At 65.4% G+C, this 57,363-nt stretch carries 52 protein-coding genes, 1 tRNA gene and 2 pseudogenes (1 of these 55 only partly in view); 35 read left to right on the forward strand and 20 right to left on the reverse strand.

All coding sequences use genetic code 11. The features are described 5' to 3' along the window. Positions 1-170 (forward strand): annotated as a pseudogene (locus HMA55_RS10355) (IS30 family transposase); the annotation flags it as partial. Between the two features lie 70 nt (positions 171-240). Here HMA55_RS10355 and HMA55_RS10360 read toward each other — a convergent pair. From HMA55_RS10360 to HMA55_RS10375, 4 genes are all read right to left on the reverse strand, one after another. Continuing rightward, positions 241-597: a hypothetical protein gene (locus tag HMA55_RS10360; RefSeq protein ID WP_181192974.1), complete on the reverse strand. Its 357-nt coding sequence runs from the start codon at positions 595-597 to the stop codon at positions 241-243. Positions 598-638: 41 nt separating this feature from the next. Then, entirely contained in the window at positions 639-1,304 is a 666-nt protein-coding gene (locus HMA55_RS10365) for a TIGR03089 family protein (protein ID WP_181192975.1), read from the reverse strand. A gap of 27 nt (positions 1,305-1,331) precedes the next feature. Continuing rightward, complete coding sequence (locus tag HMA55_RS10370) at positions 1,332-2,942, reverse strand: AbgT family transporter (protein WP_181192976.1); 1,611 nt, start codon at positions 2,940-2,942, stop codon at positions 1,332-1,334. 132 nt (positions 2,943-3,074) lie between these two features. Further along, positions 3,075-4,655: an LCP family protein gene (locus HMA55_RS10375; RefSeq protein WP_181192977.1), complete on the reverse strand. Its 1,581-nt coding sequence runs from the start codon at positions 4,653-4,655 to the stop codon at positions 3,075-3,077. 82 nt (positions 4,656-4,737) lie between these two features. Between HMA55_RS10375 and HMA55_RS10380 the strand changes: the two genes are divergently transcribed. From HMA55_RS10380 to HMA55_RS10390, 3 genes are all read left to right on the forward strand, one after another. Next, positions 4,738-5,703 carry a glycosyltransferase family 2 protein gene (locus tag HMA55_RS10380; RefSeq protein WP_181192978.1) on the forward strand — a complete coding sequence of 322 codons (966 nt, stop codon included), beginning with the start codon at positions 4,738-4,740 and terminating at the stop codon, positions 5,701-5,703. Continuing rightward, on the forward strand, positions 5,703-6,821 hold the full coding sequence (gene manB, locus HMA55_RS10385; protein ID WP_235961949.1) for a mannose-1-phosphate guanylyltransferase: 1,119 nt from the start codon (positions 5,703-5,705) through the stop codon (positions 6,819-6,821). The genes HMA55_RS10380 and manB overlap by 1 nt, the downstream gene beginning before the upstream one ends. A 326-nt stretch (positions 6,822-7,147) precedes the next feature. Further along, positions 7,148-7,396: a WhiB family transcriptional regulator gene (locus tag HMA55_RS10390; RefSeq protein WP_181193056.1), complete on the forward strand. Its 249-nt coding sequence runs from the start codon at positions 7,148-7,150 to the stop codon at positions 7,394-7,396. 20 nt (positions 7,397-7,416) lie between these two features. Here HMA55_RS10390 and HMA55_RS10395 read toward each other — a convergent pair whose 3' ends face one another. After that, positions 7,417-7,890: a metallopeptidase family protein gene (locus HMA55_RS10395; protein WP_181192979.1), complete on the reverse strand. Its 474-nt coding sequence runs from the start codon at positions 7,888-7,890 to the stop codon at positions 7,417-7,419. Between the two features lie 93 nt (positions 7,891-7,983). Here HMA55_RS10395 and HMA55_RS10400 point away from each other — a divergent pair, with 93 nt between their 5' ends. From HMA55_RS10400 to manA, 4 genes are read left to right on the forward strand one after another with little or no spacing between them, the layout of a single operon-like run. Continuing rightward, positions 7,984-8,469, forward strand: a complete 486-nt coding sequence (locus HMA55_RS10400; RefSeq protein WP_257802607.1) for a DUF3499 domain-containing protein — start codon at positions 7,984-7,986, stop codon at positions 8,467-8,469. Between the two features lie 36 nt (positions 8,470-8,505). Beyond that, positions 8,506-9,885 carry a phosphomannomutase/phosphoglucomutase gene (locus HMA55_RS10405; protein ID WP_181192981.1) on the forward strand — a complete coding sequence of 460 codons (1,380 nt, stop codon included), beginning with the start codon at positions 8,506-8,508 and terminating at the stop codon, positions 9,883-9,885. 25 nt (positions 9,886-9,910) lie between these two features. Continuing rightward, positions 9,911-10,912, forward strand: coding sequence for a hypothetical protein (locus tag HMA55_RS10410; protein WP_181192982.1), 1,002 nt, complete (start codon positions 9,911-9,913; stop codon positions 10,910-10,912). A gap of 10 nt (positions 10,913-10,922) precedes the next feature. Further along, entirely contained in the window at positions 10,923-12,101 is a 1,179-nt protein-coding gene (manA, locus tag HMA55_RS10415; protein WP_181192983.1) for a mannose-6-phosphate isomerase, class I, read from the forward strand. A gap of 103 nt (positions 12,102-12,204) precedes the next feature. On the opposite strand, the gene HMA55_RS10420 is transcribed toward manA, so the two are convergent. Then, entirely contained in the window at positions 12,205-13,221 is a 1,017-nt protein-coding gene (locus tag HMA55_RS10420; RefSeq protein ID WP_181192984.1) for a hypothetical protein, read from the reverse strand. 226 nt (positions 13,222-13,447) lie between these two features. On the opposite strand from HMA55_RS10420, the gene HMA55_RS10425 reads away from it, so the two are divergent. The 8 genes from HMA55_RS10425 to secA all read left to right on the forward strand — a co-directional run bounded on the left by HMA55_RS10425 (position 13,448) and on the right by secA (position 22,693). Further along, entirely contained in the window at positions 13,448-13,801 is a 354-nt protein-coding gene (locus HMA55_RS10425) for a DUF4259 domain-containing protein (protein WP_181192985.1), read from the forward strand. Positions 13,802-13,805: 4 nt separating this feature from the next. Beyond that, on the forward strand, positions 13,806-14,414 hold the full coding sequence (locus HMA55_RS10430) for a dTMP kinase (RefSeq protein ID WP_181192986.1): 609 nt from the start codon (positions 13,806-13,808) through the stop codon (positions 14,412-14,414). 20 nt (positions 14,415-14,434) lie between these two features. Beyond that, positions 14,435-15,118, forward strand: a complete 684-nt coding sequence (gene mtrA / locus HMA55_RS10435) for an MtrAB system response regulator MtrA (RefSeq protein ID WP_181192987.1) — start codon at positions 14,435-14,437, stop codon at positions 15,116-15,118. A 33-nt stretch (positions 15,119-15,151) separates the two neighbouring features. Continuing rightward, the gene (mtrB, locus tag HMA55_RS10440) at positions 15,152-16,762 is read left to right on the forward strand and encodes an MtrAB system histidine kinase MtrB (protein WP_257802608.1); all 1,611 of its coding nucleotides are present in this window, start codon (positions 15,152-15,154) and stop codon (positions 16,760-16,762) included. Next, on the forward strand, positions 16,749-18,458 hold the full coding sequence (gene lpqB, locus HMA55_RS10445) for an MtrAB system accessory lipoprotein LpqB (protein ID WP_181192988.1): 1,710 nt from the start codon (positions 16,749-16,751) through the stop codon (positions 18,456-18,458). Before mtrB ends, lpqB begins: the two co-directional genes overlap by 14 nt. A 38-nt stretch (positions 18,459-18,496) precedes the next feature. Next, complete coding sequence (locus tag HMA55_RS10450) at positions 18,497-19,123, forward strand: ComF family protein (protein ID WP_181192989.1); 627 nt, start codon at positions 18,497-18,499, stop codon at positions 19,121-19,123. A 95-nt stretch (positions 19,124-19,218) separates the two neighbouring features. Then, positions 19,219-19,947 carry a ribosome hibernation-promoting factor, HPF/YfiA family gene (hpf, locus tag HMA55_RS10455; RefSeq protein ID WP_181192990.1) on the forward strand — a complete coding sequence of 243 codons (729 nt, stop codon included), beginning with the start codon at positions 19,219-19,221 and terminating at the stop codon, positions 19,945-19,947. 181 nt (positions 19,948-20,128) lie between these two features. Beyond that, positions 20,129-22,693 carry a preprotein translocase subunit SecA gene (gene secA, locus HMA55_RS10460; RefSeq protein ID WP_181192991.1) on the forward strand — a complete coding sequence of 855 codons (2,565 nt, stop codon included), beginning with the start codon at positions 20,129-20,131 and terminating at the stop codon, positions 22,691-22,693. A gap of 27 nt (positions 22,694-22,720) precedes the next feature. Here secA and HMA55_RS10465 read toward each other — a convergent pair whose 3' ends face one another. After that, entirely contained in the window at positions 22,721-23,050 is a 330-nt protein-coding gene (locus tag HMA55_RS10465) for a hypothetical protein (protein WP_235961950.1), read from the reverse strand. 278 nt (positions 23,051-23,328) lie between these two features. On the opposite strand from HMA55_RS10465, the gene HMA55_RS10470 reads away from it, so the two are divergent. Together HMA55_RS10470 and HMA55_RS10475 are read left to right on the forward strand one after the other, a co-directional pair. Further along, a complete protein-coding gene (locus HMA55_RS10470) occupies positions 23,329-23,742 on the forward strand; it encodes an HAD-IA family hydrolase (RefSeq protein ID WP_181192993.1) in 414 nt (137 codons plus the stop codon). Then, positions 23,742-24,245, forward strand: coding sequence for a DUF6912 family protein (locus tag HMA55_RS10475; protein ID WP_181192994.1), 504 nt, complete (start codon positions 23,742-23,744; stop codon positions 24,243-24,245). Before HMA55_RS10470 ends, HMA55_RS10475 begins: the two co-directional genes overlap by 1 nt. Here HMA55_RS10475 and rsgA read toward each other — a convergent pair. Together rsgA and aroA are read right to left on the reverse strand one after the other, a co-directional pair. Then, entirely contained in the window at positions 24,219-25,244 is a 1,026-nt protein-coding gene (rsgA, locus tag HMA55_RS10480; RefSeq protein ID WP_181192995.1) for a ribosome small subunit-dependent GTPase A, read from the reverse strand. The genes HMA55_RS10475 and rsgA overlap by 27 nt on opposite strands. Next, positions 25,244-26,515, reverse strand: coding sequence for a 3-phosphoshikimate 1-carboxyvinyltransferase (gene aroA / locus HMA55_RS10485; protein WP_181192996.1), 1,272 nt, complete (start codon positions 26,513-26,515; stop codon positions 25,244-25,246). Before aroA ends, rsgA begins: the two co-directional genes overlap by 1 nt. A 22-nt stretch (positions 26,516-26,537) precedes the next feature. Here aroA and HMA55_RS10490 point away from each other — a divergent pair, with 22 nt between their 5' ends. Beyond that, positions 26,538-27,194 (forward strand): SOS response-associated peptidase, encoded by a 657-nt coding sequence (locus HMA55_RS10490; RefSeq protein WP_181192997.1) that lies wholly within the window; start codon positions 26,538-26,540, stop codon positions 27,192-27,194. Here HMA55_RS10490 and HMA55_RS10495 read toward each other — a convergent pair. Then, positions 27,181-27,645: an aminoacyl-tRNA deacylase gene (locus HMA55_RS10495; protein ID WP_181192998.1), complete on the reverse strand. Its 465-nt coding sequence runs from the start codon at positions 27,643-27,645 to the stop codon at positions 27,181-27,183. The genes HMA55_RS10490 and HMA55_RS10495 overlap by 14 nt on opposite strands. Before the next feature lie 45 nt (positions 27,646-27,690). Between HMA55_RS10495 and HMA55_RS10500 the strand changes: the two genes are divergently transcribed. From HMA55_RS10500 to HMA55_RS10510, 3 genes are all read left to right on the forward strand, one after another. Beyond that, entirely contained in the window at positions 27,691-28,341 is a 651-nt protein-coding gene (locus HMA55_RS10500) for a sigma-70 family RNA polymerase sigma factor (RefSeq protein ID WP_181192999.1), read from the forward strand. Continuing rightward, entirely contained in the window at positions 28,341-28,619 is a 279-nt protein-coding gene (locus HMA55_RS10505; protein ID WP_181193000.1) for a mycothiol system anti-sigma-R factor, read from the forward strand. Before HMA55_RS10500 ends, HMA55_RS10505 begins: the two co-directional genes overlap by 1 nt. A 622-nt stretch (positions 28,620-29,241) precedes the next feature. Beyond that, the gene (locus HMA55_RS10510) at positions 29,242-30,540 is read left to right on the forward strand and encodes a hypothetical protein (protein ID WP_181193001.1); all 1,299 of its coding nucleotides are present in this window, start codon (positions 29,242-29,244) and stop codon (positions 30,538-30,540) included. Between the two features lie 67 nt (positions 30,541-30,607). Here the strand turns inward: HMA55_RS10510 and HMA55_RS11570 are convergent, their stop codons facing one another. Further along, entirely contained in the window at positions 30,608-30,682 is a 75-nt protein-coding gene (locus tag HMA55_RS11570; protein ID WP_100227335.1) for a 50S ribosomal protein bL37, read from the reverse strand. Positions 30,683-30,766: 84 nt separating this feature from the next. Further along, positions 30,767-31,030, reverse strand: coding sequence for a WhiB family transcriptional regulator (locus HMA55_RS10515; RefSeq protein ID WP_034997533.1), 264 nt, complete (start codon positions 31,028-31,030; stop codon positions 30,767-30,769). 454 nt (positions 31,031-31,484) lie between these two features. On the opposite strand from HMA55_RS10515, the gene HMA55_RS10520 reads away from it, so the two are divergent. Further along, a complete protein-coding gene (locus HMA55_RS10520) occupies positions 31,485-31,943 on the forward strand; it encodes a hypothetical protein (protein WP_257802603.1) in 459 nt (152 codons plus the stop codon). Positions 31,944-31,992: 49 nt separating this feature from the next. Here HMA55_RS10520 and HMA55_RS10525 read toward each other — a convergent pair whose 3' ends face one another. Beyond that, positions 31,993-33,204, reverse strand: coding sequence for an Rv3212 family protein (locus tag HMA55_RS10525; protein ID WP_181193002.1), 1,212 nt, complete (start codon positions 33,202-33,204; stop codon positions 31,993-31,995). Then, a complete protein-coding gene (locus HMA55_RS10530) occupies positions 33,201-34,514 on the reverse strand; it encodes a DEAD/DEAH box helicase (RefSeq protein ID WP_181193003.1) in 1,314 nt (437 codons plus the stop codon). The genes HMA55_RS10525 and HMA55_RS10530 overlap by 4 nt, the downstream gene beginning before the upstream one ends. A 94-nt stretch (positions 34,515-34,608) precedes the next feature. On the opposite strand from HMA55_RS10530, the gene HMA55_RS10535 reads away from it, so the two are divergent. From HMA55_RS10535 to HMA55_RS10570, 8 genes are all read left to right on the forward strand, one after another. After that, a complete protein-coding gene (locus HMA55_RS10535; protein WP_181193004.1) occupies positions 34,609-34,833 on the forward strand; it encodes a DUF3107 domain-containing protein in 225 nt (74 codons plus the stop codon). Positions 34,834-34,844: 11 nt separating this feature from the next. Beyond that, complete coding sequence (locus HMA55_RS10540; protein WP_181193005.1) at positions 34,845-35,957, forward strand: DUF3152 domain-containing protein; 1,113 nt, start codon at positions 34,845-34,847, stop codon at positions 35,955-35,957. Positions 35,958-35,968: 11 nt separating this feature from the next. Next, the gene (locus tag HMA55_RS10545; RefSeq protein WP_181193006.1) at positions 35,969-36,700 is read left to right on the forward strand and encodes a hypothetical protein; all 732 of its coding nucleotides are present in this window, start codon (positions 35,969-35,971) and stop codon (positions 36,698-36,700) included. A 116-nt stretch (positions 36,701-36,816) separates the two neighbouring features. Continuing rightward, a complete protein-coding gene (locus HMA55_RS10550) occupies positions 36,817-39,837 on the forward strand; it encodes an ATP-dependent DNA helicase (protein ID WP_308239998.1) in 3,021 nt (1,006 codons plus the stop codon). Then, entirely contained in the window at positions 39,830-43,192 is a 3,363-nt protein-coding gene (locus HMA55_RS10555; RefSeq protein WP_235961951.1) for an ATP-dependent helicase, read from the forward strand. The genes HMA55_RS10550 and HMA55_RS10555 overlap by 8 nt, the downstream gene beginning before the upstream one ends. Continuing rightward, on the forward strand, positions 43,189-44,265 hold the full coding sequence (locus tag HMA55_RS10560) for a potassium channel family protein (RefSeq protein WP_181193008.1): 1,077 nt from the start codon (positions 43,189-43,191) through the stop codon (positions 44,263-44,265). The genes HMA55_RS10555 and HMA55_RS10560 overlap by 4 nt, the downstream gene beginning before the upstream one ends. A 4-nt stretch (positions 44,266-44,269) precedes the next feature. Further along, on the forward strand, positions 44,270-45,073 hold the full coding sequence (locus HMA55_RS10565; RefSeq protein ID WP_181193009.1) for an NAD(+) diphosphatase: 804 nt from the start codon (positions 44,270-44,272) through the stop codon (positions 45,071-45,073). Then, positions 45,063-47,111 (forward strand): ATP-dependent DNA helicase UvrD2, encoded by a 2,049-nt coding sequence (locus HMA55_RS10570; RefSeq protein WP_181193010.1) that lies wholly within the window; start codon positions 45,063-45,065, stop codon positions 47,109-47,111. Before HMA55_RS10565 ends, HMA55_RS10570 begins: the two co-directional genes overlap by 11 nt. Positions 47,112-47,144: 33 nt before the next feature. Here HMA55_RS10570 and HMA55_RS10575 read toward each other — a convergent pair whose 3' ends face one another. Further along, positions 47,145-47,975, reverse strand: a complete 831-nt coding sequence (locus HMA55_RS10575; protein WP_181193011.1) for a hypothetical protein — start codon at positions 47,973-47,975, stop codon at positions 47,145-47,147. Positions 47,976-48,017: 42 nt separating this feature from the next. Here HMA55_RS10575 and HMA55_RS10580 point away from each other — a divergent pair, with 42 nt between their 5' ends. Next, the gene (locus tag HMA55_RS10580; protein WP_181193012.1) at positions 48,018-48,539 is read left to right on the forward strand and encodes a M48 metallopeptidase family protein; all 522 of its coding nucleotides are present in this window, start codon (positions 48,018-48,020) and stop codon (positions 48,537-48,539) included. Here the strand turns inward: HMA55_RS10580 and HMA55_RS10585 are convergent. Then, a complete protein-coding gene (locus HMA55_RS10585; RefSeq protein WP_181193013.1) occupies positions 48,536-49,996 on the reverse strand; it encodes a zinc-dependent metalloprotease in 1,461 nt (486 codons plus the stop codon). The genes HMA55_RS10580 and HMA55_RS10585 overlap by 4 nt on opposite strands. Positions 49,997-50,086: 90 nt before the next feature. Between HMA55_RS10585 and HMA55_RS10590 the strand changes: the two genes are divergently transcribed. Further along, positions 50,087-51,157: a YlbL family protein gene (locus tag HMA55_RS10590; protein ID WP_181193014.1), complete on the forward strand. Its 1,071-nt coding sequence runs from the start codon at positions 50,087-50,089 to the stop codon at positions 51,155-51,157. Here the strand turns inward: HMA55_RS10590 and HMA55_RS10595 are convergent, their stop codons facing one another. Then, positions 51,158-51,847 (reverse strand): hypothetical protein, encoded by a 690-nt coding sequence (locus HMA55_RS10595; RefSeq protein WP_219910543.1) that lies wholly within the window; start codon positions 51,845-51,847, stop codon positions 51,158-51,160. A 1-nt stretch (position 51,848) separates the two neighbouring features. After that, positions 51,849-52,337 carry a PPA1309 family protein gene (locus tag HMA55_RS10600; protein WP_181193060.1) on the reverse strand — a complete coding sequence of 163 codons (489 nt, stop codon included), beginning with the start codon at positions 52,335-52,337 and terminating at the stop codon, positions 51,849-51,851. Between the two features lie 172 nt (positions 52,338-52,509). Between HMA55_RS10600 and HMA55_RS10605 the strand changes: the two genes are divergently transcribed. Both HMA55_RS10605 and HMA55_RS10610 read left to right on the forward strand, forming a co-directional pair. After that, entirely contained in the window at positions 52,510-55,413 is a 2,904-nt protein-coding gene (locus HMA55_RS10605) for a UPF0182 family protein (protein ID WP_235961965.1), read from the forward strand. 165 nt (positions 55,414-55,578) lie between these two features. Next, positions 55,579-55,655: transfer RNA gene (locus tag HMA55_RS10610), tRNA-Met, on the forward strand. A 117-nt stretch (positions 55,656-55,772) separates the two neighbouring features. On the opposite strand, the pseudogene HMA55_RS10615 reads toward HMA55_RS10610, so the two are convergent. Together HMA55_RS10615 and HMA55_RS10620 are read right to left on the reverse strand one after the other, a co-directional pair. Beyond that, positions 55,773-56,914: pseudogene (locus HMA55_RS10615) on the reverse strand (IS1249 family transposase). Positions 56,915-57,314: 400 nt separating this feature from the next. After that, a protein-coding gene (locus HMA55_RS10620) for a hypothetical protein (protein WP_181193017.1) crosses the window boundary here: on the reverse strand, positions 57,315-57,363 show its 3' portion. The gene runs 599 nt beyond the window's last position; the window shows 49 of its 648 coding nt (coding positions 600-648); its start codon lies beyond the right edge, outside the window — the gene reads right to left on this strand; the stop codon is at positions 57,315-57,317.

Raw genomic sequence — 57,363 nt, forward strand, 5'->3', positions numbered from 1 at the left:
AGATCCGCCGCCGCTTCTACAAGAAAGGCACCGACTTCGCCGAAGTCACCCCCGAGCACGTCGCCTGGGTGCAAGACGAACTCAACGACACACCCCGACAAGTCCTCGGCGGAGCAACCCCACGTGAGATACTCCAGCAAATATTCAAACGTGGCGCATTAACCGCTTGATCCCGCCGCCCGAAAACGGCCGTACTCGGGGTCGCTTACTCGGGGTTTGCGTAACGGACGGCGCGCTGCGCTATCTCGGCAGGCCAGGCAGACCAGGCAGACCCGGCAGATCCGGCAGCTGGATGCCAAGGTGCGGGCTGGCGAAGTACAGGCCGGCCACGCCGAAGGTGACAAGGACGGCAAGAATGCCGGCGAGCAGCCCCGCGAAGCGCTTCGCGTTATCCACCTCAGCCTGCGTGAAGTCGGAGCTGCCCGGTCCGGTTGCGCGCGCACCTTCGGCGGTCTCCCGCGCGGGCGCGTCTGCCTGGGTACTCGCCGGTGCGGCGGTGGCAACCGGGGAGAGACCACCCGCCACGACAGCGACGGCAGCACCGGCGGCGACGGCGTGGCGGGAAATGGAGCGGGTGATCATAAAAAGTCCCTTCATCGGCGCGAGCTCATATCCGTCTCAGGATAGCGGATTGGGGCTTATTGTCCGTCAATAAAGCGGGTGGCCTTTTCCGTCCGGGCGATGTCTTGCAGCCGCTCCGCCGAAACGAGCCCTGCCACCACAACGACGGACCCGCCGGCGGCGATGGGGGCCAGCACCGAGGTGGTGAACTCCTCGGTACTGTGCCAGTTCTGCACAAGGTAGCGCTCGGCACCGATGCCGGGTTCGGTGAAGGTGTGCAGCTGCGGCGAGTCGCCGAAGTAGGCGTCGCCGTAAAACCGCACCGTGGGTCCGAAGTCCACGGTGCCAACAGGCAGGTCGCCGCCAGCTTCCACAACTCCGCGGCCGAAAGGGTCGTCGGAGACGACGACGCAATCCGGCACGTCGTCCCATCGCGCCGCGCCTTCGAGCGTGGTGAAGATGACGTCGGGGGAGGAGGTACCGGAGGCGTCGATAAGCGGAGTGCGCGACGAGTTGTACGTGCCGATGGCGATGACCGCTGCCTGCCACGACACGGGGAGATCGATGGCGACGCTGCCGTCAGGGGCGAGGTCGAACTCATCGTCGAGCATGTTGGCGACCTTGCTCGCCCAGTTATCCAGCGTCTGCGCCGAAAAATCCATGCGTACGCCGCGCGAGTCGTCGTAGACGGTCAGGCGCGGCGAAGAGGGATCGGTGTGCAACAGCGGTGCGAGCATGCTCATGCTCGCCCATCGTAAGGGGCAAACGCTTTACGACGCCAGCATGATCGACGCGCCGGGGCCCAACGGGAGATCGAACTGGTACCAGATGAACAGCAGCGTCAACCAGAACAGCCAGAACGCCACGGAAAAGACAATCAGGCGCGACATGAGCGTGCCGATGCCGGCCTTCGGCTCGTAGCGCCGCAGCTGGGTGAGAATAACAATGATGTACGGGTTGAGCGGGGTGATGATCTGCGTTGCGGAATCGCCCACACGGTACGCCGCCTGAATAAACGCCGGGTCGAAGCCGAGCAGCGCGAACATCGGCACGAACACAGCGGCCATGAGCGTCCACAGTGCCGAACCGGAGATGATGAGCAAGTTCAGGCAGGACGCGAGGATAACGAATGCGAGGATGGCCCCGAAGCCGTCGATACCCGCAGACTCCAGCGCCTGCGCACCCTTGACGGCGGTCCAGGTACCGATGCCGGACCAGTTAAACAACGCGATGAACTGGCCGAGGATGAACGCGAGCACGAGGAAGCCGGTCATTTCCTTGATGGCGGCCGCCATCATCTCCGTGACGTCGGGAACGCTCTTCACGGTGCCGGCGGCGATGCCGTACACCAAGCCCATGACCACGAAGTAGAGCACGACGATGAACACGGTGGACTGCATCAGCGGGGAGTCCGGCAGGAAGTTGCCCTCTTCGTTACGCCACGGAGAGCCGGGCAACAGCACCGCGATCGTACCTGCGACGGTGAGGGCCAGCGTCGCCCACAGGGTGGCGGTCAGGCCGCGTTTCTCGGCCGGGGTGAGCTCGGCTGTGATTTCGTTGCCGTGCGGGTCGAGATCCGGCGCGTCCTCGCCCGCGGCGACCTCGGTGGGCACGCCGAGTGTGTTCAGGCGGGGTTCGAGCACCTTGTCGATGATGAGGCCGGACAGGAAACCCAGAATCGACGCGGAGGCGATGTTGAACCAGTAGTTGGAGACGACCGTGACTTCGCCAGCGTCTAGGCCCGGCAGCGCCTCCATGACGGAGTTGGTGATGCCGGCGAACAACGCGTCTAGGGAGCCGGGCAGGATGGAGGTGGCGTAACCCGCACCGACCGATGCGAAGCCGCCGAGCAAGCCGGCGACCGGGTGGCGGCCCGCGGCCTTGAACACCATGGCGGCCAGCGGCGGGATGACAATGAAGGCCGGATCCGCGATCAGGGAAGCGGACACGCCGATGACACCTACGGCGTATGGCAGCACCGTCTTGTTCGCCGAACCGAACAAGCGGCGGATCAAGGCGGAGAGCATCCCGGAACGCTCGGCAATACCTACCGCCAAGATGATGGGCAAGACGTACACCAGCGGCGGGAAGCCGACGTAGTTCTTGCCCAGGTTCACCGTGAACCAGGCCAGGCCCTCTTTAGTGAAAAAGCCGTGGATGGGCCGCACCTCGTCAGAGCCGGGAACCTGCACCTGCGCCCCGGACCAGGCCATCGCGGTGGAAATGACTGCGGTGATGAGGAAGAGAATGAGGAAGAGGGTAAACGGCTCGGGGAGCTTATTGCCCACCTTTTCAATGCCGTTGAGGACGCGATCGGTCACGCCCGCCTTCTTCGGTGGATCGGTGTCTTGTGTCGGCTCGGGCCGCGTTGCTCGTGTCATGCACTCTGGTTCTACCAAAGAGGGTGCATAATTTTCCGGCAAATGAGTAAAATGCCTGGAATTTGATTCTCGGTACATGGAATCGCGCGACCGGTGGATCCCGGTTGCGCCGCAAGACTCCCGCCCGGGGCGCTAGTTCACGCAGCGGGGGCTGTCGCCGTCAGCGGTGATCTCCGGAGCGATTCCCGTTGCGCCGAAGTCCTCGCCCGGAGTGCCCACGGGCGCGTCCTGCTCGGCTTCTTCTGCGGACATCGCGCCGGGGCCGGCATAGTCGTCGGAGACGACGGCCACCAGCGTTCCCGGCTCCAGCGAAGCGTTGGCCACAACCGGCACCCCGCCGAGCAAGCGAGCCAGCTCCTGGGCGGCGGGATCCTCAACGTCGGAGGTGACTACCTGGCTCTGGAAGTACAGTCCCTCCATCGCGTTGGCTACCTCGCCGACCGTGACACCTTCCTTGCCCAGCTCTTCGCCCACTCGGCTGGCCTGCCCCGGAACACCGCCGGCATTGAGCACGATCACCTGGTGGCTGCCGAAGACGGTAGCGTCCGCCGTAGCGGGGGCAGACGTTTCAGTTGTGCGGTCGGCGGGCTCGACAGCGTCCTCCATAAACCGGTGCACTTGGGCGACATCGACCGTGATGATGGACTCGCCGTAGTCGCCCACCCCGTTGACCGAGGTGACGGGGATAGTGGTGAACGTGACGTTGTCCCCGGCCAGTCCCGAAAGTTGCTGGGCAAACTGGACAACGTCCCACCCTTTATCCAGGGTCACGGAGCGCTCCGCGGCGTTGGCCAACTCACGCAGCCGCGCAGGGTTGGTCAGCGTCCCGGCAGAGAGCATGTTACGCACCAGGGATGCCATGAACACCTGCTGGCGCACAATGCGGTCGAGGTCGCCGCGCGGGAGGTCGTGCCGCTGGCGGACGAACGATAGCGCCTGCGTTCCGTTCAGCGTTTGCACACCAGCGGGGAAGTGGGCGCCGGACAACGGCTCGTCCACCGCGTCATTCAGGCAGACCGTGACGCCGCCGACGGCGTCTGTGAGCAGGACAAATCCGAGTAACCCCACCTGTGCGAAGTGGTCGACCTCAACACCGGTGAGGTTCGCCACCGCGTCGATCAACCCTTCCTGACCTGCGCGGGCCACTTGCTGCTCCAAGTTCTGCCCTTCGGACATGCCCTGCTCTTCCACCAGCTCTTCGCGCTTCGCGGCTGCGTACGCGCCGTAGATGCCGTTGATCTTCAAGTTGCCGTAGGTCTCGTCGTGGACGTACGTGTCACGCGGGATGGACACCGCCGTCGCCTTCGATCCGTCCTCGGGAATGCGGATGACCATGATCGTGTCGGTATTCACTTCACCGTCGGCCACGCCGGCGTTCAAGCGGGCAAGCTCCTCCTCGCTCAGCGGGTTACCCTGGGCGTCCGTGCGCGAGTCAGAGCCCACGAGCAGGATGTCTACCGCACCGTCGAGCGATGCCGCCTCTTTGTTGCTCTTCCCTTTGGTCTTGCTCTGGCTGCTCACGTCCAGTTCGGAAGCGGAGAGCTGCCCGCCGAGGCGTCCGACGGCGAAGTATCCCACGCCGGAAAGCAAAATCGCGGTGGCGGACAGGACTGCCAGCACCCCTTTGACTACCGGATGGCCGGACTGCGACACGTCGCGCGTTCGCGACGGTGCCGCCTGAATGTCGCGGGCGCGCCGGTTGGGGTCAGTCACGCGGGGAAGTATACGACATCCCGGCGCAAATTCCGCCCGCGGCGAGCTGTGCCGTACACCAATTTCGGGTTCGCCGGTGGGTATGATTCCTGCCATTGTGAACGCAGATTCTCCCTACTCGACGGCAGCCCGCGCGCCGCTCGCTGTTATTACGGTGACGTACTCGCCCGGCGAGCATTTGTCGCACCTTATTCACTCGCTCGATGCGGCGTCGTCTGAGCGGGTCCATCTGATCTGCGCGGACAACGGCTCGACGGACGGGGTGCCTGAGCGCGCTGCTGCGGAACACGACAATGTCGAGTTCTTTTCTACCGGGGGCAACATCGGCTACGGCGCCGCCATCAACGCGGCTGTGGCGGCGCTGTCGGAGCGCCGGGAAGCGAACGCGGTGCGCGGAGACTACTTCCTCATTGTCAACCCGGACGTCGAGTTCGGGCCCGGCAGCATCGATGAGCTGATCAGCTGCATCGATGCAGCGCCGCAGGCTGGCGCGGCGGGACCGCGCATCGAGGAGGCGGACGGCTCCGCCTACCCCAGCGCCCGCGAGGTTCCCGGCCTGACCACGGGTATCGGGCACGCGTTGCTATACGACGTCTGGCCCGCCAACCCGTTTTCCCGCGCCTACCGGGCGAACGCCAACATGCATGTGCAGCGCACCGCCGGATGGCTGTCTGGAGCGTGCCTGCTGGTGCGGTGGGATGCCTTTGACGCCATCGGCGGATTCGACGAGCGCTACTTCATGTACCTCGAGGACATCGATTTCGGTGACCGCCTGTCCCGTGCCGGGTGGACGAACCTCTACTGCCCGTCATCGGTGATCCTGCACGACCAGGGGCACGTGGCCGGCAAGTACCGGAAGTTGACGGTGCCAGCGCACCACGGATCTGCCTACCGGTTCCAACGCGACCGGCACCCGCACGCGTGGCAGGCGCCGCTGCGCTGGGCCCTATGGCTGGGGTTGAAAGTGCGGGGGGCGTTCCAACTTGGACTGCGTAAACCGGCCAAAACGGGCGACGTGAAGAGAGCACGAGAAAAAGGACAGGGTTGATGGAAAATTCGCAGCATATTGCTGGCGCGCAGGCGCCCGACAGTGCGGTCACCGAGATGGATGCGGTGATCCTGGTGGGTGGGCGAGGCACGCGCTTGCGCCCGCTGACGGTGTCCACCCCGAAGCCGATGTTGCCTACGGCCGGGTACCCGTTCTTGGCGCACCTTCTGGCGCGCATCCGCGAAGCCGGGATGCGCCATGTAGTTTTGGGCACTTCGTACAAGGCCGAGGTGTTCGAGGAGTACTTCGGTGACGGCTCCGATTTCGGCCTCGAAATCGAGTACGTGGTGGAGGAAGAGGCGCTGGGCACCGGCGGCGGCATCCGCAACGTCTTTGCAAAGCTGCGCTACGACAACGCCATGGTGTTCAACGGCGATGTGCTCTCGGGGGCGGACCTGTCCGCCATTGCGGACACGCACGTGGAGAAGGACGCCGATGTGACCCTGCACTTGGTGCGGGTGCCGGATCCTCGCGCATTTGGCTCGGTGCCGACGGATGCGGACGGTAATGTGCTGGCGTTTTTGGAGAAGACGGAAGACCCGCCGACCGATCAGATCAACGCTGGCTGCTACGTGTTTAAGCGCTCCGTGATCGAACAGATTCCGGCGGGGCGCGTGGTCTCGGTGGAGCGCGAGACGTTCCCGGGACTTCTGGAGTCCGGCGCCAAGGTGGTCGGCCACGTTGATTCCTCGTACTGGCGCGATATGGGGCGGCCGGACGATTTCGTCCAGGGGTCTTCGGACGTGGTTCGCGGCATCGCGTACTCGCCTCTGCTGCAAGGGCGCACGGGTGAATCACTGGTGGACGAGTCTGCCGGCGTGGCCCACGGCGTCATTCTGATGGGCGGCACGGCAGTAGGCCGCGGTTGTGAGATCGGTGCGGGTTCGCGCGTGGACGACTCGGTGATCTTCGACGGGGTGACCATCGAGCCGGGGGCGATGGTGCGAAACTCCATCATCGCTGCCGGGGCGACGATCGGTGCGAACGCGCGGATCACCGACTGCGTCATTGGGGAGGGCGCCCGCATCGGCGCGCGCTGTGAATTGCAGGCGGGTATGCGTGTCTGGCCGGGTGTGGAGATTCCGGATTCGGGAGTGCGTTTCTCACCGGACGCGTAAGCGACACGCCAAACTCGCAAAATAGTTGCTCTCGCGAGCTCCGCTACCACATGTAGTACCCCCATATGGTGCCCCCATAATCGCGCGGTTGTGACGGGTGTGACTTGTGGGACGCGCGACGTGGGAATTGGGGGCCACGGGACGCAAAGCGGGAAATTCTGGTTGCGGCTATTTAGTGTCGGGGTGTGTAATCACAACAGTGTCATCCACAGAACCCGTCCTGGGTGCTGTGGGCACCACTCTTTTACGACCGACTAGCAACTAAGGAAGGTAATGGCGTGGAAAACCAGGCAGACGCCATCCTCCGCGGCGCAGCTGCAGGAGGAATGACCCTCGACGAGTTGTTCGGCGCCGTCGAGCAGGAGTGGCAGGACCAGGCGCTGTGCGCCCAAACCGATCCGGAGGCGTTCTTCCCCGAGAAGGGCGGCTCCACCCGTGAGGCGAAGCGGATCTGCAGGGCCTGTGCCGTACGCGACGAATGCCTGGAGTATGCACTGGAGCATGACGAGCGCTTCGGTATCTGGGGCGGACTCTCTGACCGAGAGCGTCGCCGACTAAAAAAGCAGATCGGCTAACCTGCCGGGATCTGGTCGGGCTACCAGGGAAAGTCCTGGTCGATCGTCCGCGGGTCAAGGTTGAGGTAGTTCGCCACGAGAGCGGTCAGAACCCATGTAACGAGTTCTGACCGCTCTTGCGCGTTGGCACTGCGGTGCTCAATGGGCATGCGGAAGACAACGAAGCGCGCCCGCGTTGGGTTTCCTCGCCTGTCCACCCCGGCCTGCAGCACGCGCCCGAGCGGCACGGGGCCGTCGGCGATGATCTCGTCCGGGAACACGGTCATGTCGGGGCTGAGCCGCATCCGAGGGATCGTGTCCACCGCGAGATCCACGCCTGCCAGCTCCGCGAAGAACTGGTTGTGCAAAGGGGCGTAGGCCTCGATAACCAGTTGGTTGAAAGCGTCGTCGCGCGTGCGGTAGCGCGGCACGCCCACCGGCAGGATGGGGCCGCGCACACCTCGGCCATGGCGGTTGCGGGCCGGTTGAACGTGCGATGGGCCGGTGGCAGTCATAGCGGTCAAGCCTATTGCTCTCGCGCCCCGAGGCGGTGTGGGCGCGCCGCGTTGCACTGCCCAAATCTCAATGAGGGGTTTAGACTTGGCACCGTGAATGTTTACCGTCGTTGTTGCCGCCCCGGATGCGGCCGGCCTGCCGTGGCCACGCTGATCTACGCGTACGCGGACTCGACGGCAGTGGTCGGCCCGCTTGCCCCCGCTCCCGACCCGCACGCGTGGGACCTGTGCGAGCGCCACTCCGCCCACATTACGGCCCCGGTGGGGTGGGAGTTGGTGCGCGTCGAGCACGTCGAGCTTGACGACGACGCCGTGGACGCCGGGGATGATCAGGACGACGAAAACACCGACATCACTGCCCTTGCCGCGGCGGTCCGCGAAGCGGGGCGGGTGACAACGGGCCTGGTGGAGACCGGCCAAGATCCGATCGAGTATTCGGCGGAGAAGGATTTCAACAACCCCGATACCTCCAACCACCCGGTGCACCGCACCAAGCGCGTGGAGGAGCAGATTGCAGCGCACAAGGCTGCGCGCCGCTCCCACCTGCGCATCGTTCCCGACCCCGAGGGTGGTGAGTGAGCAGCTGGGCCGAGCAGGCGCGATAAGATGACGCCCATGGCAATTGAGCACACAAGTGAGACGCTGACAAGCGTGATCAAGGCGTACGACGTCCGCGGCGTTGTCGGGGGGACCATCGACGAGGACTTCGTCCGCACCGCGGGCGCCGCGTTCGCTCGCATTGTGCGCGGGGAGGGGGAGACCCGCATTGCGGTGGGCCACGACATGCGCCCGTCGTCTCCCGCGTTGTCCGAGGCTTTCGCGGAAGGCGCGGCAAGCCAGGGCGTCGATGTGACGCTGCTGGGGCTGACCTCCACCGACGAGCTGTACTTTGTGGCCGGTACCCAGCGCTGCGCCGGCGCGATGTTCACCGCGTCGCACAACCCGGCGCAGTACAACGGCATCAAGCTGTGCCGCGCGGGCGCGACCCCGGTGTCCACGGACACGGGTTTGAGTGAGATCGCCCGGATGATCCTCGAGGGCGTGCCGGAATTCGCGGGGGAACCTGGGGTCGTCGAGAAGCATGATGCCCTCGGCGAGTACGCCTCCTACCTGCGCGAACTTGTCCCGGTGCCGGACCGGCGCACGCTTGTGGTGGCTGTGGATGCGGCCAACGGCATGGCTGGCATGACGGTGCCGGCAGTGCTCGGAGGGCTGGGCAACATTGACATCCGCCCGTTGTACTTCGAGCTCGACGGCACCTTCCCCAACCACGAGGCGAACCCCCTGGATCCGAAGAACCTGGTGGACCTGCAGAAGTTCACGGTTGAGCAGGGGGCGGACATCGGCTTGGCGTTCGACGGAGACGCGGACCGCTGCTTCGTGGTGGACGAGCGTGGGCAGGCGGTGTCCCCGTCCGCGATCACCGCGCTGATTGCCACCCGCACTCTGGCACAGCACCCGGGTGCGACGATCATCCACAACCTCATTACCTCCCGTGCGGTTCCGGAGGTCGTCGCAGAGCGCGGCGGCACCGCAGTGCGTACCCGTGTGGGCCACTCCTACATCAAGGCGCAGATGGCCGAGCACGGAGCGCTGTTCGGCGGGGAGCACTCGGCGCACTACTACTTTTCCGAGTTCTTCAACGCGGACTCCGGCCTGGTGGCGGCGCTGCACGTGCTCGCCGCGCTAGCGGAGCAGGACGCGCCGCTGAGCGAGCTGATGGGGGCATACGACCGTTACGCCGCCTCCGGGGAGATCAACTCCGAGGTTGCCGATCAGGCCGCGGCCACCCAGCGCGTGGTGGACGCGTTCCGCGACCGCGCTGAGTCTGTGGACACGCTCGACGGTGTGACGGTGCAGCTGAAGGATTCCAAGGCGTGGTTTAACGTCCGCGCCTCCAACACCGAGCCGTTGTTGCGCCTGAACGCGGAGGCTCCCACCCGCGAGGAGGTAGACGCGCTCACGAGCGAGATCCTCGGCATCATCCGCGGGTAGGTCTCCGCGCGTAGGCTCGCGCGGTATGAGCGGATTTTCCAGGGAAGAGGCGCGCTTCTTCGACGTTGCCCACGAGGGCGCGCAAATTCGGGCGGTGGGGCAGGCGGCGCATTCGCTTTCCGGCTTAACTGGGCTGCGGCCCCGCAGCGTGGTGGTGCTGCCGACCGACCACGTGGCAGCAGCTGCCGCTCGCGCGGTGGTCACCCTCGTTGGCGAGCTGGAGGTTCCAGTGGTGATCACCGACGTGCTCCCCGCGTACGTAGGCCCGCTCGATGTCGTTGTGGTGGTGGGCGACAACGCCGGACGCGACGATGCGTTGCGGGGGCTGATCACCGCCGCGGGCCGCGGTGCCGAGACTGTCCTCGCAGGTCCGGATAGGGGGCCACTGCTTGACGACGCGCCGCAGGCCACCACCGTCATCCCGGCGCTGCCCAACACCGCAGGCGCTTCCCCGTTGCGTTCGGGCGCGGTGCTGGGGGCGATACTTGCCCTCCCGCGGCAGCCCGCAGAGGTTGTGGCCGAACGTTTCGAGCTGCTTGCTAGCGAAGCAGATGCGGAGTTGGAATTGGCCTCCCCGCAGCGCGATGCGGCGACTAACCCGGCCCGCCAGCTGCGCGCCCAGGCCGACGGCGCCCGGGTGGTGCACACCGGGCTCGGCCGCGGTGGCAGCGCTGCCGCAGGTGTTGCTGCGGCCCTGTGGTCGACTCACGGCATCCCGTCCGGCGTGGTTGACGCCGACGAGCTCGCGCAGGCGATTGAGCGGGCTCAGCAGGCAAATCCGGCGGGACCGGCAGACGATATCTTCTATGACCCGTACCTTGACGGGCCCTCGGAACTGGTAGGTTTAACAACCGTTGTTTGGTCGTGCGAGACCACCGTCCCGGTGGTTCAGGCGGGCAGCCGGGTGGAGACCGCGGAGACGGACTCCGCTGACGCGGCGGCCCGCGCGGCGCGTCTGGTTGCCCGGGCGTACGCTGCGACGGCGCTGGACGCCGACGCCGCGGATTCCGCCGCCACGGACGAGTAGAAGGAGAGACATGGAACACCTCTCGGGAGCTCTGCGCCCCTACACATGGGGCTCGCACACGTTGATAGCCGAGCTGCGGGGCGAGCCTTCGCCGAGTGCGCAACCCCAGGCTGAACTGTGGTTCGGCGCGCACCCGGCGGCGCCGGCAACGGTGGGCGGTATTGGCCTCGACGAGGTCATCGCCGCCGACCCAGATGCTGCCCTCGGCCCCCGGGTGCAAGCCGAGCACGGCGACCAACTGCCGTTCCTAGTCAAGCTCCTCGCAGCTGCGGCGCCGCTGAGCATTCAGGCCCACCCATCGCTTGAGCAGGCGCAGGAGGGCTTCGAGCGGGAGAACGCGCAAGGTATCGCGCTCGGCAGCGCGAACCGCAACTACAAGGACCCGAACCACAAGCCGGAGCTCATCGTCGCCCTCACGCCGTTTCGCGCGCTGGCGGGTTTCCGTCCGGCAACCGACACCGCCGCGTTCTTTGCGGCGCTGTCGTGCCCTGAACTGGACCGCTACGCGTCCCTGCTGCCCGCAGACAGCGACGGCGACCTGCGTGCGCTGTTCACCACGCTGATTTCACTGCCGACGCAACCGCGGGTGGAGCTGATCGACGCGGTGGCGCACTGTGCCGAACACCTCGTCTCGCAGGGCCACCACGCAGCGTGGATGACGGAGGCGGCGCAGGTCTTCCTCGAGCTCAACGAGGCGTATCCCGGCGACGTGGGCGTGTTGGCCGCGCTGCTGCTCAACGTCCTCACGCTTGCGCCCGGCGAAGCGGCGTTTCTCCGGGCGGGCCAGCTGCACGCGTACCTGTCTGGCCTCGGTGTAGAAGTCATGGCGAATTCGGACAACGTGCTGCGCGGTGGCCTGACCACCAAGCACGTGGACGTGGCGGAGCTGGTTCGCGTGCTGGATTTCACCACTCTGGATAACCCCAGGGCGGAGACGGTGCCTTCCCGTGGCGGCGTCGAGTTTGCCCTGCCTGTAGACAGCTTTGCGGTCCGCATGCACGAGCTTGCCGAGGGCGAGACGCTGCGTATGCGCGAAGACGGCCCTGCGATCGTGCTGTGCACCGCCGGGACCGTCGTGGCTGGCGATTTCACACTCACCCAGGGCAACGCGGCTTGGGTGCCGGCCAGCGACGGGGAAGTAGCGCTCACGGCAACGGGCCCGGCGCAGCTGTTTGTCGCCACTGCGTAGGCTCAGCATAAACGCAATCGGTGCCGGCCTGCGCCGTAGGGGTGGCCGGGGCGTAAACCTGCCGCCAGTGGGAGGGGCCGCCATCTAGCGCTTCGCAATGAAGCTAGCGGCCCGCGCGGCCCGTGAACTTGTCAATCTTGTCAATGACGTCGCGCGGAGTCATGCCCTGGTTTTCGTGCGGGTAGCCCGCGACGTCCTCCTTTCCCGGCACGCGCGTCTGGGCTGCAGGGGCATTCGGCGTGGCGGGCGGGTGCGCTGCAGCTGGCTGGGCTGGGGCCGCGGGCTCTGAAGCGCCGCGGTCTGCGCCATTGGCCGTGCGAGGTTCCACCTCCTGCCGCGGGGCCGTTCCAGCTGGGCCTCCCTGTGCGGCCTGCTCTGCGGTCTCAGTCGGCGGTTCCTGCCCCTCGTGGACGGCCCCTGGTTCGCTTCCAGGATTGGCTCCTTCCTGCGGGCGGCTGGGCGGCTGGACGGCAGGCTGGCCGGTGGGCTCGGCTGGTTCCGTCGGTGGTGTTTCGGAACCGCCGGGCGCGGGCGTCGCGGGGGTGCCGCTCGGGGGTGCCCCGGTACCGGGCGCGCTGTGCCCGCCCGGTACCGGCGTAGGAGTGCGCGAGCTGGTGTGCCCGGAAGCGGGCGACGGCTCGGTGCTTGGGCGATCGGTTCCCTGGGGTGCCGCCGTCGGTGCCGGGGACGGGACGATGTTGGAGGGGCGGTACACGCGCGGCGGCTGTCCTGGTCCCGGTGCTGGGGCCACTACGGCGTGCGGGGGCATGTAGGGGTCGCGCTCCGCGTTGTAGCCGGATGGCGCCGCACCTGCCACGTGCCGGAGCTCGCGCGGCTCGGCCTCAGCGGCTGCCTGCCGGCCATGTTCGCGCGCCTGGTTGCTGGAGCTGCGCACGGTGCGGGTTTCGTCCTCGGTCACGGTAGCGGTGGTCGGGCTGGATGCCGACCGGCCCGCCGGGGCTGTGGAACTCGGATCGGAGGTACCCGCCGCGTCGGCTGTGAACCCGGCGCGGTTGTTCTGCCCCGGCGTGGAGGTGGCCCAGACGGTGAAACCGACGAGGGCCGCTAGCACAACACCCGCGCCGAAAAACACGGACACCCGGCGTGCTGTCCCTTCCACGGTGCGCTCCTCCCGCAGGTCACGTTGGACCCGTGTTTGATCACAACTTGATAACTTTTTGTTCTGCAGCACTGTTTATAGCACGCGAATGGTGATTACGGAACCCCTTTCGCGGGTCCGTTACAGCGCGTTTGCCTGCCCCGGGGTAGGTGTATGCCGTATATAGATGGATAGAAGGCATCGCGTGGGCGTCCGCTCGCGCACATCGAAGGGAAGGAACGCCGCAGTGAGTACTTGGGACGAGGAGATTTTCACGGTCGACACCAACACGGACTTTCTGGACGAGTTGGTGGACCTCGATTTTGAGGAAATCTTCGAGGCGGTCCGCGACGCGGTTCTGCTGGCAGCGAAGCAGGATGCGCCCAGCGAGGACGAGCTGCTCAACGGCCAGGCCGCCGCCACCATCGCTGCGATCTGGGCAGGAGCGCCGTTTTCCGCTGGAGAGATCGCGGAAAACTACCCGTTTATCCGCCGTCGCCCGGACGAGATGGACGAGCAGCTGGTGGAGTCCGCTGCCGTGGTGCTGGAGGAAGCCGACACCGACCAGGATCTTGAGCAGTTCCTGGAAGCACTGGCGTAGCGGCATGATCGTCGCGGTAGAAGGTATTGACGGGGCGGGGAAGAACACGCTCGTCACCGCTGTCCAGCAGCGCTCTGGGGCGGACACGCTCGCCTTTCCCCGCTACGCGGATTCCGTGCATGCGCAGCTGGCGCACGATGCGCTCCACGGCCGGATGGGTGATCTGACGGATTCGGCGTTCGGCATGGCCACCCTCTTCGCGCTGGACAGGCATGGGGCCAAATCGCTTCTCGACGGCTTCGCGGCCGCACCGGATCGCGTAATTATCTTGGACCGCTACGTCGCCTCCAACGCGGCTTACACGAAGGCGCGAACCGGGGACCCGGCGGCCGTGAAATGGGTGTACGAGCTCGAGTTTGAAAAGCTTTCGCTGCCGAAGCCGGACCTGCAGGTGCTGGTGGACACCAACCCGGATGTGGCGCGCGAGCGCGCTGCGGCCCGCGAGGAGCAGGACGAGTCGCGTACCCGCGACCGCTACGAGCGCGACGCCGGGCTGCAGGCCGCAACATTCGAGGCGTACGCGGAATTGGCGGAGATGAACTGGGGGAGTCGGTGGCTTCGGACCTCGGATCCGGCGGTTATCATGCAGGCATTGGGCGAGCTGGCGCAGTAAGCACGTAGTGAGGAGGACGCATGGCCCCGAAGATTCTCGTCGTGGACGATGATCCCGCGATCAACGAGATGTTGACCATCGTGTTGGAGGCAGAGGGTTTCCAAACCAGCTCGGTGACCGACGGGGCCGAGGCGGTGGCGTCCTTCCGTTCCTTCGACCCGGATCTGATTCTGTTGGACCTGATGTTGCCGGGCATGAATGGCATTGACATCTGCCGTGAGATCCGCAAAGAGTCCGCGGTGCCGATTGTCATGCTCACCGCGAAGACGGACACGGTGGACGTGGTGCTGGGCTTGGAGTCTGGCGCGGACGACTACATCACCAAGCCGTTCAAGCCGAAGGAGCTTGTCGCACGCATCCGCGCCCGCCTGCGCCGCACTGATGATACGCCGGCGGACGTGCTGGAGGTTGGTGATCTCACCGTGGATGTGCCACAGCACACCGTCACCCGGGGCGAGGAAGAGATCCAGCTGACTCCGCTGGAGTTCGACCTGCTGGTGGAGATGGCCCGCAAGCCCAACCAGGTGCACTCGCGCGAGGAGCTGCTGGAATCGGTGTGGGGCTACCGCAACGCTTCGGACACCCGTCTGGTCAACGTGCATGTGCAGCGACTGCGCTCCAAGATTGAGCACGACCCGGAAAACCCGGAGATCATCCTCACCGTGCGTGGCGTGGGGTACAAGACCGGGAAGTCGGAGGTGTAGCACCTGGACGCCATACGTCGTGGCCGTGACCGGATCCGGCACGCCTGGACCACCCGGCTGCAGGTGCGCTTCGTGGGCACGGTGCTGCTCGTGTCCACCGTTGTCATGTCGGTGCTCGGCTTCGCCTTGGCATCCGTGGTCACCGACCGGATCACCGCCGCGAAGATCGACGCCGCCACAGTGGAGATCGAGCGCGCCCGAGCAACGGTGGAATACCAGTTGGCCAACTCCGGGTCATCGGCATCGCTGCAGGCGCGGTTGAACTCTGCGCGCGCCGGGTTGACCCAGCGTGCGCAGGAAAGCGGCGACTCGGCCAGTTTCTACGAACCCGTGCTGGTGGTGGAAGCCCCCAACGGCTCGGTGACGTCGTCGCCGGAGGCCTACCAGATACCGAAACGCCTCGGGGACTTTGTCACGGACGGCAACGTTGCCTACCAGTTCGCGTCGGTGGAGCGGCCGGACGGCTCCGCGTACGACGCGCTCATCGTCGGCACGCCGACCAACGCCGACGTGCCTAATCTGCGCCTCTACATCGTGATGAACATGGAAAGTGAGGCCTCCACCGTTGCACTCATGCGCGGCATCCTGGCTTCCGCGGCGGTGATCGTGGTGGTGTTGCTGATGGGTATCTCGTGGCTAGCGTCCCAGCAGATCGTCGCGCCGGTGCGCTCTGCTTCGCGTACCGCGCAGCGCTTTGCGTCCGGGCACCTGCGCGAGCGAATGCCGGTGGACGGCGAAGATGAGATGGCCGTGCTCGCCATGTCCTTCAACGACATGGCGGATGCGCTGAGCAAGCAGATCAGCAACCTCGAGGAGTACGGATCGCTCCAGCGCCAATTCACTTCCGACGTTTCGCATGAGCTGCGCACGCCGCTGACCACGGTCCGTATGGCTGCGGACATGATCGCCGCCAACGAGGATTCGCTGGAACCGGCGACAAAGCGGGCCTCCGAGCTGATGATCAGCGAGCTGGACCGCTTCGAATCCCTGCTCAACGACCTGTTGGAGATCTCCCGGCACGACGCCGGGGTGGCGGAACTCTCGCCTGCGAGCGTTGACGCCAGGCAGCCGGTCGAGTCCGCGTGGCAGCAGACCCGCCATCTTGCCGACGAGCTGGACGTGGATGTCATTTTCGATATCCCGGACGAGCCGCAGATGCTCGAGGGCGACGCCCGCCGCATCGAGAGGGTTGTGCGCAACCTCATGGCCAACGCCATCGACCACTCGGAGGGCAATCCGGTCACTGTTCGGATGCGCTCAAACGAAGAGGCCGTGGCCATCACTGTCACCGACGGCGGCGTGGGATTGAAGCCGGGCGAGGACGAGCTGGTGTTCAACCGTTTCTGGCGCGCGGACAAGTCCCGCAAACGGCACTCCGGCGGCACCGGCTTGGGCCTCGCCATCGCCAGGGAGGACGCGCAGCTTCACGGCGGTGTGCTGGATGCGGTGGGCGAGTTTGGCGTGGGCTCGCAGTTCCGGTTAGTCCTGCCGCGCGACCTGGAGGCGGGATATACAGAGTCGCCGCTGCCGCTGGAGCCGCCGCGCGGTGACGCCCCGCTTGCCGCCGGGGTTGAGGCTGAGGGTGGGCAACCGGAGGACGTCGATAAGCAAGAGCTCCAGGAGGGCACCGATGCGTGCGAGTAAGACACTCACCTGCTTGACCGTGGCTGCGGTGTGGGCGACGGCTGGCTGCGCGTCGCTGCCCACGAACTCCGCCCCGCACGTGATCCGTTCCTTCACGCCCGCGGAGACGGAGACGCAGGCGGCTGGCCCGAAGAAGGACCAGGAGCCGGATTTGCTGTTGCGCGACTTCTACTCGGCGTCCGCGCGGCCCGACTCGGACTACGAAGCGGCGAGGGCCTACCTCACCGAGGGCGCATCGGCTGCCTGGGACCCCAGCGGCCAGAAGCTGGTCGTGGACAGTATCGGAATGACCACCCTGCCAGGTTCCTCGGTGGGCCAGCGCAGCTACGCGGTACACGGAGCTGTGGTGGGAACGGTGCGCCAAGGCGGCGCGTACACACCGGAGCGCGGCACCTACGAGGCCACCATTGACATGGAGATGGTCGACGGGCAGTGGCGTATTTCCTCGCTGCCCGAGGGCGTGGTGTTGGAGCGCACGGAACTGCGCAACCAGTACCAGCCCTACAACCTGTACTTCTTCGACGAAGACGACCGGGAGCTGGTCACGGACCGCCGCTGGGTGCATTCACGCCGCGAAATGCTGGCGAGCGACCTGATCGGGCTACTCATGGAGGGCCCTTCCGAGCGCCTGCGCCCTGCGCTGACCAGCTCGCTGCCGTCCAGCGCGTCGTACACGGGCGAGCAGGAGGGCGCGTACACCTTCGCGGGGTTCGCGGGGGTGAGCGAAGACGAGCGCGCCCGCTTCGCCGCGCAGGTGGTGTGGACGCTCGCGTCCGCGGGTGTCACCGGCCCCTACGTGCTCAAGGCGGACGGGCAACCGCTTGTCGACGGCGCGTCCGACCTGGAAACCGACGATTTCATCGCGGCCAGCCCCCTTGTGGAAACCGTCGGGGAAACCACGCTGTATGCACTGTCCGGCGGCAAAGTGGTCCGTGTGGAGGAGCGCTCCACGCAGCCGGTGGAGGGCACGCTCGGCAGCGCGACGGATGTCTCGGCGGTGGACATCGCCGGCGACGGCCAATGGGCCGCGATCTTTGGCAAACCAGGAGACGCCACGGAGGACGTGTTCCGGCTGGGCAAGTTCGGAGGCGCCGAGCACGAGGTCATGCGGGCCGGCACGTTCACCCGCCCCACATTCGAGCCCGGAGCGGAAGCGGTCTGGGCGGTCGCGGACGGCAAGCGCATCCTGCGCACTGTGCAGTCCGCCGCCACCGGCAGCCTAACCACCGGGGAGGTGAAGGTGGAGTTGCCCGAAGGCGTGGACGGCAACATCTCCGTGCTGCGGCTTTCACGCACAGGCACGCGGGTGGTCATGGTGATCGGCGGCCGCCTGTACACCGGTATTGTGCGCCGCCAGGCGTCCGGAGAGCGCTCCATTGTAAACGTCTACGAGTACGCCCAAGAGCTGGCCGGCGGCATCATCTCCGCGGAATGGCGGCCGGACGGTTCGCTGCTGGTCGGCACAACGTCAACGACACCGGTGATGCGCGTGGAGCAGGACGGTTCCTCCATGACCGCGATGTCTTCCGGCAACATCTCCGCGCCGGTGGTGGCGGTGGCTGCTTCTCCCAGCACGCTGTACGTCACCGACGCTAACGCGCTGCTGCAGGTGCCGGCCTCCGGCGCTGACAACCCCATTTGGCGCGAGGTGCCGGGGCTGGAGAGCGTGCGCGCGCTGCCCATCACTTCGCGTTGAGTTTTCGGTAATCTCTCGGTGGGGAAAAGGGGGTGGAGATGGGCAACGTCGTAGCGCAGGTGGGCGAGCTACTGCTGCCGCGCGCCTGCGCGGGGTGCCGCCGCCCGGGTGCGCTGCTGTGCGCCTCGTGCCGGGTGGGGCTAGCCGCTCCGCCGCAGCGCGTATTCCCAAACTCCGGCCCGCACGTGCCCGTGTTCGCACTCGGGCCGTACGCCGACCCGCACCGAAGCGTCGTACTGGCGATGAAGGAGCGCAACCACCTCGCGGTGCGCCGCTACGTCGGTGCGGTGCTGGCGTCCGCGCTGGAATACCTGGAGGCGCGCGGGGACATCCCATCTGGTGCGGTGCTCGTGCCGGCCCCGACCCGTGCCAGATCCGCGCGCGCCCGCGGGGGAGACCCGGTGGAGCAGGTCTGCCGGGCAAGCGGCCGCCCCGTCGCGCCGGTATTGGCGCTGGATCCGCGCGCCGCGGATCAGTCAGGGTTGGACGAGGCCGCTCGTCGCGCCAACCTGGCGGGGAGGGTGCGGTTGGCCGGTGCGCCGTCGGGGCGGGTTGTCGTGGTGGACGATGTGGTCACTACAGGAGCTACGTTGCAGGCCAGCACGGCGATCCTGGTTTCGCACGGGGTGGACGTTGCCGCGTGCGTGACGCTGTGCGCCGCCTAGTCACAGCATCCTTTAACCGAAACCGCCGGAATTGGTCATAACCAGTTGTATAGTGGTGGTGGACACAGTTCCTACTACCGCAAGGGAGGACGCAGATGACGTCTGCAGACCGCAACCCGAACACCGCGCCGGCCGCCCCGAACCAGGACGAGACGCTGAGCCCGGAAGCCCAGGTAACTATCACCGGGCGAAACGTTGAGGTCCCGGAGCACTTCCAGGAACGAGTGAACGGCAAACTTGCCAAGATCGAAAAGCTTGACCCGACGCTGAAGTCGTTCCATGTGGAGCTGAAGCACGAGCCGAACCCACGCCGCGAGTCGGAAGCGGAGCGCATCCAAATCACCGCCACCGGCTCCGGCCACCTCGCCCGCGCAGAGGCGAAAGAGGAGAACTTCTACGCTGCGCTTGAGGCCGCCGTGGACAAGCTGGAGCGCTCCCTGCGCAAGGTTAAGGCCCGCCGCAACATCGCCATGTCCGGCCACCGGGCGCCGAAGAGCACCGGCGTCTTGGCCGCTGAGATGGAGGCGGACGCGAAGGCTGAGCAGGAGCGCGCGACCAAAGAGGTCGGCAAATACGACGTCGACCCGTATGAGGGCCAGGTCGAAGACGTTGTTCCGGGCCAGATCGTGCGCTCGAAGGTCCACTCCAACACGCCACGCAGCGTGGACGACGCGCTGAGCGAGATGGAGCTGGTGGGGCACGACTTCTACCTTTTCATTAACGAGGAGACCAACCGTCCGGCCGTGGTGTACCGCCGCCATGCCTTCGACTACGGCTTGATCGAGCTCGCCGCCGAAGGGGAGGCCGCGGGAGCTGCCGGTTAGACGGCCATCCCCCCCGAAGCCCGCATCTTTCCGAATTTCAGGACGATGCGGGTTTTTGTTTCCAGGCATTGGCGTAACTGTGAGGTGCCTATGAGGTTGTCTATACGGCGGGAGGCGTGCGTACAATGGCCGGTTGTATCACCATGGCCCTGTCAGACCAGTAGTAAAGGACTCTGCACACGTGTTTGGACTGTCAAAGCTGCTCCGTGCCGGTGAGGGGCGCACCGTCAAGCGTCTCGCCAAAATCGCCGATCAGGTGATGGCGCTCGACGACGAGTACTCCGCGCTGACCGATGAGGAGCTCAAGGGCAAGACCGCTGAGTTCAAGGAGAAGCTCGCCGACGGCGCAAGCCTGGATGACATCCTGCTCGACGCTTTCGCCACGGCCCGCGAGGCGTCGTGGCGTGTGCTGGGCCAAAAGCACTTCAAGGTGCAGATCATGGGTGGCGCCGCCCTGCACTTCGGCAACGTCGCCGAGATGAAAACGGGTGAAGGCAAGACCCTGACCTCCGTGCTGCCGGCGTACCTCAACGCCCTGTCGGGCAAAGGCGTCCACGTGGTGACGGTGAACGACTACCTGGCAAAGCGCGACGCTGAGATGATGGGCCGCGTGCACCACTTCCTGGGCCTGGAGGTGGGCGTGATCCTGTCCGACATGCGCCCGGCCGAGCGCAAAAAGGCGTACGACGCGGACATTACGTACGGCACCAACAACGAGCTCGGCTTCGACTACCTGCGCGACAACATGACGCGCTCCGTCAACGACATCGTCCAGCGTGGCCACAACTTCGCCATCGTGGATGAGGTGGACTCCATCCTCATCGACGAGGCCCGCACCCCGTTGATCATCTCCGGCCCGGTGGACGGCTCCAGCCAGTTCTACACCGTGTTTGCGCAGCTTGCCCCGCGCATGCGGGAGGGCATCCACTACGAGGTGGACCAGCGCAAGCGCACCGTGGGCATCTCCGAGGAGGGCGTGGAGTTCGTCGAGGACCAGCTGGGCATCGACAACCTCTACGCGCCGGAGCACTCGCAGCTGGTGAGCTACCTCAACAACGCCATCAAGGCGAAGGAGCTCTTCGAGCGCGACAAGGACTACATCATCCGCCAGGGCGAGGTGATGATCGTGGACGGCTTCACCGGCCGCGTGCTTGCGGGCCGCCGCTACAACGAGGGCATGCACCAGGCGATCGAGGCCAAGGAGCAGGTGGAGATCAAAAACGAGAACCAAACCCTCGCAACGGTGACGCTGCAGAACTACTTCCGCCTGTACGACAAGCTGTCCGGCATGACCGGTACCGCTGAGACCGAGGCGGCGGAGCTGCACCAGATTTACAAGATGGATGTCGTGCAGATCCCGCCGAACCGCCCGAACCAGCGCACGGACCGCGACGACCTGATTTACAAGACCCAGGAGGCCAAGTTCGCCGCAGTGGCGGAGGACATCGCGGAACACGTGGCCAAAGGCCAGCCCGTGCTGGTGGGCACCACCTCGGTGGAGCGCTCCGAATACCTGTCTCAGCTGCTCACACGCAAGGGCGTGGAGCACAACGTCCTCAACGCGAAGTACCACGAGGAAGAGGGCCGCATCATCGCCGAGGCCGGCCTGCCGGGCAAGGTGACGGTGTCCACCAACATGGCCGGCCGCGGTACCGATATCGTGCTTGGCGGCAACCCGGAAATCCTCCTGGACGCGAAGCTGCAGTCGCAGGGCCTGGATCCGTTCGAGGACGAGGAGCGCTACCAGGAGGCGTGGAACGAGCAGCTGCCCGTTGCCAAGGAGCGCTCGCAGCAGCTCGGCGACGAGGTGCGCGAGGCTGGCGGCCTGTACGTCATCGGCACTGAGCGCCACGAGTCGCGCCGCATCGACAACCAGCTGCGCGGCCGCTCCGGCCGCCAGGGTGACCCGGGTGAGACCCGTTTCTACCTTTCGATGCGCGACGAGCTGATGGTGCGCTTCGTCGGCCAGTCCATGGAGAACATGATGAACCGCCTCAACGTGCCGGATGATGTGCCGATTGAGGCAAAGATGGTTTCCAACGCGATCAAGGGTGCGCAGTCTCAGGTGGAAAACCAGAACTTTGAGATGCGCAAGAACGTGCTCAAGTACGACGAGGTGCTCAACGAGCAGCGCAAGGTGGTCTACCGCGAGCGCCAGGAGATCCTGGATTCGAAGGACATCGCCGGCCAGGTCCGCCGCATGATCGAGTCCACCATCGGCGCGTACGTGGACGGCGCGACTGCAGAGGGCTACGTGGAAGATTGGGATCTGGACGAGCTGTGGAACGCGCTTGATTCCCTGTACGGGCCGAATGTCAGCGCCCAGGAACTCATTGACGGCGACGAGTACGGCCGTGCAGGTGAGCTCACCTCCGACCAGCTGCGCCAGGCGCTTATCGACGACGCTAACGCCCAGTACGACAACCTGGAGGAGAACATCTCCGCCATCGGCGGCGAGGAGCAAATGCGCAACTTGGAGCGCATGGTGATTCTGCCGATCATCGACACGAAGTGGCGCGAGCACCTCTACGAGATGGACTACCTGAAGGAAGGCATCGGCCTTCGCGCGATGGCGCAGCGCGACCCGCTGGTGGAGTACCAGAAGGAGGGCGGCGACATGTTCAACGCGATGAACGAGGCCGTCCAAGAGGAGACCGTGCGCCAGCTGTTCGCCATGCGCAAGCAGTTTGAAAACCAAGCCCCCGCTGAACAGACCGCAGAAGCGGGCGGCTCCACGGTGGTCTAGTTGCGATAGCTTGGCGACGAGCTGACGCTAGAGCACCTTAAAGGAGACGAGTTTGCCGCCTTCGATTTTGGCGGCGTAGGCCTTCTTGGTGCCGTCGGCGGCTTGGACGGTGCCGAAAAATTCTCCACCCTCGCGGGTGTGGCAGGTGAGTACCCTCACCTTGCCCTGCGCGGGGGTGGTGGGCGTTTTCGCCGTGGTGAGTGCGGCGGCGCGCTGCCTTGCGCGGATGTGTGCGCGTACCGCTGGGGCGAAGCGCCAGGCCATCATGGAGGTCGCCCGGTCTTGGCTCAGGGCGGCGGTGAGGGCTTCGGTGACAACGGGGTCCGCATCACGCTCCGGCCCGGTCGAGCCGGGCACGGGCCGTGGGGGCGTTCCCGTTGGGGTAGCCGACCTAGCCGAGGTGGGGCTGGTGCGAGGCACGAGCACCTGAACGTGCCGGTGGCCCGGGGCGGTGTAGTACATGCGTGGTGGTTCTCCCTCACTCTTGGGCGCCTCGCGTTGGGCAGGCGGCGCGCGGTGGAGGGGGACGGGCTGGCTGCGGGGTAGGTATCATTGTCCACGTTCGCAGCCGCCCGTGTAAAGGGTGTGCTCACTAAAGTACGCATCCGCGAGGCAACAAACGAAAGAGGGTTTCCGTGCAGGGCTTGATCATCGACTACGCAGGCGTGTTGGACACCGGTGCAGAGGACGAAAAGCGCTGGAAGACCCTGATCCGGGCGGTGAAGGACAAAGACATCGCCGTGGGGATCCTGTCCAATGAGGAGGGCGACGGCGAGGCGGCTGAGAAGATCCGCGAGTGGGAATTCGGCGGCGTGGTTGACGCGGTCGTGCTCTCCGGCGAGATCGGGGCGGAGAAGCCGGAGCGCGCGGCGTTCCAGGCTGCCGCAGACGCGGTCGGGGTGGAGCTCAACGAGTGCGTCATGATCGACGACGACATTATGAATGTCCGCGCCGCAGTGGAGTACGACATGATCGGCATCCTGCACACCGCCATCGACCGCACCGCGGTGGAGATCCAGTCCCTGTTTGATATCGAGGGCGAGTTTTAATGCGCGTTTACCTCCCTGCCACGTTCGGCATGCTGGCCTCGCTCGAAGAGCATCGTCTGATCCATGCCCGCAACGGCTGGGCGTTCGCCGCCACCGAGGCGCTGCACGAGTTCTTCACCTCCGGCGATGAGGAGGAGATTGAGGCGGTGGCGTTCGACGATGCGGCGCTCGCGTCGATCCGCTTGCTGGCAATCGGCGACGAGGAGCGCCACCCGCACCGCCGCGTGGTTATCTCCGCTGACGTGCCCGACGCCGAAGCCACCGCCGACCCGGAGATGGGCGAATCGGTGGTGAAGCTCGCAGGCCCGGTCAAGCTCGAAGACGTCGCGGCAATCCACGTGGATATCGCGGAGGCAGAAGAGGCTACGGCGAGGGCCATTGAGGTCGTGGACGCCGCTGACCTCGGAGACGAGGACGCCGAGTTGACGGTGGGTGACGCCCAGGACAACTACATGGCGTTCTACGATCCGAGCGAGCTACCTGTCCTCGTCGAGCTGCTTTAACTCCCACTCGTTATTGGAGTGCAGGGCCTTCAGCAGGCCTCGCACCGCTGCCGCGCGGCGGCCGACGGGGGAGTCGGGGTCAAGCTCGTCCCATGCGCACTCGGGGTCCGCTGGCGGGCCGAGGTGGGTGCAGCCTCGCGGGCAGCGCTCCGCGGCCTCCGCGAGATCTGGAAACACGCCGACAATCTGCTCTGGGGCGACGTGGGCCAGTCCAAAAGAGCGGATGCCTGGGGTGTCGATGATCCAGCCCCCGCCGGGAACCTCCAGCGCAACAGACTGAGTGGAGGTGTGACGGCCCTTGCCCACGCCTGAGACCTCGCCCGTCTCCCGGTCCGCGTCCGGCACGATCCGGTTGACCAAGGTGGATTTCCCTACGCCGGAGTGACCGATCAGGGCGGACACACGCCCGGCGATGAGTGCGCGGAGTTGTTCCACACCGTCTTCTACGCCGGTGCGCAGAACCTCCACCCCCATCGCGGCCAGTTCGCGTTCGAAGTCCGACGGGTCCGCCAGGTCGGTCTTCGTCACACACACGACGGGGGTGACACCACCTACGAAGGAGGCGATGAGCGCGCGCTCGACGAACCCGGTGCGCGGCGGCGGGTCGGCGGCTGCCACGACGATGAGCATGAGCTGCGCGTTGGCCACGATGATGCGCTCGTACGGGTCTGTGTCGTCGGCTGTGCGGCGCAAGACCGAGGTGCGGTCTTCGCGTTTGACTATGCGCGCAAGGGTGTCCTTGTCCCCGGAGGTGTCGCCGACCACCCCCACGCGGTCGCCTACCTCGATGGAGGTGCGCTTCAGTTCGCGGGCACGGGTGCACTGCACGCGGGTGCCGCTCCCGTCCAACACCACGCCCCAGCGCCCGCGGTCTTTGGCCACTACGAGGCCAAACTCCGCGTCGTCGTGAGTGGGGCGGTTCTTCGAGCGCGGGCGGGACCCTTTCCCGGGGCGCACGCGCACATCGGATTCGTCGTAGTCGGCGAAGCTGCGGCCCATTACTGCGCCACCACTCCCGCCCACATGTCGGAGAACCCGGGCAGGGTCTTGGACGTGGTGCCGATGTTTTCCACCTCAACCCCCTTGGTGACAAGCCCGATGATGGCGCCGGCGGTAGCCATGCGGTGGTCGTCGTAGGTGTGCCATACCCCGCCGCGCATACGCGTTGGGGTGATGCGCAGCCCATCGCCGAGCTCCTCGCAGCGGCCGCCCAGCCCGTTGATCTCGTTGGAGAGTGCGGACAGGCGGTCGGTTTCGTGGCCGCGCAGGTGCGCGATGCCGGTGATCTCCGTCGCAGTGGTGGCGCATGCCGCGATGGCGGCGACGGTGGGGGCAAGCTCGCCGATGTCGCTCATGTCGAGGCGGATGCCACGCAGGCGCCCCGGTTCCGGGCCGCGCACTCGCAGGGTGTGGCCGGCACCGTCCGCAACCAGCTCCACCTCACAGCCCATGCGTTCCAAAATGGAGATCATGGTCGCGCCCGGCTGGGTGGTCACAACAGGCCAGTGCGGGATGCGTACCTCGCCGCCGGTGACCGCAGCGGCAGCCAAGAACGGCGCGGCGTTGGAGAGGTCCGGCTCAATCACCCAATGGGTCCCGCAGATCGCCTGCGGCTCCACTGTCCAGGAGTTGACGCTCGCCTCCACCTTCACGCCGGCGTCTGCGAGCATGGCCACCGTCATTTCGATGTGCGGCATGGACGGTAGCGGGCCGCCGGTGTGGCGGATCTGCACGCCGCGCTCGAACCGCGGTGCGGAGAGCAACAGACCGGAGACAAACTGGGAGGAAGCAGAGGCGTCGATTTCGACGGGGCCGCCTTCGGCGCGGCCGTTGCCGTGGACGGTCACCGGCAATGTCTCGCCCGCCACGGATGCTCCGAGTGTGCGCAGAGCGTCCAAGATGGTGGACATGGGGCGGTTGCGGGCGTGGGCGTCGCCGTCGAAAAGCACGGGGCCATCGGCGAACACCGCCACAGGTGGGACAAACCGCATCACCGTGCCGGCCAAGCCGCAATCGACGGTCGCGCCGTGCAGTTTGCCCGGAGTGACGTGGATGGTCTCGCCGTCGTGCTCGATCCGCGTGCCCATCGCGGTCAGGGCGGCCTCCATCAGGTCCGTGTCGCGGGAGCGCAGTGCGCCCGTGATCGTGGAGGGGCCAGACGCGAGCGCCGAGAGGATGTAGGCGCGGTTGGTCATCGATTTGGACCCGGGCACCTCTTGGGTGTGGGCGATCGGGCTGGGGTGGAACGGCGCGGGCCACATCTCGGTCATGCGGGCAATAATAATGGAGGGCATGTGCGGACGATTCGTTCTTTTCACTTCCGGCGACGACCTCATGGAGGCGGTGGCCGCCCTGCCCGGTATTGCGGAGGTGCAGGCCCCCGACGGGACCCCGCCGCCGCGCTACAACATCGCTCCCACCCAGCAGGTGCCGTTGATTCGGATCGCCGAGAGCGAAGCGCGTATCGACGCCGCGCGGTGGGGCCTTCTGCCCAGCTGGAAAAAGGACGAGACCGGCCCGCCGCTGTTCAACGCCCGCGGTGAGACCGTGGCGGAGAAGCCATCATTCCGAAGCGCGTTTAAGGCGCGCCGCGGGCTGATGGTGTTGGACGGCTACTACGAGTGGAAGGCGACCGAAAACGGCAAGCAGCCCTACTTCGTGCGTGCGGAAGACGGCATGCTCTACGCCGCGGCGCTTTGGGAAACCGGGCTGGGGCGCCTGTCCACGACGATGGTGACCACCGATGCGGCAGACAGCATGGCCTGGCTACACCACCGCTTGCCACTGTTCCTGCGCGAGGATGAAATCCGGCAGTGGGTCGAGGGAACACCCGAGGACGCCCTGGATCTGGTGCGCCCGTCGCGCGTGGCGGAGAGCTTGGTGTGGAACGAGGCCGCCCAGGAGGTGGGTAACACCCGCCACGATTACGCGGAGCTTATGGGACGCTGATCGGCGCAAACCTGGCGCCCGTGAGCGCGGCGAGGTCGGCGGGGCGCAGACGAGCCGATAGCCCGCGTTGGCCGGCGGAGACGGTGATGGCGGGCAGGTCGGCCACGGAGGCGTCGATAAGCGTCGGCAGCGCGTGCAACGTGCCCAGAGGAGAGATGCCGCCGACGACGTAGCCGGTGGCCCGCTGCGCTTTGGCGGGATCGGCCATCTCTGCGCGCTTCCACCCCAGAGCCTTCGCCGCAGCTTTCAACGACAGGTGCCCGGCTACCGGCACGCAACATATTGCCAAGTCGCGCTCATGGGCGATCACCAGGGTTTTCAACACCGCTGCCGGGTCCAGTCCGAGTTCCACCGCGGCGTGCTCGCCGAAGTGATCTTGGCTGGGGGAGTACGTGAGCACATCGTGCTCGGTGTTGTGCAGTGCGGTCAGCGCGCGGGTTTTCTCGGCCATGGGGACAGCGTAGCGGCGGCGGTGGGTGGCCCTACAATGGCGTGCATGCCCGAAACCGAGCCAGATTACGGCGTGAGCGATGACCTGAAGGCGCGCTTCAACCGCGAAGCGATGCCGCTTTTGGACCAGCTGTACGGCGGTGCGCTGCGCATGACGCGCAACCCGCAGGACGCCGAGGACTTGGTGCAAGAGACCTATTTAAAGGCCTACAAGAATTTCGGCAGCTTCACCCCGGGCACCAACCTCAAGGCGTGGCTGTACCGGATCATGACCAACACGTACATCAACTCCTACCGCAAGAAGCAGCGCAGCCCCCTGGTGACCTCCGCAGACGAGGTGACGGACAACCAGCTGTACACGTCGAGCTCCCACGACTCCACAGGTCTGGAATCCGCAGAGGTTGAGGCGCTGAAGGCTATGCCGAACTCGCGCATCTCTGACGCCCTTAACGCGTTGAATGAGGACTACCGCATGGTGGTTTACTACGCGGACGTGGAGGGCTTGGCGTACAAGGAGATCGCGGAGGTGATGGACATTCCCATCGGCACTGTCATGAGCCGCCTGCACCGGGGAAGAAAACAGCTTCGTGGGATGTTGAAAGACGTGGCACAAGAGCGGGGCATCGGCCTTGACCATGCAGACATGGCTGGTACGCCCGATGCGCCCGCCACCGCACAGGACGCGAAGGAGAAGTAATGTCCACCGGACACACCCACACCGGCGCTCACGGCTGCGAAGCTACCCACCGTTTGCTGTGCGAGCTCTTCGACGAGGACACCACTGCGGAGCGGCGCGAGGCCATCACAAGCGACCTCGCTTCTTGCCCGGAGTGCATGGCTATCGCGCGTTCGGAGCGCGACGTACGCGCGATGGTGCGCGATTGTTGTGGTCCCGCCAAGGCGCCGGAGCCGCTGCGCCAGCGCATCATCGCCTCTATCACCACGGTTACTTACACAGAGGTGCAATACCGTTAGATTCACGCTCTGGTACTCGCAGCATCGCTGCACGTCCGGCGGTTGTCCGGACGAAATCACTGCCCGTAGCCTGCTGGCTGCGGGTTTTTTGCTGGGCAATTGGGGGTTCTTTGCTAGGAAACTGATGCGTTCGAGCGACCGGGGGTAAAAAGCGGGGGTGACGTGTAACGCGAAAGTGGTGAACAATCCGCGGATCTTTGAACAATCCGGCGCGATCCCCCCTCCGATACAGGCGATTTCCCCACCCTGAGAGAAAGTAAGTTATGTAGATAAAAAGAAACTGCAGGTGAGCGCCCTGAAATAGAGATGGCCTAAAAAATTACCCGAGAGTGCATAATTTACATAATCCATAGATTGTTCAACCATCCACCAGTGGCCGGTAGATGATCGTTGAACAATGTCCGCGCGGGGTCCGGAAGGCAGGTTGGATTGATGAACAATCCGCAGTCCAGAATGGATGGAAACGTTGAACAATCCGGAAAGAATGTTCAACGATCCGGTCGCTTTTCTGCGGGCTTTCGGTGCGGTTTACCTGCGCATACTTGGTGCATAAACTGTGGGTTGTAACAAAGAGAACAAACCCCACCGGGCACCCCGGAACCGAGACCAAGGAGCAATCGAGATGCGAGCCGCATTCCGAAACAGTGTCGCAGCAGCCCTCGCCGCAGCAATCGCCTTCTCTGGTGTGAACGTCGCAGAGGCAGCGTCCGAGATCGAGATTGCTCCCATCACCACTAACACCGGTGGCCTCGTAGATTCGGACGGCGACGGAATCCCGGACATCTGGGAGGAAGAGGGTGTTGTCCTCGCCGACGGTACGGAGATCCCGTTACCGGACTGGGGAGCGGACCCCCACCGGCCGGACCTGTTCCTGCAGCTGAACTGGATGGGCTCGGAGTATGACAGCCTGGACTGCGCTCGTCGCGAGGTGCGCGAGTGCGCGCAGGCCAACCGCAAGTCCTATGCCCCGGCCACGCGGTCCCTGGATGAACTGGTGGACCTGTTCGACGCTCACGGCATCAACCTGCACATCGATGCCGGCGATTACTACTCCAACATCCCGAACTACCGCGACCGCTTCGGTGGTGAAACGCTGGAATTCCGCCCCGCCTACTTTGACGGTCGCACCCCCGAGGGCATCCAGCTGGTCCAAACAGTGCAGGATCTCGGGCCGCGCAACAATATCTTCCGCCCTGGTGTGATCGGGGATCGCATGCGCTACGGCTCCAACAGCACCGGACTCTCGCTGGTCGGCGACAACTCTTTCTACGTAGCCAACCCGGGGATGAAAGCTTCGGAAGAGCAGCTGCGCAACTCGATCCTCCACGAGTTTGGCCACACCCTCGGTCTGCGCCACTGGGGTGCCCAGGAGGAGACCGCCAGCATTCCTGATCGGGCGCCGATGCAGTCCGGCTACCACTCGGTGATGAACTACGACTACCAGTTCTCAAACTTCAACTACTCGGAGCAGGCGTACTTCGCCGACACCCCCAACGGCAAAGTGTTCGTACCGGCCGACTGGGACATGCTCAAGCTCGACAACCCGCGTATCGGTGCCTACGCCAAGTCCATCGGTGCCCGGGTGCAGGTAGCTGACGAGGTTGAGGTGGAGCAGCCGAAGCAGAGCCTCGAGGTTGAGCGCATGGAGCCAGTGGAGGTTGCAGATAACGCCTCTGCCGAGATCGCTGCCCAGGACGACAAGGATGACGCGGTGGCCCTTCTGGGTACGGTCCCCGCAGACCAAACGGCAGCTGAGCAGCCCGCGAAGGCGGACAACGTCCAGCCGGTCAAGCAGGCAAAGGCGGCGCACGAAGAAGCGCCGAAGCAGGCTGCTGGCCCGAACATCGCGGCCATTATCGGCGGAGTTGTTGCCGCGCTGGCCATCCTCGGACTTGGTGCCGGCTTCCTGATGATGCAGTAGGGGCGAGAAAACACATAAGTAAGGGCCCTTCCCGAGTGGGAAGGGCCCTTACTTATGTGCGTCGCGCTTATGCGTTAGGGCGCTTACCGCGGTTAGCGCTCTTCTTGCGACGATCCTTGCGCTTGCGACCACGCTTGCTCATGGGGGCCTCCTTTAGCCATGGGTACCGGTTACAGGTGTTCCACTGTATCGCCCGGCACTCCCCGGCGGGTAATCCGGAGGCGAGTTACGCCGAGAGGCGAGCGCGGTTGCGTGCGCGAGCCTTGTTGCGGCGCTTCAGGGCGCGGCGCTCCTCCTCGGACAGGCCGCCCCAGACACCGGCGTCCTGGCCGGTTTCAAGTGCCCACTTCAGGCACTGGGAGGTGACGGGGCAGCGGTGGCAGACCAGCTTCGCCTGGGCGATCTGGCTCAGGGCCGGGCCGGAGTTGCCGACGGGGAAGAACAGTTCCGGGTCCTCGTCGCGGCAAATAGCTTCGTGGCGCCAATCCATGATGACTCTCCTTAGAATCGAAATGCGTGTGTTGTGTCCATGTGCAATTACGTGCGCACCACAAACACCCGCGCGAAGCGGATGCGTTGCAAACGAAGTTTGATTCCTGGTGCCGGGCGGAGTTCCCCGTTGGAGGCGGGGCCCGTCTTCCGGTTTACCGGGCGTTAACCCTGTGGTGGCCTAGGGTTAAGGGCTGTGTAACCAGCCCGTTATTTTTGCTACCCGAAAATAATGGCATGTTCACCTACACCGCGCTAGGGGAGCGGGCCAAATTGTGACGGGAATCATAGAATGTAACCCATTATTTGCCGCTGGGAGTGTAGCGCGCAGCCCTAAGACCAGGTGCGGATCTGGGTTCTGAACTGGGAAAACCGAGTTGTCCTAGGCGAGTAGGAAGCGTCAAATCACAGATGCGACTGGGGGTACGCCGGTGCAGGGCATAGACTCCGTGGATGTGGAAACTACCAATGAACCCGACCAGACAGTCCCGGGAACCGTTCCCGCCGTCATGCGTTTCAGCGCGATTGTCGTCCTGGTGCAGTGCGCCGCCATGTTCGCTTACGCAGCCAGTCTGATCGTCTCCCAATTCACCGACCACACATCGACATTGGAATCTGAGTCGGCCGCGGCGAACTACGTGAACATCGGCACAGCAACCTTCTTGGTCATCATCTTCGGCTTCGTGGGATACGCAGCGGTCTCGACTCTCAAAGGCAATCCGCGGGCAACAGGCGCGGTGGTGCTGGTGGAGGCGATTTTGGCCGGGGTAGCCGTCTATATGTTCCGCGGGGGTGTCCCGCTGCTCGGCGCCGCAACGTTAGCGTCGGCCGTGCTGGCGCTCGTCGGCATCTTTCACCCGGCATCGCGCGACTACAACGAGGCGCGGTACGCGCAGCGAAAAGCGAGACGCTAGGTGCTGCGCTGCGCAGGAGAGGCTGTGCACCAGGGGGAAGTCGGAATTGCTAGGTGTTCGCCCTTAATACGACCACCTGGTCGCCTCGCTTTTCCACCACAGTCGCACCCGCGGACGTAATGTGCACCGGGCCGGTGTAGCCTCCCCGGTCAACGGGAATGATCGTGTCCACCGCATTTTTATCCCAATCCACTACGGCGATTCCGCTGTCAGAGGCGTAGAGCAGCTTTTCTCCTGCGGAGAAACCGGTACCCAGCGCCCCCTGGAACACGCCGGTAACCGCGAGGGCGGCGGGCTCCATGAGCAGCAGGGAATTATTCTCCCAATACGTCATATGGTGCGGAAGATCCGCCACCGGCAAGTTTTTGATAATCCCGTCCGGGCCAACTTCCGGGCTATCCATCTGGGGCACCGAGGACGAGCTGATGCTCGTGCCTTCCTTGTTGTACCCGCGCACTTCAGACGCAGTTGGGTCGTAGACAGCTGCTGCGTCTTGGGAGATAGCCACCAGGTAGGCGTCCGGGCTGATCTCGACGTCCGCAAGGACCTCTGGCTTCCGTGAATCCTCCGGGGTGGCCTCCTGCAAGCGCAAAAACGCGCCATCGTCGCACACCTCTGTCACCGCCACCAGCTCGGTGCGGGTGAGCGCGGAAGTAATGGTGCACTCGTGCGGCTGCATGTCCGGCTCCTGCTTGGCCTCCACATAGCCGTACTCCACCGTGCGAACGAGGTCTGAGCGCCACACCTCGGCACGCTCTGAGCTCGCGTAGCCCACGCGGTCATTGGAGGCCAGACGGACGACGCGTTCCGGCGCAATGGCTGAGCGGGTGCCGGCGTAGGTGCCCGTCTTCGCGTCTATCGCCACCACATCCCCGCAACCGGCGTTGTCGCGGTAGGTGGCCACAACTTTGCCCCACGCCTGGTCCACAAGACATAGCTCGTTCGGCCGCTCGTACGTCCACACCGTCTCGCCTTCCGGCGTGGTGGCCGTCAACGTGTGGTCGTTGTAGGTGACAACCAAACCGTTGGCCACGAGGGGCTGGTCGCGCCCGGACGTATCGGTCAGCGTGAACCCCTCGCTGAACGACTTCGGCACCACGGCCAACTGGCCGTAATCCTGCTGCTCCTCCTCGGCGGATACCAAATGCGCGTCACGCGCGGGAGCAGTGAAAAAGGCGGTGCCCAGCAGCAGCGCTGAGACGCCTGCGATCACTCCGGTAGCGATCAGATCGCCGCGGGTGCGACGCAGGGGAGTATTCATCGCCGTTTCCTTCCTGAAGGCTTTGCTGGTCGTGCCCCGAGCACTTTACGCGGGTGGCCGACCCGTTCAGTAGCTGAGTCCGGGATGTTCAGCGCCGCACGCAGCTCGGGCGAGGTGGAGAACCATTCCGGCAAGTCGCGGGCGCCGAGCGACAGCTCGTCGTTAATAGCTTCCCACTTGCGCACCTCGTCGTACCCGACCAAGGTCACAGCCGTGCCCTTCTTGCCAGCGCGGCCAGTGCGGCCGATGCGGTGCACATACGTCATCGGATCATCCGGAGTCTGGAAGTTGATTACGTGGGTCACATCCTCCACGTCGATGCCCCGGGCCGCCACATCGGTGGCGACGAGGATGTCGGCGGAGCCACGTCGAAAAGCGTCGAGCGCCGCCTCTCGAGCTCGCTGCCCCAGGTCACCGTGCACCGCCGCGACGGTGAAGCCGCGTTGGGCAAGGTCGTCTGCGAGTTCCGCCGCAGACCGCTTCGTGCGGGCGAAAATGATGGTGCGCCCCCGCCCACGTGCCTGCAAGATCCGGGCGACCACCTCGGTTTTGTCCATGCGGTGAGATTTCAGCGCCACTTGGCGGGTGGTGTCGTGGGTGCTCGGCGCGTCTGCCGCCTCGGCGCGGATATGCACCGGCTTGCGCATCTTCGAACGCGCCAACGTGAGAATGGTCCCGGGCATGGTGGCGGAGAACAGCATCGTTTGCGCGTCCTGGCGTACCGCGGCCCACAGCTTCTCAATGTCGGGCAGAAAACCCATGTCCAACATTTCATCGGCCTCGTCGAGGACCAAGATGGCAACGGCGGACAGCGTCAGATCGCCGCGCTCGTACAAATCGATCAGGCGGCCGGGCGTACCGACGATCACGTCGACTCCGTCGTGCAACGCGGCAATCTGATCTTCATAGGGCGTGCCGCCGTAGATGGTGGCTACCCTCACCGGGGTCAGCGACGCCGCGTGGGCGAGGTCCTCCCCGACCTGCACCGCCAACTCGCGGGTGGGGACGACAACCATCGCCCGCGGGGTGCCGTCGAGTTCTTCGATGTCCGCGTCATCGAAAACCCGGTCCAACAGCGGCACCCCGAAACCCAAGGTTTTGCCCATTCCGGTGCGGGCCTGGCCGATGATGTCGCGGCCCATCAACGCCCGGGGCAGTGTGAGCTCCTGGATAGAAAACGGCCGGACGATGCCGCGCTGCGCGAGCGCCTCTGCGATCTCGGCGGCGACACCTAGCTGAGAGAATGTCGGCGCAGGTGTCTGAGCGCCGTTACGGGGGCGGTTGCGAACTCTCTCAGCTGAATGGGGCACGCGTTCATCCTAGCGGCAGGCCGTTACAATAGGGCCACTGTTGCAGAGCGGAATACCGCTGAAGCGAATGATGTGAAGGACAGTGAGCGACACAATGGATATCAAGATCGGCCTCGCAGACAGCCCGCGCGAACTGACAATCAAACTCCCTGAGGGGCAGGAGGACATCATCGCCACCGTCGAACAGGCGATTAGCGGCGGCCAGGCCACGCTGAAGGTCGAGGACGACAAGGGGCGCATCTACCTGATCCGCACGGACCGCATCGTGTACGTGGAGCAGGGAACTGCCGCGGCCCGGTCTGTCGGATTCATGCGCTAAATTACGCTTTCATGGCACAACGGCACGGCGCGCACGAGCGGGGTGGCCGGGGTAGCGGCGCCCACGAGGCGCAGCGCCGCTCCGGCGACGAGGATTTCGCTGACTGGTTTGACAGCTGGGACCTCGAGTCGGGGGGCGCGGTACCCGCGCAGAAGTCTCGAGAGCATAGGGCGCTTGACGACGCCTCGCGGGCGCCCCAGTCCAGGTCCAGCCGCGTCGCGGCTGGTGCCGACAGCGCGCTGACCGCGTTTGCACGCGAATATGGATGGCGCGCGTATGCCATTCCCGTGCTTGCCGTTATCACCGTGTTTGTGCTGATCAACATGGTGCAAAACCCGGAAGATGTCGCGCTCGGCTCCCCGGAGGCATCGGGTGCCTATAAAGGTGCGGCCTCGCCTGCGGAGCCAGGGGAAAATACTGATGGTGTGAAACCGCTGGAGCCGGCGAAGATCGCGGAAGGCGAGTTCGACCCCCACGACTTGCCGCCCGGCGGAAGCTACACCACCACCGGGGAGGGGACGTTCTACGAGGTGGGAGCGCCGGGGATGACCGCGGGCGAGGGCACCGAGCTGGTGGTCCGCTTCGCTGTGGAGGTCGAGCGTGGCATCGACAGCTCCGGCTACGGCGGAGACAACGCGTTTGCCCATCTGGTGGATGCGACACTGAGTGATCCGAGAGGGTGGATCAACGACCCGCGCTTCCGCTTCGAGCACGTGGGCGTGGGGGACAACCCGACGTTGAAAATCCGCTTGGCGTCGTTGGACACTACCGCTGAGCTGTGCGGGGCGCAGTTGGGAACAGAGACGAGCTGTCGTACGCGAATTACCGGCGAAGACACCGTTTTGATCAACGAGTCGCGCTGGGTCCGTGGCGCAGTGCCGTTCCAAGGCGACTTGGGCAGCTACCGCCAGTACGTGGTCAACCATGAGGTGGGCCACGCGCTTGGCTTTGCGGATCATGTGCCGTGCCCGGAGCCTAACGCTCTAGCGCCGATCATGATGCAGCAGACGCTCAGTCTGAATAACGCCCAGTTGCGTGAGATGAATCCGGATGACCAGTACCCGGACAACGCGGATACGTGCCGCCCCAACCCGTGGCCGTACCCGCGTCCCGCGGTGCTCTAGGAGGGCTGCAGGTGGCCAACAACACTGCTTCGGCGATCCCCGAGCACGTACTCTCGGCGTTCCAGCTGGACGGCCGGGTGGGGTTACCGCTGGGTGCCGCGTGGGACAACGGCGTGCGTTACGGGCGAGTGGTCGTCTCCCAGGCAAGCGCGACCGCGGCTTGGTCGGGCAAGGCGCGTGAGCGCGCCGGGGAGTTCGGCCCCGGGATCGGGGTCTCCCGCCCGGTGCGTGCGACGGACGGCCGCCTCGTCGTAGGAGGGTTCAAGGCCAGCGAGTTCGTTGACGGCCGGGTGCTTGCGCGTATCGACGAAACGGTGGCCGCCGCCTTGCGCTTCGACGACGCCATGGACGGCATCGATGCGCCATCCGCCAGCCGTGCAGACGCGTTCGATAGCGCTGAACGCGCGGTGTGGCGCGGCTATACGCCACAAGCGGGAGACGTGGTGGCGCACACGGATTTCGCCTCCTGTCTGCTCTTCGCCGGCGATGCGGTGCCCACGCTGACGGATCTTGTGCCGTCCGCTGGCAAGCGCCCCCGCGGCTACACCGCCGCCCTGGTGATTGTGGACGGCCTGATGGCCGGGGCCGTGGACGCAGCGGTGCTGGATCGGTGGGCACATGTTGCGGGTCTCCGGGAGCTGGCGCGTCGCGCGTTGGAGTACCGTGTGGCCTGCGCGAAAGCCAGTGGTTCGAATGTGAGTTCGATAGCCGAGAGGGTGCAAGAGACTCTCGCGTCGGAGTAGATGACACAATCTGGCCCATGAACGTTCACCGACCGTTACCCGTGCCTCCTGCCGCACGTGAACCGAGGGCATACCTCGTCCCACGAACACGACCGAACGCAGCACGGGAGTGGCCGGTGGCTCTCCCCGATCGGGGACTGTTCAAAGTCACCGGGGCGCCCGGCTCGGGGGTGTCGAGCTTTCTGCTGGATACCGCCTCCGAAGCCATCCGCAGACACGCGGGTGACGGGGGCGGTGGAGTACTGGTGCTTACTGATTCGAAGGAGACCGGCGCCAGGCTGCGCTCCGAATTGTCGGACACGCTTGCAGCCTCCGGTTTTGTCGCAGACGAGCCGGTGGTTCGCTCCGTGCACTCGCTCGCCTTCGCGCTGGTGCGGCAACAGCTGGATGCTGAACTGCGCCTTATCTCCGGTGCAGAGCAAGATGCGGTGATACGCCAACTGTTGCAGGGCCACGCCGAGGACGGCGGCGGCAGTTGGCCACCAGAACTGCGCCCCGCGCTGCCCATGGTGGGATTCGCGCGACAGCTGCGTGATTTCCTCCTCCGTGCCATCGAGCGCGGCCTGGGGCCAGAAGATTTAGCCCGGCTGGGGCAGGCCCACGAGATTGGCATTTGGTCCGCTTCCGGCGACTTCCTGCGCGAATACCAACAAGTCATGGCACTGTCCGGAGCGCACAGGATGTCCGCGTCTGAGCTCGTTGTTGCAGCGCTTGAGGCAGAGCTGCCCCGGCGGTGGCACACCGTGATTGTGGATGATGCGCAGCACTTGGCGCCGGCGTCCGCGGAGCTGGTGATGCGCCTGCTGCGCCAGGCTGAGCTGGGAGTAGTAGGCGGCGACACTGAGCAGTCGGTGTTTCGATTCCGCGGTGCGTCTCCCGCGTTTTTCCGGAACCTCGGAGGCTTAGAGCACGAGGTGATCGACCTGGGAGCAACGCGAAGAACCCCGGTGCGCAGCGCCGCAATCGCTGACAGCAGCGGCGCAGAGCTCGCGTTGGTCGCCGACGAGTTACGGCGCGCCCACCTTGAAGACGACGTGGAGTATCGGGACATGGCGGTCGTGGTTCGATCCACCCCACAGTTGGAGCCTGTGCGGCGTGCACTGCTGCGGGCAGGTGTGCCCGTTGCACTCAATCCCACAGACCTAGTGCTAGGGGAGCAACGTATCGTGGCTGCGCTCATCCTTGGTGTGCGCGCGTTGTACGAAGAACTCACCGCTGCGCAGTGGCGGGATCTGTTGTTGAGCCCAGTGGGTGGCGCGGACCCGGTAACACTGCGCCGGCTGCTGCGCGGACTGCGCCGTTGGGCGCCGCAGCGCCGCGCGGAGGAAAGCCTGCAGGAGCTGCTGATCTCCCCGGCCGAGCTGCCGGATTTCGGAACCGCGCTCACGGACCGAGAACTCGACATTTTGCGCCGCGTGCGCGGCGTGCTCGACGCCGGACGTGCAGCGCTGGCGAACGGCGGCAGCGTGGAGGACGTGCTGTGGGCACTATGGCACGCCACCGGACTGTCCAACAGGCTGATGGCCGCAGCGCTTCGAGGAGGCGCCACCGGCTCCCAAGCGGACCGGGACTTGGATTCCGTGATGGCGCTGTTTGACGCGGCGGGAGACTACACGGAGCGCAGGCCGACAGCCGGCATCGAATCTTTCGTCGCCTCAATCGCCGAGCAGGAACTGCCCACGGGTGTGCGTGACCGGCGAAACGCCACACCGGACGCTGTGGCGTTGTTGACGGCCCACGGTGCAGCCGGCCGGGAGTTTCGGCGCGTGATCGTGGCCGGTGTGCAAGAGCTGACCTGGCCGAGTCTGGGGGAGACGGGTTCGCTGTTCAGACAAGAAGACTTGGTCGACCTCATCGATGAGCGGGTCGACCCTGCTGTGCCGGTGTCCCACGTCAACGAGCGTCTGGTGGAGGAGCGCCGGTTGTTCACGGTTGCCACTAGCCGCGCCACCGAACGCTTACTCGTCGTGGCGGTAGACAGCGATGACGGGGAGGAGGTGGAGCAGCGCTCCCGTTTTGTCGAGGAATTTTGCCGGGATTACGCGGTGGAAGCGAGACCGGTTCGGATCGCCGGCTCGGCGACGGATGCCGCACAGGCCACTGGGGAAAACAGGGAACGCGCGGCCGCTGACAATGGTGAAGTTGCAGACATCGCGCTGGTCAGGGTGCTCGCTCACGACGACCTCATCGCAGAGTTCCGGCGCGTGGTGGCAGACCCCGCTGCGGGGGAAACGGAGCGTAGTCAAGCCGCACGCCAGCTGGCACGCCTCGCGCATGCGGGGGTGCTCGGGGCGGCACCGGAACAATGGTGGACCACCACGCAGCCCTCCACAGATGCACGTCTTCCCGTTTCGCCGGCACTCTCCCCGTCGCGGGTGGAGCAGCTGCTCGCATGCCCCATGCGCGCGGTGTTGGAGCGGATGTCGGGACTCAATGAAACGCTGGACATGGTCTACGGTTCGATGGCTCACGCGTACTTCGAAGCCCTCGGCTCCGGCGCAGACGCGGAGGAAGCGCTTGAGGCCACCGTGGCGGCGCGCCGGGCGGCAGATTCGTCGCCGGAGTGGAAGGTCGAACGCGACATCGCGGATTTTCGCGCGATGCTGGAACGGACCCACGGTTGGTTACAAGCAAGCCGCGGCGCGTTCGAGCAGGTAGCTGTTGAGGCGGACGTGGACGTGCAAATAAGCCAGAATGTCCGCATCCGCGGAAGGTTAGACCGCTTGGAGCGTGACGGTAGTGGTGCGGTGCATATCGTGGACCTGAAAACGGGTGCGTCCCCGCCTTCCGCTGCCGCTACTGCGGACAATGCCCAGCTGGCTACCTACCAACTGGCGCTGACGCGCGGCGAGTTCGTGGAAGGCAAGGTGCTCACCGCCCGCGCTGAGGCGGATCCGCTGGAGGTGGGCGGTGCCGTGCTGGTGTTCCCGAACGCAGGCAAAACCTCGCTGACCACGCGTGAGCAGGCGGCAAAGACTCAAGAGGAACTGGCCACACTCGCCGCCGACCTCGACGGGTTGCCGGACGAACTTGCTGGGCCCACGTTGTTGGCGGTGACCGGCCCGCAGTGCGAGCGCTGCGCTGTGCGGGCCCTGTGCCCGGTCCAACCGGAAGGAGCGACGATCCACCATGGCTAACTCAACTCCGATGTCGCCCGTGTTGCTGTCGCGATACCTGGGCCAGCAATACCCGCCCACCGAGCAGCAGGCAGCGGTTATCGGCGCTGAACCGGGACCACTGTTAGTGGTTGCCGGCGCAGGCGCGGGCAAGACCGAAACCATGGCTGCACGTGTGGTGTGGCTGGTGGCTAACGGCTACGCACGCCCGGATGAGGTGCTGGGGCTGACGTTTACCCGTAAGGCGGCCCAGGAGATGGGCAAGCGGATTCGAGACCGCCTGGGCTCTCTCGCGCAAAACGCGGACCTTGTGCGCCGTCTGGACCCCTCCGGCGAACTGGCGAAGAACCTCGAAGTGATTGCTCCGACGGTAGCAACCTACGACGCGTATGCCGGGGAGCTGATCCGCGAGTACGGCCTGTTTGTGCCGGTGGAACCTGATGCCCGGCTCATCACTGATGCGGAGCTGCACGCCATTGCCACAGATGTGGTGGTGAACTACTCCGGTGGCTTGCTTACCGAGCTCGGGTCCAACCCGTCACTCGGCACCGTGGTGGAAGACCTGCTCGCTTTGAGCACAGCCATGGGCAATGAACTTGCCACACCGCGCTGGGTGCGCGAGCACGCACACGATTTCCTCGCGGAGACGGAGTCCTACCCAACTGGGCCGCGCGCTCGCGTGGAATTTACCAAGGTGCTCACCCGCTGGCGCTCAAAGCAGGAGGAGCGCGCGAAGTTGCTGCCGCTTGTGGAGGAGCTGGATGCGGAGCTGCGTCGCCGGGGTGTGGTCACGTTCAACGAGCAGATGTCGGTGGCCGCGCGGCTGGCGCGGGACCACCGGGTGGTGGGTGCGTCGCAACGCTCCCGCTTCCGCGTGATCATGCTTGACGAGTACCAGGACACCTCCCACGCCCAGCGCGTGCTGCTGCGCAGCTTATTCGGTGAAGGAGCTGATCCCGGGCTGACGGTTACCGCGGTGGGGGATCCAATGCAGGCCATTTACGGTTGGCGCGGTGCCACGGCGGCCAACTTGGAGGCCTTCGTGGACGACTTCCCGGCTCCGCAGGGCGCGGCGCCCAAAAAGCAGCTGACCACGTCCTGGCGCAATCCCCCGGAGGTGTTGGCGCTGGCTAACGGTGTCTCGGACGCTGTGCTGGGGACGGGCGAAGCCCGGGCCGTAGCTGCGCTGCAAGCTCGCCCGGGAGCGGGCGCAGGCGACGTTGTTCTCGGATTCTTCCCGGAGCAAGACGAAGAGATCGCGTTCGTAGCGGAGGAACTCGCGCGGGAGTACCAAGACGCGAAGCAGTCAGGCCGGGCCTTTTCTGCGGCGGCGCTTGTGCGCAAAAACCGCCATTCGCCGGTGCTTGCGGCAGCGCTAGAAGAGCGCGGGGTGCCGTACGAAATCGTGGGACTTGCCGGGCTTCTCGACGTGCCGGAGGTTGCAGACACTGTGGCCGTGGCGACGATGCTGGTGCGCCCGGACGACGCTGCGGCAGCCCTGCGGATTCTCGGGGGGCCTGCCGTCGGGCTCGGCCTGGCGGACCTGCGAGCGCTGGCTGCACGCGCCAGCAACTTGCGCGGATCGGCCGCCGCGGCACCCCGAGACCAGGAGCCGGAAGGCCCCCAGGAGCATTTACACGCGCAACTTGCGCGGCTGGTTTCCCGCGCAGAGGAGATTGCCTCCAACACGGACCGTCCGGAAGGGCTCACCGACGCACTGGCAGACCTGGATGAGCCGGAGCGCTACAGCGACGAGGGATTGGCCCGGATGCACGATACGGCGGCGAAGCTGCGGTGGCTGCGCACCCACAGTCTGGGCAAGCGCTTGAGCGACGTCTTCGCGGACATCATTCACGTTTTCGGCATCCGTACTGAGGTGCTCGCACGCGGCTCTGCAACCGGTGCCGTGCACCTCGACCGGCTGCTCGAGGAGGTAGCGGCATACCCTGGCGCCAGCTTGGATGGATTGCTGAGTTACTTCGATCTGGCACGCGCATTCGAGGACGGGTTGACCCCGGGCACGGTAGCGGTGAAAGAGGACCGGGTGCAGATCCTGACAGCGCACAAGGCCAAGGGGCTGGAGTGGGACACCGTGGCGGTGTTGCACGCCGATGCGGAAACGTACAAAGCGAAAACGGAGACGTTCCTCACCTTTACGCGCTACCTCCCCACTGACACGTTCGGCGACCCGGATGTCTACCCCGTGTTCGCCGAGGTGGAAAACCGCACAGACTTTGAAAAGGCGGGTAAGGCCTGGTTGAAAGACGTCGCGGGTGATCTAGCAGAGGAGACTGCCCGGCTGTTTTATGTTGCGGTCACGCGCGCTGCGCGGCGGCTCATCGTCACCGGCTCCCGGCGCCGCGATGGGGTGGTGAAGGAGGCGGAGCCGTACGAGCACTTCGCCGCGATGCGTAGCCAGGTGCCCGAGTCCGCTGTGGTGGTGTGGGACGACGGGCTGAACCCTAGCGATGCAGGGGCAGACGCTGCCTCCGTCGCGGATCGTGTGTCCGCATCCGAGACAGGCCGTTGGCCGCACTACACACCGCAGCCGCACGACCTCGCCGCCGCGGAAGCGGTCCGCGCTGCGATTACGGCGCTGCCGGAATATACCGAGGGCGAGCTGTTTTCTCTGTGGGAGCGCGACGCGACCGCCTTGATTGAGGAGCACGAAGCGGCCCAAGCAGCAGATGTGCCGGTGATGATGCCGGGAGAGCTCACCGCGTCGGATGTGGTGGCGCTGCGAGCGGATCCGGAACAGTTCGCGCGTCGTGCGCGGCGCCCAGTGCCGTTTAAGCCGAACACTTACGCCAAGCGCGGCACCGCGTTCCACGAGTGGCTCGAGGAGTTCTACGGGGCGCGACCGTTACTGACCGAGGATGAGCTGCCGGGCAGCGAGGACGCAGAGGTTGACGCGGCCACCTTGGAGCGGCTGAAGCGCAACTTCGAACGTAGCGAGTGGGCCGGGCGCACCCCGGAGTACGTGGAGCATCCCTTCGAGCTCGCACTCGGTGACTCGGTCGTGCGCGGGCGCATGGACGCGGTCTTCGCGGAGCCGGACGGATGGGTCGTGGTGGATTGGAAGACTGGCGAAAAACCGTCGCGAGAGGCGATGGACTCGGCGCAATTGCAGCTCGCGGTCTACCGTGAAGCGTGGCGTCGGATAGCAAGTGACGGCAAGCCGGTGCGGGCTGTATTTTTCTACGTACGCACGGGAGAGACTTATGCGCCGCGTTCGCTGCCCGATCTCGCGCAGCTCGAGGAAATTCTGGGCGGCGCAGAAACGGGTGGACAACCCGGCGCTCAAACGGGCGTAGGACCCGGCGAAGCCGGTGTCGGCTCAGTGGATCGGATGGAAAGCGAGGAGTGGCAGGGATGAAGCTTCGGAGCCTTTTGTCGCTGCAGGCGGACGCCACCAACCTCACCGAAATTCCGGTGCACAGTCTGCTCGACGTAGTCAGCATCCCCACCACCGTGCGCGCCACACCGTGGTCCTTGATCGCCCGCCGCTTCGGATATGCCCTGTTGCTTATCGTCGCGGTCGCGTTCATCGCGTACCTGGACAGCGATGGGTATTCCGAGCCCCTGACGTTCGTGGACGCCCTCTATTACTCGGCGGTGACGCTTTCTACCACGGGGTATGGCGATATCACTCCGGTGACGCAGACGGCGCGTTTGATCAACATCTTCATTGTCACCCCGGCCCGCGTGGCCTTCCTGATGCTCCTCGTCGGTACCACCTTGTCGGTGTTGACGGAGGACTCCCGCAAGACACTCCAGATCCAGCAGTGGAGGAATAGCGTGCGCAACCACACCATTGTCATCGGCTACGGCACGAAGGGCCGCTCGGCCATCGATGCACTGATCGCGGGCGGCGCGGCGCCGTCGTCAATTGTGGTCATCGACCCGGATCCGGCCGCACTTACCGTGGCGGAGAAGCGCGGCCTGATCACCGTGCACGGCAACGGCACGAAGTCGGATGTGCTGCGGGTGGCAGCGGTCAGCCGGGCGCGTTCGGTTATCGTGGCGCCGTCTTCGGACGACACGGCTGTGCTCATCACTTTGTCCGTACGCGAGATGGCGCCGAGTGCGATGATCGTCGCCAGTGTCCGCGAGGGCGAAAACCAGCACCTGCTCATGCAGTCTGGTGCGGACTCGGTAGTGGTGTCTTCGGAAACTGCGGGCCGTCTCCTCGGCATCGCTACCGTTACCCCTCCTGTGGTGGAGATGATGGAGGACCTGCTGAGCCCGGATGAGGGTTTCGCCGTGTCGGAGCGTCAGATTGCGGACGATGAGGTTGGCGCGAACCCCCGGCACCTCGCCGACATTGTGCTTGGCGTCGTGCGTTCCGGTGAGCTGTACCGCATTGATTCCCCGGAGGCTGAGACTGTGGAGCCGGGCGATCGCTTGCTGTACGTGCGCATGAACGGCGCGGCGTCGCCGCGGGATTAGCGTGATGTTTTTGCTCATCGATGCGGCTGGGCGTTTCCCGCTCGGCGACGACGGGGAGCCTTTGCTTATCGACGCACCTCCGGCCACCGCCGACCTGTCCTCCCCGGTGCGCATCAAACCGGGCGTGACCGCGGCGCGGGTCCGTGGGGTGGATGCCGCTGACTTGACTGGGCCGGGTGGCGGCACCGGGGACGCTCGCACCCACGCCGGGCACCCGCTGGCGGCGCGCGCTGTCGGGCTGGTCAACGCCCGGGAGCGCTACCGCTACGACCCGGCCGACGGCTCCGAGCTGACCTGGGGCGACGGCGGCATTGTCGCACGCGGCGCGTCGGGCACGGCTATCTTCCCGCGGCTGGATCCGTGCGTGATCGGCGTGGTTGAGGACCCGGGCCGCCAGCGCATCCTCCTGGTGGAAAATTCCCGCCGCCCGGGATACTTCACGCTGGTCGCCGGGTACGTGGACGTCGGGGAAACGCTGGAGGCGGCCTTCGCCCGCGAGGTGTGGGAGGAGACAGGCCGCCGCGTCACCGACATCGGTTATCTCGGCTCGCAGCCCTGGCCGGCATCGGGGGCCTTAATGGTGGGGATGACCGGGCGCACCGCTGACATTGACGCGCTGGGCCCCACCGATGGGGAGCTGACCCGCACGCGGTGGGCCACCCGGGCTGAATTGGAAACGTTGACCCTCGCGGCGGAGGGCACGATTGCGCGCGCGCTCATTGAGCACTGGGCGCACCAGCCCGACGCCCGAAGCCAACAGAACCACCCGACCCGCACGACCCGGAAGGAGCACTCCAATGGCGATTGATCTCAGCGTGCTGGATGAGGACCAACGCGTGGCGGCAGAGGCCCCGCGCGGGCCGGTGTGCATTCTCGCCGGCGCGGGCACGGGCAAAACCCGCACGATCACCTACCGCATCGCCAACCTCATCGACCGCGGCCAGGTGGCCCCGAACCGCGTGCTGGCGGTGACGTTTACCAAGCGCGCAGCCGGGGAGATGCGCGACCGTCTCACCGCCATGGGCATTGGCGGGGTGCAGGCGCGCACCTTCCACTCCGCGGCGATGCGGCAGCTGCAGTACTTCTGGCCCCAAATCGCCGGGGATTTGCCGTGGCGGCTGCTGGAGAACAAGTTTCCCATCGTCGCCCGCGCCACCCGAGCCGCTGGCTTGGACACCGGCAAGGACATGGTGCGCGACGTGCTCAGCGAGATTGAGTGGGCGAAGTCCAGCGTGATTGGGCCGGAGGACTATGTGCAGCGTGTGGGCGATTCACCGCGCACCCCACCGGCTGACGCGCAGAACATCGCCCACGTGTACCGGCTCTACGAGGACGCTAAGACGAGCCCGGACGGCATGCTGCTGGATTACGACGATTTGCTCATTCACGTCGCCGGAGCGCTGGAGAACGCGCCGGCGGTGGCTGAGGAGTTCCGGGCCCAGTACCAATCTTTCGTGGTGGATGAGTACCAGGATGTGACGCCTTTGCAGCAGCGGGTGCTGGAGGGATGGCTGGGCACCCGCGACGACCTGACGGTTGTCGGCGACGCCAACCAGACTATTTACTCGTTTACTGGTGCGACCCCGGATTACTTGCTGAATTTCTCGCGGACGTACGGGCACGCGACCGTCGTGAAGCTGCAGCGCGACTACCGCTCGACGGTGGAGATCACGGACCTGGCCAACACCGTCATTGGCAAGGCCTCGGGCCGCATCGCCGGTACGCGCCTGGAGCTGCAGGGCATGCGGGGGCACGGCCCGCAGCCGCAGTTCAACGGCTACGATGACGAGCCGTCGGAGGCGCGCGCTGTGGCGCAGAAGGTGCGCAAGCTGCTTCACGACGGCGTCCCGGCCCGGGAGATCGCCATCTTGTACCGCATCAACGCGCAGTCGGCTGCCTTCGAAGCGGCGCTGGCGGATGAGGGGATTGTCTACCAAGTCCGCGGCGGTGAGGGGTTTTTCCAGCGTGCGGAGATCCGCGAGGCGTTCTCACAGCTGCTGCGTGCGTCAAAGCGCACGGACCTGCCGGATGACCCGGTGCGTGTGGCGCGTGCCGCGCTCGCACCGCTGGGGCTCACGCCCACGGAGCCGGAGGGCGCGCAGGCCCGCGAACGGTGGCAGTCCCTGAGCGCGCTGGTGGATCTCATCGAAGAGATCGTGCGCACCCAGGAGGCCTCGAATATGCAGGAAGTGCTGGTGTCGCTGCGCCGCCGTGCGGACGCGAAGCAGCCCCCGGCGGTTGACGGGGTGACGCTGGCCAGCCTGCACGCCGCCAAAGGCCTGGAATGGGATGCGGTGTTCCTTGTCGGCCTGGTGGAAAAGACGCTGCCGATCTCGCACGCCATCAAGGCCGGCGACGAGCAGATTGAGGAAGAACGCCGTCTGTTCTACGTCGGGGTCACCCGCGCCCGCGAGCACCTGCACATGTCGTGGTCGCTTGCGCGCCAGGAGGGCGGGCACAAGAACCGCTCCCGCTCGCGCTTTTTGGATGGGCTGGTGCCTGAGCTCGAGGTGGAGCAGTCCCCGCAGCGGCTCAAGCGGGCGAAGCGATGCCGCGTGTGCGGCAACCCGCTGGCCACCCCGGCGGATAAGGCGCTGGGCAGGCACGAGGAGTGCGAGCCGAGCTTCGACGAGGCCGTCTACGCGGCGCTGAAGCGCTGGCGCCTCGACATTTCGCGTGCGGCCGGGCAGCCTGCGTTTGTCGTGTTTACGGATGCGACGCTGATGTCCATCGCGGAAGCGATGCCGGCCGACGAGCGTGAGTTGCTCGGCGTCGCCGGCGTGGGCCCCGTGAAGGTGGACAACTACGGTGCGGGCGTGCTCGGGGTACTCGAGCAGTTCCGCTAACACATCCCCGTACCCCGATACCGCCGGGGAATTTCAATAACACATCGAGCAATCGGGGTGCGGCGGCAGCGTTGCCGTGCTGACCGGGATTGGGGCGAACGGGTCCACAACGCTGAGATGGCCCGGTGACGGTGTCGGCGCTGACACCCCCGGCGGGTCCGGAACCCCCGCGAGACGGCGCAAGGTCACCGCGGCGAACGCGGCACCCGCGGCCGCGGATGCTGGTTCACCGCTGACGCTCAGCGGGGAGTGTTGTTCTACCACCGGCCAGTTCGGGTCCCTGCCCAGCAGGTAGAGGCGCACGCATAGTGGGCACGGGCCGGGCCGGGCACACACTGGGCCGACGGCGACGCGCGCGTCAGCCTGCGTCACGGGCACGACGGGACCCTGGCGGATGCGTGTGAGCGCGGCCAGCTCGCCAAGCAGCGCCGTGGAGTTCACCGCGGTTACGGGCAGCCAGCGGTCTGTGCGCAGGAGAAACCTCGACAGCGCTTCGCCTCGGGCGGGTGTGCGCACGTCCAGCCCTGACTCGCGCAGACGCGAGGTGAGTGCGGAAGCGAGTGGGCCGTGTCCCACCAGTAACACGCTGGGTCTGGCGGCTGGCGTGAGCACTCGGTACGACACCAGGTCATCGACTAGACTGCGCGCCGCGTCGGCGCCGACGATCGGGGCGAGCTGCTCGATGACCCAGCTCAGTTGCCGCGCGCGCTGTAGCGTGCTCAGCAGCGCCGCCACGTCGTCGGCGCGCTCGGTTGTCACCATTCCGGTCCGGGTCGCATCGGCGCCGAACTGGATCACGTTGTGCGCGCGCAGAAACGGCTGCGCGCCTGCTGCAAGTTTCACCCGCGTGTGGTCGTTGATCATCCCAACTTCTACCCCCTCCGCCGGATCCTACAATGCATTTCCATGGCTGGCAGGCAAACACAGGCGGATGGGACGGCCTACCGGGTGATCCGGTCGGCGCGTAGGACACGATCGGTGCAGGCGCGCCTTGTCGGCGGGGTAGCGGAAATCCGCATCCCTGCGCACTTCACCGCCGCGCAAGAACGCGAGGTGGTGGGGGAGATGCTGGCAAAGCTCGAGCGGAAGACGAAGGCACGCCCGCGTGACGACGCCTCCTTGCGGTCTCGCGCCGACTCCCTCAACGCGACCGTCTTGGACGGGCAGGCGCACATCGGCTCGATCCGGTGGGTGTCCAACCAGCGATCCCGCTGGGGCTCATGCACTGTCTCAACGGGGGACATCCGCATCAGCGACAGGTTAAAGGAGGTGCCGGACTACGTCCTGGACGCTGTGATCGTGCACGAGCTGACGCACACGTTCATCCCCAACCACAGCAGGGAGTTTTACGAGTGGGCAGACCGCGCACCCCTCGCGGAGCGCGCCCGGGGCTACCTGGAGGCGTACCAGCGCTTCGGTAGCGCTTAGAGTTCGGTGCCGTCTTCGCGGCCGTCGTCCTTGCCGTCGCCCTCGTCGCGCTTGAGCTCAGGGTTGTCCCGCAGCTCCTGCTCGAGCTTGGCAAACTCGTCGTCGAAGTCGGTGTCCGGCTGGTCGTCCAAGAGCGTGTCTATGAACGCGGCGGGGTTGTCCAGGTGCTCCGCGGTGGGCAGGAAGTCTGGGTGGTTCCACACCTGGTCGCGCCGCTCGGCGCCCACGGCCGTACCGATGCGGCGCCACAGTTCGGCGGCGTCGCGGGTGCGGGGAGCGCCCAGTTCAATGCCGACGATGTTGGCAAACGCCTGCTCGGCGGAGCCGCCGGTGGCGCGGCGCCGCGCCCACGCCTCCGCAAGCTGCGGGGTGGAAGGGATGCGCTCGCCCAAGGCCTCAGCCACCACCACGTCGACCCAGCCCTCCACCAGGGCGATCAGCGTTTCCAACCGGGAGGTCGCCCCTGCGTTGCGGGTGCCAACACGGGGGGAGAGGTCTTCGCCCTGGAGGTTTTGCAGCGCTTCCTGGATCTGCTGCGGATCCCCGCCCTCAAGGTTGAGGTTGCGCGCGATTTCCTCGATGTGCGAGGTATCGATCTCCAGGCCGGCCGCGTACTCCTCCACGGAGGAGACGATGCGCTCCACCAGCCACGGCACGTGGCGGAACAGGCGCTGCCGGGCAGCTTCGCGCGCGGCGATGTAGACCATCACTTCTTGGCCGGGCAGATCCAGCCCCTTGGAGATTTCGGCGATGTTGCGCGGCAACACGGCCGCGGTGCCCGCCGGTGCCACAGGCAGGCCGAAATCGGTGCCGGTGAGCGCCTGCTGCGCTAGATCGCCCAGCGCGTGGCCGAGCTTCATCCCGAACTGCATGGCGTTCATCTGGTTCATCATCCCGGCCATGGGGCCCATCATCTCGCGGGCTTGTTCCGGCATGGTGTCCAGCTGGGCGCGGTTCATGTGCTCTGCAACGGGGTTGACCAGCCGCTTCCACATCGGCATGGTCTGGTTCAACCACTGTTCCGCGTTCCATGCCTGCGCCTTGGCCTCGCTGGCAGGCAGGTCGGTGGCCTCATCCAGCCAAAGTTCCACTAAGCGCAGCGATTCCTCGGCGGCACGTGTGTCCGCGTCCGAGACTGGGCTGACGCCGGCGAGGCGCTGGCGTGCCATGCGGGCTGCCAGCTCGAAGTTCACCGCGTCGCCCTTGTCTTGGGCGTTCATGGATGTTCCCATGCCGGAAAGCATCTGCCCGAGCTGGTTAAACATATCGCCAAGGCCGCCCCCGCCCGGTGCGCCGGACTGGCCCCCGCCGAAGCTTCCCCCGAAGCCGAATGCGGCGAACGGATTCGACCCGTCGCCGTCGCCGCGACCGTTTCCGCTGCCGCCCCGATTGTTGGCGTCGTTGTCGCCGTCGTCGTTCGAGTCGTTGGGAAAGGAGAAACCAAATCCGTTAGTCATACGCGCCAGAATACATTCAGGCTGCGTGCCCATGGGTTCGCTGTAAGCCAGCACCGGAGTTCCAACAGCTCTGCGCTAGAATCTGCGCCCATGTCCAAAGCGCTCGATGCCAACAACCGGCGGTGGTCGACCTTGGTATGGGGGTCTATCCCAGTGGTCCTGCTTGCGGGGGCGCTGACCGTAGACCACATTCCGGGCACCGACGTCCGCCTCACGGTGCCGTACGCGGCGGAAGGACCCGGCCCCACCTTTGACACGCTCGGTGAGGTCGACGGTGAGCCGGTGGTGGATATCCAGGGCGCGGACACGGAAGACACCGGCGGGCACCTCAACATGACCACGGTGTCGGTGCGCACGAACATGACGCTGGGACAGGCGCTCGGCCGCTGGATTGCTACGGACGACACGATTGTGCCGGTGGAGCAGATCCTCCCGCCGGATCTGGGTGAAGATGAGGTCCGCGAGTTCAACCAGCAGGCCTTCGTCGCGTCTGAGGCGTCCGCGACGGTGGCGGCCATGCATTACCTGGACCGCCCCACCACTGTTGTGGTCCACGACGTTGTCGAGGGGGCCGCCTCCGCGGGCATCCTCCACCCCGCAGACCGGATCACGGCCATCGCTGGTAAAGAGGTTTCCACCCCCAGCGAGGTGCAGGACGCTGTCCGGGCGAAGACACCCGGCGAGTCCATCGAGATCACCGTCGAGCGGGACAACGAGCCGCACCACGAGACAGTGGAGCTGGGGGAGAACCCGCACGAAGCGGGCCAAGCCATGCTGGGCATCCTCATGACCTCGGAACCCGCCGGCGGCGTCACCGTGAATTACAACCTCAACGACATTGGCGGGCCGAGCGCGGGCATGATGTTCTCGCTCGCTGTCATCGACAAACTCACCCCGGGCGCGCTCACGGGCGGCACGTTCGTCGCGGGCACCGGCACGATCGACGATGACGGGGAGGTGGGCCCCATCGGCGGGATCACCCACAAGATCCGCGGCGCGGAGGAGGCAGGTGCGGAGCTGTTTCTCGCCCCCGCCGGTAACTGCGACGCGGTCAAGCGCGTCCACACCGACCACATGACGGTGGCCAAGGTGGACAACCTCCCCGAGGCCGTCGCCGCGATGGAGGATTTCGCCGCCGGCCGCGACGTGCCCACCTGCTAGCTACTGGGTGGCCAGCCCCAGGTCGTAGATCCGCTGGCGCGGATCCTCCTGCTCGGTGGAAATCAGCTGCTGCATCACCTGGCCCTCGCGGTTGTCCACCACGGTGATAATCGCCGAGGTGCCCAGCGTGGACCAGCCCACCACCCGGTCGCCGTTGTCCTCCACCACGCGGGAGGAGCGCAGCTCCGTCAAAAGCTGGGTGGTGGAGGCGGCCTTGGAGTCCGAATCGAAGAACTGGAACTGCCCGATGCCCTCACCGGAGCAGTCGAACGATCCGCTCAAACCACCCGCCGCGCAGCCGTCGAACTGGTCGAAGAATTCGGGCGGAGCCAACGTGGCAAAACGCTCGCGCACATCCTCCAGCGCCGCTTTGTCCTCCTTCTTCGAGCTCGTGCTTGACGACGTCGTTTCCGTCGCCGACGAACCTCCCGCAGCAGCCCTCGTGGAGGAGGTTGCAGACCGGGATTGCCCAGAACTGGTGTCTGTCTCAGTGGTGACGGAAGTGTGCGTCTCGGCGGCGGGGGTGCCAGCCTCGTCGGCGGGCGTCTGGGTGGAGGTGATCTCCGGCGCCCGGGTATCGTCCGCCAATTCCTCGGAATCAGTAGAGCATGCGGTAAGCGTCAACGTTGCTGCGACGGCAGCAGCTGCGATGGAAAAGAAACGGGGCCGGGAAGTAGACACAGACGTCATCCTAAACCAGCTCATCGGGGTCCTGCTCAAGGCCGTAGCGCAGCGCCGCTACAACGCCCGGGGCCACGCCGGGCCCGCCGCGCAGCTCGATGTCGTCCTGGGCGAACGCCCCGCGCTCCTCCAACTCGTCCTCGGTCAGGCGCAGTTGCAGCAGCGTCTGCTCGGTGTCTTCGTCGCGCAGCACGCCGGAAAACAGGCGCGCCGGGCGCGGCGGGGCGTCCTCACCAGCAGAGGCGTCTTTAAACACGATCTCCTGGGCCAAGATCACGCCCTCGACTTCGCGCGGCCAGGCGATGCGGGAGACGTACTCCCCGAGCTCCTCGGAGCCGGGCAGGATGTGCTCCGGCAAGTCCTGCACCACCAGGGTGAGGGGGGCGGAATCATCCAGGTCCACCAGTTCGTCGATAAGCATCTGCGTCGGCACGAGCCCGAACAGCGTCGGCGGTGCGTCCCAGCCCTCCGCGTGGACGAATTCGACGGCCTCCATCATGGCCTTATTCAGTGCTTGCTGCTCGCGCACGGGAACCCTCCGGGCAACTTGGACGTTGGAGTATTTAAGCTTGAAGCTTATCTGCGTTGCACACACTAATTCTTAAGGAGCAGGCTTGGCTACCCGCCTCAATCGGCCACAACCGCGCGCCAAGAAGCCAAACAACGGGCTTATGACCGTGGTGGGCATTCTCGGCATCATCCTCATCGTTCTGCCAATGCTGGTCGGGCTGTACACCGACTTCCTCTGGTTCGGCGAAGTTGATTTCCGCGGCGTGTTCAACCGCGTGATCCTGGCGCGGGTAGTGCTGTTTGTCATCTTTGCCCTGCTGGGTGGCGCCATAACCTGGCTCGCCGCCTGGTTTGCGTGGCGCGGCCGCCCCGAGGAGGCGGCCTCTCCGTTTGATCAAGCGGCGCAGTACCGCCGCCAGCTGCAGCAAAGCGTCCGTGGGTTACTCGTGTGGGTGCCGGTAGTTGTGGCCATCCTGTCCGGCCTGGCTGGCCAGCGGATGTGGCGCGTGTTCATGCTCTGGTTCAACGGCGGGGACTTCGGCAGCACCGACGCTGAATTTGGGCGCGACCTCGGCTTCTACGCGTTTACCCTGCCGGGCATCTCGGCGGTGGTAGACACCTTGTCCATGCTGCTGCTCGTGGCGTTTCTGGTGGGCGCGGCCGCGCACTACCTGCTGGGCGGCATCCGCATCGGCAATAGGGTGTCCGGTGTCTCCGGCCGCATCAGCAAAGATGCGCGGGTGCAGCTCGCCGTCACGGCTGGGCTGTGGATGCTGTTGAAGGCGGCCCGTTATTGGCTGGAGCGTTACTACCTGCTTTACGGCCGCAACGACATCTTCACTGGCGCGTCCTACACCACCATCAACGCGACGCTGCCGGCGAAGATCATCCTGACCGTCATCGCTGTGGTGGTGGCTGCCGCGTTCTTCGCCTCCATTGTCTACCGCGACTTCCGCATCCCGGTGCTGGCCACCGTGCTGATGCTGCTGTCATCGCTCGTCGTGGGCAACGTGTGGCCGGCGCTGATGGAGCAGTTCTCCGTCAAACCCAACCGCCAAGCAAAGGAGTACGACTACATTGGCCGCAACATCGAGGCCACGCGCGAGGCGTACGGGCTGACGGACGATAATGTCACCTACCTGGACAACTGGGGAGCGGGCAACACCTCCAACGCGGAGGTGGCGTCTGATACCGCCACGATTGCCAACCTGCGCCTGTTGGATCCGGAGATCATCTCTCCGACGTTCACGCAGATGCAGCAGCTGCGCAACTTCTACGGCTTTCCGGACCAGTTGGCGATGGACCGCTACGAGGTGGACGGGGACTTGCGCGACTTCGTGGTTGCGGCGCGTGAGATGAACCCGAACTCGCTGAGTGAAAACCAGCGCGACTGGATTAACCGCCACACCGTGTACACCCACGGCAACGGCTTTATCGCCGCGCAGGCAAACACGGTGGACGAGGCGGCGCAGGACGCTGGCTCCACCCGCGGCGGCCTGCCTATCTTCACCGTCTCCGACCTGCAGTCCAACGCCGCCGCCAAGGCCGCGGAGGACGCCGAGGAGTTGGGCATCAAGGTCGACGAGCCGCGCATCTACTACGGCCCGGTAATCGCTTCTGCTGAGGACGGCCTGGACTACGCCATCGTGGGCGAAACCGGCCAAGGCCCGGTGGAGTACGACACGGACGATTCCACCTACACCTACGAGGGCAAGGGCGGCGTTGATATTGGCAACATTGTCAACCGCCTTGCGTACACCGTGAAGTACCAGGAGCTGAATTTCCTGCTGTCCGACCGTGTTGGCGGGGACTCGAAGGTGCTCTACGACCGCGATCCGCGCGAGCGCGTGGAGAAGGTGGCCCCGTGGCTGACCACGGACTCCAAGACCTACCCGGCCGTGGTGGACGGACGCGTGAAGTGGATTGTGGACGGCTACACCACCTTGAGCCAGCTGCCGTACTCCACGCGCAACTCCCTGCAGGACACCACCCAGGACGCGCTGAACCCGGACGGCACGACCCAGCGCCTGATCACGGACAACGTGGGCTACATCCGCAACTCCGTGAAGGCCACCGTGGACGCGTACGACGGCACCGTGGACCTCTACGCATACGACGAGTCCGACCCGGTGCTCAAGGCGTGGCAGGCCACCTTCCCGGGCACGGTCCGACCGGCGTCCGATATCTCGGACTCTCTGCGCGAGCACCTGCGCTACCCGGAGGACTTGTTCAAGGTGCAGCGCGACCTGTTGGCCCGCTACCACGTGGATGACCCTGGCGTGTTCTTCAACAACGACGCCTTCTGGTCCGTGCCGAACGACCCGACCGCACCGGAGGGCCGCGGCCAGCTGAACCAGCCGCCGTACTACGTGGTGGCATCAGACCCGGAGACGGACAAGCCTTCCTTCCAGCTGATTACCCCGTTCCGTGGGTTGAACCGCGAGTTCCTGTCCGCGCACATGGCAGTCTCCTCCGACCCGGAGAACTACGGCCACATTACGGTGCGCGTGCTGCCGACGAACACGCAGACGCAGGGCCCGAAGCAGGCGCAGGACGCCCTGATGTCCTCCGACCAGGTCGCCCGCGACCGCACGCTATGGGAGGGCACTAACGACCTGAAGAACGGCAACCTGCTGACTCTGCCGGTGGGCGGCGGCGAGATCCTCTACGTCGAGCCGATCTACTCGCAGCGCAAGGACCAGGCGTCCGCCTTCCCGAAGCTGCTGCGCGTACTGGTGTTCTACCGCGGCCAGGTGGGCTACGCACCGACGATCTCCCAAGCGCTTGACCAGGTTGGCATCCACTCCTCGGCCGCCCAAGACATTGAGGTTGTGGACGAGGGCCAGGGCGCGGGCGACAACGCCGGCCAGGAGGCCAAGCCTGAGGGCGACGACAAGCCGCAGGAGAACCAGGACGCGCCGCAAATTGGCAAGGACGAGGCGATGAACCGCATCAACGACGCCCTGCGCAACCTGGAGAGCGCTCGCGACGGTTCCTTCGAGGAGTACGGCCGCGCTCTGGACCAGCTGGACCGCGCCGTGGCCGAGTACCAGCGGGCGCAGTAGGCCAGGAAGCCCGTAAGCACGGCGCGCGCCAGCGCGCCACTCGAGAGCGGAAACAATAGCGCCAAACCACCTTTGAACAGGAGGTTTGGCGCTATTCGTTGGTGTATGTATAGTAATTCCACGTTGCCGGTTACGGCGACAGGCGATAATCACATACACGCCCGACGCGGGGTGGAGCAGCTCGGTAGCTCGCTGGGCTCATAACCCAGAGGTCGTAGGTTCGAATCCTGCCCCCGCTACCAACTTGAGGCCCCTACCAGTGGAAACGCTGGTAGAGGCCTCCTTTGTTTTGTGTTGCATTCGGCGTTTGGGGGGTTAAGGGTCAAAAAGTGTGTCTGGTGTCGGCGTGTCGCGGGGGGTTAGATGTGGCCTTTTTGGATGCCGATTGAGTGTGTGTAGTTGGTGTCGATAGCGTTGTCGTAGAGGGCTGGTTGTCCGGTTTCGTGGTCGGCTTGGTTCTCGTTGTGGGTCAGGGTGGATACTTTGGCGAGTTGGTCCTGGCCCCAATTGGACTGTCTGGCGATCTCCACTGGGTCGTCAGGCAGTTCCGTTTTTAAGTAGAGCCACCACTCCAGCATCCGGCGCTGGTGCTCGCCGGATCTGCCGCGGTGGGTGCGGGCCAGCAGTTTCAATTGGGCGTTGATGCCGCCTTCCAGGCTGTTCGTGGTGGATTTGATCCGGCTGCTATCGAGGACACCGTCGGGTGGGTCGAGGTAGACAAATAACAGCTGGTTGCGCCAGAGGTGGTTGAGGCTGTTGTAGGCCTTGCGGGTGCGTTCATGGGTCCATGACCAGGTGCGTTGTTGGTCAAGTCCCGTGTAGTGCCGTATTCGTGCAGCTTTACGCCCCAGGCTGCGGCTTCATCCAAGGTAGTGATCTTGGTGAGGTTGAGCGCGAGTTGGTAGATCGCTCGTCCCGCGTCGGTGCGTGGGCGTGCGGTGGTGTAGCGGCGTACCACGCGTTGGGCGTGGACGAGGCAGCGTTGGATCTTGGTGCCCGGCCAGCATGTTTTGATTGCGCTGGCGGCGCCTTGGCCGCCGTCGATGACGGCGATCAGGGGTGCGGGGATGCGTTCGAGGAGGTGTTGGTAGTCGCGGGTGGTTTCGTGGGTGCACCAGTGCCAGGCGATGACGTGGTCCAAGGTGGCGGCAACAATGAGACATCCGCTTGCGGTGTAGGTGCCGTCAAGGAAGATTTGGTCGTAGACCCGGCCGTCGTGTCCGATCGTGGGATCAGGCACATCGACAAGCCAGCATCACGAAAACTGCCGTTTTATGGTGGAGCGGCTGATTCCGGCGTCTTTTGCGTTCTGCCTCAGGGCGGTGGTCGATGTGCAGTGCTCGATGAATTGTCGAAACACCGCTGCGTTAGTGAGATCGCTGCGGGTTTTGGTGGTTGATGCACCGCAGATTTTGCAGCGCCACCGAGTGGTGCCCTTGGATGTGGTTCCGTTGCGTTTCATCTCCCCACCGCAGTGGCAGCGTGGTCGGTTCTTCGGCATTGAGCCACCGCACCACCGGCCCCTACCACATCAACCACGCCACACCGGGGATATACGACCACAACAGCGGATATATGCCCTCGGGGCATATACTTCTGGGAATCACCCAGGTCAGATACCGGAAATCACCGATTCTGGACACACATTTTGACCCTTAACCCGCAATTTGCATTTACAGGTGGTGCACTAGGGGAGTGATTCTGGATGATTTCAAATGATCCTCTACCCCTTAAAATGCGCGATCAAAACCAGATAACCCCTGTCAGGTTCGAATGCAATCCGATAACCCCGAACCGCATTAAGTGACACTCCTCAATTGTACCGTTGACGTGCGCAAACACCCTCCTTTCGGTATGGCAGCGGGGGAGGGTGTTCGGGGGTAAGTCTAGGTCGGTCACTCTCATTCTCTTAACTGTGCGACGGCTGTCTCTCGAAGCTCGTCGAGTACC

The sequence above is a fragment of the Corynebacterium wankanglinii genome (assembly GCF_013601005.1).
Lineage (GTDB): Bacteria > Actinomycetota > Actinomycetes > Mycobacteriales > Mycobacteriaceae > Corynebacterium > Corynebacterium wankanglinii.

Coding starts and splice junctions, on each gene's coding strand:
- HMA55_RS10575 (WP_181193011.1), bottom strand. CDS start 47,975: ATGATCAACGACCACACGCGGGTGAAACTTGCAGCAGGCGCGCAGCCG.
- HMA55_RS10560 (WP_181193008.1), top strand. CDS start 43,189: ATGAAGCTTCGGAGCCTTTTGTCGCTGCAGGCGGACGCCACCAACCTC.
- HMA55_RS10525 (WP_181193002.1), bottom strand. CDS start 33,204: ATGAATACTCCCCTGCGTCGCACCCGCGGCGATCTGATCGCTACCGGA.
- lpqB (WP_181192988.1), top strand. CDS start 16,749: ATGCGTGCGAGTAAGACACTCACCTGCTTGACCGTGGCTGCGGTGTGG.
- HMA55_RS10605 (WP_235961965.1), top strand. CDS start 52,510: ATGACCGTGGTGGGCATTCTCGGCATCATCCTCATCGTTCTGCCAATG.
- HMA55_RS10600 (WP_181193060.1), bottom strand. CDS start 52,337: ATGATGGAGGCCGTCGAATTCGTCCACGCGGAGGGCTGGGACGCACCG.
- hpf (WP_181192990.1), top strand. CDS start 19,219: ATGACGTCTGCAGACCGCAACCCGAACACCGCGCCGGCCGCCCCGAAC.
- HMA55_RS10590 (WP_181193014.1), top strand. CDS start 50,087: ATGTCCAAAGCGCTCGATGCCAACAACCGGCGGTGGTCGACCTTGGTA.
- HMA55_RS10430 (WP_181192986.1), top strand. CDS start 13,806: ATGATCGTCGCGGTAGAAGGTATTGACGGGGCGGGGAAGAACACGCTC.
- HMA55_RS10390 (WP_181193056.1), top strand. CDS start 7,148: ATGACCCTCGACGAGTTGTTCGGCGCCGTCGAGCAGGAGTGGCAGGAC.
- HMA55_RS10585 (WP_181193013.1), bottom strand. CDS start 49,996: ATGACTAACGGATTTGGTTTCTCCTTTCCCAACGACTCGAACGACGAC.
- HMA55_RS10495 (WP_181192998.1), bottom strand. CDS start 27,645: ATGGCCGAGAAAACCCGCGCGCTGACCGCACTGCACAACACCGAGCAC.
- HMA55_RS10565 (WP_181193009.1), top strand. CDS start 44,270: ATGTTTTTGCTCATCGATGCGGCTGGGCGTTTCCCGCTCGGCGACGAC.
- HMA55_RS10490 (WP_181192997.1), top strand. CDS start 26,538: ATGTGCGGACGATTCGTTCTTTTCACTTCCGGCGACGACCTCATGGAG.
- HMA55_RS10505 (WP_181193000.1), top strand. CDS start 28,341: ATGTCCACCGGACACACCCACACCGGCGCTCACGGCTGCGAAGCTACC.
- HMA55_RS10570 (WP_181193010.1), top strand. CDS start 45,063: ATGGCGATTGATCTCAGCGTGCTGGATGAGGACCAACGCGTGGCGGCA.
- HMA55_RS10405 (WP_181192981.1), top strand. CDS start 8,506: ATGGCAATTGAGCACACAAGTGAGACGCTGACAAGCGTGATCAAGGCG.
- HMA55_RS10515 (WP_034997533.1), bottom strand. CDS start 31,030: ATGGATTGGCGCCACGAAGCTATTTGCCGCGACGAGGACCCGGAACTG.
- aroA (WP_181192996.1), bottom strand. CDS start 26,515: ATGACCGAGATGTGGCCCGCGCCGTTCCACCCCAGCCCGATCGCCCAC.
- mtrA (WP_181192987.1), top strand. CDS start 14,435: ATGGCCCCGAAGATTCTCGTCGTGGACGATGATCCCGCGATCAACGAG.
- HMA55_RS10365 (WP_181192975.1), bottom strand. CDS start 1,304: ATGAGCATGCTCGCACCGCTGTTGCACACCGATCCCTCTTCGCCGCGC.
- HMA55_RS10475 (WP_181192994.1), top strand. CDS start 23,742: ATGCGCGTTTACCTCCCTGCCACGTTCGGCATGCTGGCCTCGCTCGAA.
- manB (WP_235961949.1), top strand. CDS start 5,703: ATGGAAAATTCGCAGCATATTGCTGGCGCGCAGGCGCCCGACAGTGCG.
- HMA55_RS10540 (WP_181193005.1), top strand. CDS start 34,845: ATGGCACAACGGCACGGCGCGCACGAGCGGGGTGGCCGGGGTAGCGGC.
- HMA55_RS10395 (WP_181192979.1), bottom strand. CDS start 7,890: ATGACTGCCACCGGCCCATCGCACGTTCAACCGGCCCGCAACCGCCAT.
- HMA55_RS10555 (WP_235961951.1), top strand. CDS start 39,830: ATGGCTAACTCAACTCCGATGTCGCCCGTGTTGCTGTCGCGATACCTG.
- HMA55_RS10370 (WP_181192976.1), bottom strand. CDS start 2,942: ATGACACGAGCAACGCGGCCCGAGCCGACACAAGACACCGATCCACCG.
- HMA55_RS10410 (WP_181192982.1), top strand. CDS start 9,911: ATGAGCGGATTTTCCAGGGAAGAGGCGCGCTTCTTCGACGTTGCCCAC.
- HMA55_RS10500 (WP_181192999.1), top strand. CDS start 27,691: ATGCCCGAAACCGAGCCAGATTACGGCGTGAGCGATGACCTGAAGGCG.
- HMA55_RS10535 (WP_181193004.1), top strand. CDS start 34,609: ATGGATATCAAGATCGGCCTCGCAGACAGCCCGCGCGAACTGACAATC.
- HMA55_RS10510 (WP_181193001.1), top strand. CDS start 29,242: ATGCGAGCCGCATTCCGAAACAGTGTCGCAGCAGCCCTCGCCGCAGCA.
- HMA55_RS10450 (WP_181192989.1), top strand. CDS start 18,497: ATGGGCAACGTCGTAGCGCAGGTGGGCGAGCTACTGCTGCCGCGCGCC.
- HMA55_RS10360 (WP_181192974.1), bottom strand. CDS start 597: ATGAAGGGACTTTTTATGATCACCCGCTCCATTTCCCGCCACGCCGTC.
- HMA55_RS10380 (WP_181192978.1), top strand. CDS start 4,738: ATGATTCCTGCCATTGTGAACGCAGATTCTCCCTACTCGACGGCAGCC.
- HMA55_RS10595 (WP_219910543.1), bottom strand. CDS start 51,847: ATGACGTCTGTGTCTACTTCCCGGCCCCGTTTCTTTTCCATCGCAGCT.
- HMA55_RS10580 (WP_181193012.1), top strand. CDS start 48,018: ATGGCTGGCAGGCAAACACAGGCGGATGGGACGGCCTACCGGGTGATC.
- manA (WP_181192983.1), top strand. CDS start 10,923: ATGGAACACCTCTCGGGAGCTCTGCGCCCCTACACATGGGGCTCGCAC.
- rsgA (WP_181192995.1), bottom strand. CDS start 25,244: ATGGGCCGCAGCTTCGCCGACTACGACGAATCCGATGTGCGCGTGCGC.